The sequence below is a fragment of the Paenibacillus assamensis DSM 18201 genome, assembly GCF_000422445.1.
Lineage (GTDB): Bacteria > Bacillota > Bacilli > Paenibacillales > Paenibacillaceae > Paenibacillus_B > Paenibacillus_B assamensis.
The window spans coordinates 1-57,671 of record NZ_AULU01000023.1 but is presented as its reverse complement, the minus strand read 5'-3'; the positions used below and the strand labels follow the sequence as shown (position 1 = coordinate 57,671).

Annotated in this window: 57 protein-coding genes, 1 rRNA gene and 2 riboswitches (1 of these 60 running past the window's edge); of the genes, 57 read left to right on the top strand and 1 reads right to left on the bottom strand. The window is 44.9% G+C overall.

Features of this window, described 5'->3' with window-relative positions; all coding sequences use genetic code 11:
- The 3 genes from H580_RS0113205 to rsmI all read left to right on the top strand — a co-directional run.
- Positions 1-352: the 3' portion of an initiation-control protein YabA gene (locus tag H580_RS0113205; RefSeq protein ID WP_028595220.1), read on the top strand. 35 nt of this gene lie to the left of the window's left edge; 352 of the gene's 387 nt are visible here — the last part of the coding sequence; its start codon lies off the left edge, out of view; its stop codon occupies positions 350-352.
- A gap of 107 nt (positions 353-459) precedes the next feature.
- Positions 460-1,236 (top strand): tRNA1(Val) (adenine(37)-N6)-methyltransferase, encoded by a 777-nt coding sequence (locus H580_RS0113200; protein ID WP_028595219.1) that lies wholly within the window; start codon positions 460-462, stop codon positions 1,234-1,236.
- Positions 1,229-2,143, top strand: a complete 915-nt coding sequence (rsmI, locus tag H580_RS0113195) for a 16S rRNA (cytidine(1402)-2'-O)-methyltransferase (protein ID WP_028595218.1) — start codon at positions 1,229-1,231, stop codon at positions 2,141-2,143. The genes H580_RS0113200 and rsmI overlap by 8 nt, the downstream gene beginning before the upstream one ends.
- Positions 2,144-2,444: 301 nt before the next feature.
- On the opposite strand, the gene H580_RS0113190 is transcribed toward rsmI, so the two are convergent.
- Positions 2,445-2,699 carry an AbrB/MazE/SpoVT family DNA-binding domain-containing protein gene (locus H580_RS0113190; protein ID WP_028595217.1) on the bottom strand — a complete coding sequence of 85 codons (255 nt, stop codon included), beginning with the start codon at positions 2,697-2,699 and terminating at the stop codon, positions 2,445-2,447.
- Positions 2,700-3,049: 350 nt separating this feature from the next.
- On the opposite strand from H580_RS0113190, the gene H580_RS0113185 reads away from it, so the two are divergent.
- From H580_RS0113185 to H580_RS0112915, 54 genes are all read left to right on the top strand, one after another.
- The gene (locus H580_RS0113185; RefSeq protein WP_028595216.1) at positions 3,050-4,348 is read left to right on the top strand and encodes an HD domain-containing protein; all 1,299 of its coding nucleotides are present in this window, start codon (positions 3,050-3,052) and stop codon (positions 4,346-4,348) included.
- Between the two features lie 47 nt (positions 4,349-4,395).
- Positions 4,396-5,160, top strand: a complete 765-nt coding sequence (locus tag H580_RS0113180; RefSeq protein ID WP_028595215.1) for a TatD family hydrolase — start codon at positions 4,396-4,398, stop codon at positions 5,158-5,160.
- A 194-nt stretch (positions 5,161-5,354) separates the two neighbouring features.
- Positions 5,355-5,547, top strand: a riboswitch (cyclic di-AMP (ydaO/yuaA leader).
- Positions 5,548-5,839: 292 nt separating this feature from the next.
- On the top strand, positions 5,840-6,961 hold the full coding sequence (locus H580_RS0113175) for a resuscitation-promoting factor (protein ID WP_028595214.1): 1,122 nt from the start codon (positions 5,840-5,842) through the stop codon (positions 6,959-6,961).
- 147 nt (positions 6,962-7,108) lie between these two features.
- Complete coding sequence (gene rnmV / locus H580_RS0113170; protein ID WP_028595213.1) at positions 7,109-7,681, top strand: ribonuclease M5; 573 nt, start codon at positions 7,109-7,111, stop codon at positions 7,679-7,681.
- A gap of 49 nt (positions 7,682-7,730) precedes the next feature.
- The gene (gene rsmA, locus H580_RS0113165; RefSeq protein WP_028595212.1) at positions 7,731-8,624 is read left to right on the top strand and encodes a 16S rRNA (adenine(1518)-N(6)/adenine(1519)-N(6))-dimethyltransferase RsmA; all 894 of its coding nucleotides are present in this window, start codon (positions 7,731-7,733) and stop codon (positions 8,622-8,624) included.
- A 121-nt stretch (positions 8,625-8,745) separates the two neighbouring features.
- Complete coding sequence (gene yabG, locus H580_RS0113155) at positions 8,746-9,639, top strand: sporulation peptidase YabG (protein ID WP_028595211.1); 894 nt, start codon at positions 8,746-8,748, stop codon at positions 9,637-9,639.
- A 154-nt stretch (positions 9,640-9,793) separates the two neighbouring features.
- On the top strand, positions 9,794-10,069 hold the full coding sequence (gene veg / locus H580_RS0113150) for a biofilm formation stimulator Veg (RefSeq protein ID WP_028595210.1): 276 nt from the start codon (positions 9,794-9,796) through the stop codon (positions 10,067-10,069).
- 192 nt (positions 10,070-10,261) lie between these two features.
- Positions 10,262-10,441: a small, acid-soluble spore protein, alpha/beta type gene (locus H580_RS0113145; RefSeq protein ID WP_028595209.1), complete on the top strand. Its 180-nt coding sequence runs from the start codon at positions 10,262-10,264 to the stop codon at positions 10,439-10,441.
- A 235-nt stretch (positions 10,442-10,676) separates the two neighbouring features.
- Positions 10,677-11,531: a 4-(cytidine 5'-diphospho)-2-C-methyl-D-erythritol kinase gene (ispE, locus tag H580_RS0113140; RefSeq protein WP_028595208.1), complete on the top strand. Its 855-nt coding sequence runs from the start codon at positions 10,677-10,679 to the stop codon at positions 11,529-11,531.
- Positions 11,532-11,656: 125 nt separating this feature from the next.
- Positions 11,657-12,511 carry a pur operon repressor gene (gene purR, locus H580_RS0113135; RefSeq protein WP_028595207.1) on the top strand — a complete coding sequence of 285 codons (855 nt, stop codon included), beginning with the start codon at positions 11,657-11,659 and terminating at the stop codon, positions 12,509-12,511.
- 25 nt (positions 12,512-12,536) lie between these two features.
- A complete protein-coding gene (locus tag H580_RS0113130; RefSeq protein ID WP_028595206.1) occupies positions 12,537-12,920 on the top strand; it encodes a RidA family protein in 384 nt (127 codons plus the stop codon).
- A gap of 138 nt (positions 12,921-13,058) precedes the next feature.
- Positions 13,059-13,343: a septation regulator SpoVG gene (gene spoVG, locus H580_RS0113125; protein WP_028595205.1), complete on the top strand. Its 285-nt coding sequence runs from the start codon at positions 13,059-13,061 to the stop codon at positions 13,341-13,343.
- Positions 13,344-13,458: 115 nt separating this feature from the next.
- A complete protein-coding gene (gene glmU / locus H580_RS0113120; RefSeq protein WP_028595204.1) occupies positions 13,459-14,856 on the top strand; it encodes a bifunctional UDP-N-acetylglucosamine diphosphorylase/glucosamine-1-phosphate N-acetyltransferase GlmU in 1,398 nt (465 codons plus the stop codon).
- A 68-nt stretch (positions 14,857-14,924) separates the two neighbouring features.
- On the top strand, positions 14,925-15,878 hold the full coding sequence (locus tag H580_RS0113115; RefSeq protein ID WP_028595203.1) for a ribose-phosphate diphosphokinase: 954 nt from the start codon (positions 14,925-14,927) through the stop codon (positions 15,876-15,878).
- Between the two features lie 140 nt (positions 15,879-16,018).
- Positions 16,019-16,579 (top strand): aminoacyl-tRNA hydrolase, encoded by a 561-nt coding sequence (pth, locus tag H580_RS0113110; protein WP_028595202.1) that lies wholly within the window; start codon positions 16,019-16,021, stop codon positions 16,577-16,579.
- A 64-nt stretch (positions 16,580-16,643) separates the two neighbouring features.
- A complete protein-coding gene (locus H580_RS0113105) occupies positions 16,644-16,874 on the top strand; it encodes an anti-sigma-F factor Fin (protein ID WP_028595201.1) in 231 nt (76 codons plus the stop codon).
- A gap of 275 nt (positions 16,875-17,149) precedes the next feature.
- Positions 17,150-20,677 carry a transcription-repair coupling factor gene (gene mfd / locus H580_RS0113100; protein ID WP_028595200.1) on the top strand — a complete coding sequence of 1,176 codons (3,528 nt, stop codon included), beginning with the start codon at positions 17,150-17,152 and terminating at the stop codon, positions 20,675-20,677.
- Positions 20,664-21,806: a peptidylprolyl isomerase gene (locus H580_RS0113095; protein ID WP_028595199.1), complete on the top strand. Its 1,143-nt coding sequence runs from the start codon at positions 20,664-20,666 to the stop codon at positions 21,804-21,806. The genes mfd and H580_RS0113095 overlap by 14 nt, the downstream gene beginning before the upstream one ends.
- 597 nt (positions 21,807-22,403) lie before the next feature.
- Positions 22,404-22,946: a stage V sporulation protein T gene (gene spoVT, locus H580_RS0113090; protein ID WP_028595198.1), complete on the top strand. Its 543-nt coding sequence runs from the start codon at positions 22,404-22,406 to the stop codon at positions 22,944-22,946.
- Between the two features lie 418 nt (positions 22,947-23,364).
- Positions 23,365-25,020 (top strand): putative polysaccharide biosynthesis protein, encoded by a 1,656-nt coding sequence (locus H580_RS0113085; protein ID WP_028595197.1) that lies wholly within the window; start codon positions 23,365-23,367, stop codon positions 25,018-25,020.
- Between the two features lie 206 nt (positions 25,021-25,226).
- The gene (gene yabN / locus H580_RS0113080; RefSeq protein WP_028595196.1) at positions 25,227-26,717 is read left to right on the top strand and encodes a bifunctional methyltransferase/pyrophosphohydrolase YabN; all 1,491 of its coding nucleotides are present in this window, start codon (positions 25,227-25,229) and stop codon (positions 26,715-26,717) included.
- Between the two features lie 201 nt (positions 26,718-26,918).
- Complete coding sequence (locus H580_RS0113075) at positions 26,919-27,191, top strand: HU family DNA-binding protein (protein ID WP_028595195.1); 273 nt, start codon at positions 26,919-26,921, stop codon at positions 27,189-27,191.
- The gene (locus H580_RS0113070; protein ID WP_028595194.1) at positions 27,191-27,469 is read left to right on the top strand and encodes an RNA-binding S4 domain-containing protein; all 279 of its coding nucleotides are present in this window, start codon (positions 27,191-27,193) and stop codon (positions 27,467-27,469) included. The genes H580_RS0113075 and H580_RS0113070 overlap by 1 nt, the downstream gene beginning before the upstream one ends.
- Positions 27,470-27,634: 165 nt before the next feature.
- A riboswitch (PreQ1 riboswitch) is annotated at positions 27,635-27,678 on the top strand.
- Between the two features lie 151 nt (positions 27,679-27,829).
- Positions 27,830-28,552 carry a 7-cyano-7-deazaguanine synthase QueC gene (gene queC, locus H580_RS24185; protein WP_084509224.1) on the top strand — a complete coding sequence of 241 codons (723 nt, stop codon included), beginning with the start codon at positions 27,830-27,832 and terminating at the stop codon, positions 28,550-28,552.
- A complete protein-coding gene (gene queD / locus H580_RS0113060) occupies positions 28,549-29,037 on the top strand; it encodes a 6-carboxytetrahydropterin synthase QueD (RefSeq protein ID WP_028595193.1) in 489 nt (162 codons plus the stop codon). The genes queC and queD overlap by 4 nt, the downstream gene beginning before the upstream one ends.
- A complete protein-coding gene (gene queE, locus H580_RS0113055; RefSeq protein ID WP_051217448.1) occupies positions 29,034-29,801 on the top strand; it encodes a 7-carboxy-7-deazaguanine synthase QueE in 768 nt (255 codons plus the stop codon). Before queD ends, queE begins: the two co-directional genes overlap by 4 nt.
- Before the next feature lie 65 nt (positions 29,802-29,866).
- Positions 29,867-30,358, top strand: a complete 492-nt coding sequence (queF, locus tag H580_RS0113050) for a preQ(1) synthase (protein WP_028595191.1) — start codon at positions 29,867-29,869, stop codon at positions 30,356-30,358.
- Between the two features lie 82 nt (positions 30,359-30,440).
- A complete protein-coding gene (gene yabP / locus H580_RS0113045; RefSeq protein WP_028595190.1) occupies positions 30,441-30,725 on the top strand; it encodes a sporulation protein YabP in 285 nt (94 codons plus the stop codon).
- Entirely contained in the window at positions 30,722-31,390 is a 669-nt protein-coding gene (gene yabQ / locus H580_RS0113040) for a spore cortex biosynthesis protein YabQ (protein ID WP_157282885.1), read from the top strand. The genes yabP and yabQ overlap by 4 nt, the downstream gene beginning before the upstream one ends.
- Before the next feature lie 14 nt (positions 31,391-31,404).
- The gene (locus tag H580_RS26670; protein ID WP_225445944.1) at positions 31,405-31,773 is read left to right on the top strand and encodes an FtsB family cell division protein; all 369 of its coding nucleotides are present in this window, start codon (positions 31,405-31,407) and stop codon (positions 31,771-31,773) included.
- A 184-nt stretch (positions 31,774-31,957) separates the two neighbouring features.
- A complete protein-coding gene (locus H580_RS0113030) occupies positions 31,958-32,446 on the top strand; it encodes a S1 domain-containing RNA-binding protein (RefSeq protein ID WP_028595187.1) in 489 nt (162 codons plus the stop codon).
- A gap of 491 nt (positions 32,447-32,937) precedes the next feature.
- Positions 32,938-35,439, top strand: a complete 2,502-nt coding sequence (spoIIE, locus tag H580_RS0113025; RefSeq protein WP_028595186.1) for a stage II sporulation protein E — start codon at positions 32,938-32,940, stop codon at positions 35,437-35,439.
- A gap of 104 nt (positions 35,440-35,543) precedes the next feature.
- Positions 35,544-36,317 carry a vWA domain-containing protein gene (locus H580_RS0113020; RefSeq protein WP_028595185.1) on the top strand — a complete coding sequence of 258 codons (774 nt, stop codon included), beginning with the start codon at positions 35,544-35,546 and terminating at the stop codon, positions 36,315-36,317.
- Positions 36,301-37,344 carry a protein kinase domain-containing protein gene (locus tag H580_RS24180; RefSeq protein ID WP_169449366.1) on the top strand — a complete coding sequence of 348 codons (1,044 nt, stop codon included), beginning with the start codon at positions 36,301-36,303 and terminating at the stop codon, positions 37,342-37,344. Before H580_RS0113020 ends, H580_RS24180 begins: the two co-directional genes overlap by 17 nt.
- A gap of 71 nt (positions 37,345-37,415) precedes the next feature.
- Complete coding sequence (gene tilS, locus H580_RS0113010; RefSeq protein ID WP_051217446.1) at positions 37,416-38,996, top strand: tRNA lysidine(34) synthetase TilS; 1,581 nt, start codon at positions 37,416-37,418, stop codon at positions 38,994-38,996.
- A 168-nt stretch (positions 38,997-39,164) separates the two neighbouring features.
- Positions 39,165-39,704 (top strand): hypoxanthine phosphoribosyltransferase, encoded by a 540-nt coding sequence (gene hpt, locus H580_RS0113005; protein ID WP_028595183.1) that lies wholly within the window; start codon positions 39,165-39,167, stop codon positions 39,702-39,704.
- A gap of 96 nt (positions 39,705-39,800) precedes the next feature.
- Positions 39,801-41,945, top strand: a complete 2,145-nt coding sequence (gene ftsH / locus H580_RS24175; protein ID WP_084509220.1) for an ATP-dependent zinc metalloprotease FtsH — start codon at positions 39,801-39,803, stop codon at positions 41,943-41,945.
- A 242-nt stretch (positions 41,946-42,187) separates the two neighbouring features.
- Positions 42,188-43,126 carry a quinolinate synthase NadA gene (nadA, locus tag H580_RS0112995; protein ID WP_028595182.1) on the top strand — a complete coding sequence of 313 codons (939 nt, stop codon included), beginning with the start codon at positions 42,188-42,190 and terminating at the stop codon, positions 43,124-43,126.
- A gap of 70 nt (positions 43,127-43,196) precedes the next feature.
- Positions 43,197-44,813, top strand: a complete 1,617-nt coding sequence (nadB, locus tag H580_RS0112990; protein ID WP_028595181.1) for an L-aspartate oxidase — start codon at positions 43,197-43,199, stop codon at positions 44,811-44,813.
- Positions 44,806-45,669, top strand: a complete 864-nt coding sequence (nadC, locus tag H580_RS0112985) for a carboxylating nicotinate-nucleotide diphosphorylase (RefSeq protein ID WP_028595180.1) — start codon at positions 44,806-44,808, stop codon at positions 45,667-45,669. The genes nadB and nadC overlap by 8 nt, the downstream gene beginning before the upstream one ends.
- A gap of 4 nt (positions 45,670-45,673) precedes the next feature.
- Positions 45,674-46,444, top strand: coding sequence for a type III pantothenate kinase (locus tag H580_RS0112980; RefSeq protein ID WP_028595179.1), 771 nt, complete (start codon positions 45,674-45,676; stop codon positions 46,442-46,444).
- A 117-nt stretch (positions 46,445-46,561) separates the two neighbouring features.
- Positions 46,562-47,476, top strand: coding sequence for an Hsp33 family molecular chaperone HslO (hslO, locus tag H580_RS0112975; protein ID WP_028595178.1), 915 nt, complete (start codon positions 46,562-46,564; stop codon positions 47,474-47,476).
- Between the two features lie 48 nt (positions 47,477-47,524).
- A complete protein-coding gene (locus tag H580_RS0112970; RefSeq protein ID WP_028595177.1) occupies positions 47,525-48,457 on the top strand; it encodes a peptidyl-prolyl cis-trans isomerase in 933 nt (310 codons plus the stop codon).
- 171 nt (positions 48,458-48,628) lie between these two features.
- Entirely contained in the window at positions 48,629-49,567 is a 939-nt protein-coding gene (gene cysK / locus H580_RS0112965; RefSeq protein WP_028595176.1) for a cysteine synthase A, read from the top strand.
- Positions 49,568-49,802: 235 nt separating this feature from the next.
- The gene (locus tag H580_RS0112960; RefSeq protein WP_028595175.1) at positions 49,803-50,378 is read left to right on the top strand and encodes an anthranilate synthase component II; all 576 of its coding nucleotides are present in this window, start codon (positions 49,803-49,805) and stop codon (positions 50,376-50,378) included.
- A complete protein-coding gene (locus H580_RS0112955) occupies positions 50,379-51,260 on the top strand; it encodes an aminotransferase class IV (protein WP_028595174.1) in 882 nt (293 codons plus the stop codon).
- Positions 51,261-51,294: 34 nt separating this feature from the next.
- On the top strand, positions 51,295-52,158 hold the full coding sequence (gene folP, locus H580_RS0112950) for a dihydropteroate synthase (protein WP_211224406.1): 864 nt from the start codon (positions 51,295-51,297) through the stop codon (positions 52,156-52,158).
- Between the two features lie 165 nt (positions 52,159-52,323).
- Positions 52,324-52,701: a dihydroneopterin aldolase gene (gene folB, locus H580_RS0112945; RefSeq protein ID WP_028595172.1), complete on the top strand. Its 378-nt coding sequence runs from the start codon at positions 52,324-52,326 to the stop codon at positions 52,699-52,701.
- On the top strand, positions 52,702-53,265 hold the full coding sequence (folK, locus tag H580_RS24170; protein ID WP_051217445.1) for a 2-amino-4-hydroxy-6-hydroxymethyldihydropteridine diphosphokinase: 564 nt from the start codon (positions 52,702-52,704) through the stop codon (positions 53,263-53,265).
- Positions 53,208-53,411, top strand: a complete 204-nt coding sequence (locus tag H580_RS0112935; RefSeq protein WP_028595171.1) for a helix-turn-helix domain-containing protein — start codon at positions 53,208-53,210, stop codon at positions 53,409-53,411. Before folK ends, H580_RS0112935 begins: the two co-directional genes overlap by 58 nt.
- A gap of 56 nt (positions 53,412-53,467) precedes the next feature.
- A complete protein-coding gene (dusB, locus tag H580_RS0112930) occupies positions 53,468-54,499 on the top strand; it encodes a tRNA dihydrouridine synthase DusB (RefSeq protein ID WP_028595170.1) in 1,032 nt (343 codons plus the stop codon).
- A 288-nt stretch (positions 54,500-54,787) separates the two neighbouring features.
- Entirely contained in the window at positions 54,788-55,264 is a 477-nt protein-coding gene (greA, locus tag H580_RS0112925; RefSeq protein ID WP_028595169.1) for a transcription elongation factor GreA, read from the top strand.
- Between the two features lie 264 nt (positions 55,265-55,528).
- Positions 55,529-57,037 (top strand): lysine--tRNA ligase, encoded by a 1,509-nt coding sequence (gene lysS, locus H580_RS0112920; protein WP_028595168.1) that lies wholly within the window; start codon positions 55,529-55,531, stop codon positions 57,035-57,037.
- Between the two features lie 497 nt (positions 57,038-57,534).
- Positions 57,535-57,671: ribosomal RNA gene (locus H580_RS0112915) — 16S ribosomal RNA — on the top strand; the annotation flags it as partial.

The following is a 57,671-nucleotide window of genomic DNA, read 5'->3' as shown; positions in this document are numbered from 1 at the left end:
TCTGGAGACAAAGATGGGCAGTGTTCATGAAGAGCTTGGCTCATTGAAGTTGATTGTGAAAGAGCTTCTAGAAGAGAATCAACGTCTTCTTATGGAAAATGAGCAGCTTCGCAAAGTGCTGCAGCATGATCATCATGATTCTGAGCAGGCCTTGAAAAGCTCACAGCAATCAGTCCCTTCTACAGTCGATAATCCTCAGTTAGATGAACTGACAAAGGATAATGTTGTCGGTGAAGGTTACGATAACTTGGCAAGATTGTATTATGAAGGCTTCCATATTTGCAATGTATATTACGGTCACTTGCGGACAGAGGGCGACTGTTTGTTCTGCCTTTCTTTCCTCAACAAATAAACAATGCCGTAGGTAAAGGAACATGGCGTTCCTCGGCCTACGGTTTTTGTGTATTGATAGGCATGTAAGTTTAGATCACTTATTTATGAAGGAGAAGCGCAATACAAATGACTGAAGATTCCGTTATGTTGGAGCCGTCTGAACGGCTTGATTATTTACTAACCCATGATATGCGTATTATTCAAAGTGACGAAGTATTTAGCTTCTCAATAGATGCAGTACTTTTGGCTCGTTTTGTTTCTATTCCTCCACGTGGCAGAGTACTTGATCTTTGTACAGGCAATGGAGTAATTCCACTACTGCTTTCAACCAGAACGTCGGCACATATTGATGGTATCGAGATTCAACCGCGTCTTGCGAATATGGCTCAACGAAGTGTTCAACTTAATGGTCTGGAGTCTCGTATTGAGATTAAGCAAGGGGACTTAAAGGAGCTAATGCCAGAGGGTGACAAGTCGTATTATGACTGTATAACGGTCAATCCGCCTTATATGCCGCTTACAACAGGCGAGTTCAAGGAAAACACGTACAAAGCGATGGCACGACATGAAATTGGATGCACGCTTGAGGATGTAGTTGCTTGTGCGGCAAGATTGCTGCAAACAGGTGGTAAGTTGGCAATGGTGCATCGACCAGCTCGACTAACGGATATATTGGACCTGCTGCGTCGTTATCGACTAGAGCCCAAACGTATTCGTTTTGTACACTCTCGCATAGATACGGAAGCAAATATGGTACTCGTGGAAGCGATTCGCAATGCCAAGCCTGATGTTCGTTTGCTACCGCCATTGATCGTATATACTGATAACAACGAATATGTTGAAGAACTAAACGATATTTACTATGGCAGACGTAGTGAATTGAGGAATGGTGATCATGAATAATAATTGCACAATTCAAAATAGTTACTCATCATCGGACAGGAAGCAAGGGGAATTATATTTGGTTGCTACCCCTATAGGTAACCTGGAGGATATGACTTATCGTGCTGTACGTATGCTGCAGGAAGCGGATTTGATCGCAGCAGAGGATACACGTGAAACGAGAAAGCTACTTTCTCACTTTGATATTCAAGGAAAGACCTTATACAGCTATCATGAACATAACAAGGATGCAAGCGGACCAGAGTTAGTGAGATTGATGCAAGAAGGACGCAAGTTGGCACTTGTTAGTGATGCTGGTCTTCCAGCCATTTCGGACCCTGGTGCAGATCTTGTACGCCTTGCTATTGAAGCGGGATTGTCTGTTGTCCCTATTCCGGGTGCAAATGCAGCCCTTAGTGCGTTAATTGCATCTGGCCTGCCTACGGATCGCTTTACGTTTGTCGGATTTCTTCCACGTGATAAGAAACGTCAGGAGGAAATTCTGCAGTCCGTTCAACGTGATACAAGTACTTTGCTTTTCTATGAATCTCCTCATCGCATTGTGAAGACGCTGGAGCGTATGCTTGAACAGCTAGGTGATCGTGAAGTAGTAGTTGCCAGAGAGCTTACCAAGCGATATGAGCAGTTTGTCAGAGGATCAATTAGTTCCTGCTTGCGTCAATTTGAAGAAGTAGCTCCAATAGGAGAATGCTGTATCGTTGTGCAAGGTGCAGTGGGTCAATGGGAACTTCCACCCGAACAATCGATATGGTGGACGTCATTGTCCGTAGCTGAGCATGTAGCGCGCTATGAAGAAGAGCAGGGAGTAACTCATAAAGAAGCGATGAAGCTTGCAGCTAAGGATCGTGGGGTTTCCAGACGTGATATTTATCAGCAGTTATTGTCTGGGGAAGAGGCAGAGCAATAGTTAAGGGTCTAGGTTGATGATGGGACAAGGACATGTTTCATTATTATATAATCAAAAATAGTTTATTTGTGAACAAACTGTGAACAATGAGCGAAAATGCTAAAAAGTTTTAAAGAGAGGTACTTTTTCACAGATTTTCATTATGATCAAGGTTCATGTAACGTCTTAAAAAGGGGTTCAATTCTTCCTATTTGCAAAAAAAAGACGCCTTCACGGTGGGTTCAATACCGTGAAGGCGCAAGGAAGATATGAAAAAGGTTAGAATTAACATATGTGATGAAACTATTATAACCTATTTTTTTTATTTTGTCACAGGTTGCGGGATATCAGAGATGCACTCATGACAAACAATCTTACCTTTGAAGTATGTAACTTTTTCTGCATTACCGCAGAAGATGCACGCAGGCTCATATTTCTTAAGCATGATGCGCTCACCATCTACATAGATTTCTAGCGCGTCTTTCTCACCGATTCCCAATGTCCGGCGTAGTTCAATTGGAATGACAACACGACCGAGTTCGTCGACCTTACGGACGATACCTGTTGACTTCATCATGAATCATCGCTCTCCTCTTTTAGAAACACATAATAGTGTCATTATTCGACAAATTTTGATGTTCTGTGCTTTATATCGTACCAACCATTCCCATATTAGTCAACATGCAAAATGATAGGTTCTTGTGTTAATTTATGGTTTTTATCATATTTTTAAGTTGTTGAACAGGTTAAAACGAGTCTATGAATTGAAATATCAGGAAATAAGAGGTTTATTAGTGCGAAAAATCAGGAACTTAAAGAATAATATGACAATATTATCGTAACGTCAACATTTATATGAGATTGTCGAATCTAGGCGCCAAATTACACAAGGAATCCCTAATTTGCACAAAGGAGGAACACGCCAGTATGCACTCTTTATTATCAGAAGAAAAAGTATTTAAAGATCCAATTCATAATTATGTTCATGTACAAGATCAAGCCATCTGGGATCTTATTAATACGAAGGAGTTTCAAAGATTACGGCGGATTCGTCAATTAGGGACGTCGTATTTTACGTTTCATGGAGCTGAGCATAGTCGGTTCTCTCATTCACTAGGTGTATATGAAATTACAAGACGCATTGTATCTCAGTTTGAGCGTCAGAACTACGAGGATTGGTCTAAGGAAGAGAGACTCGTAACATTATGTGCAGCACTACTGCACGATGTCGGCCATGGTCCATTCTCACATTCCATTGAAGAAGCATTTGATGTTCATCATGAAGATTGGACATGCCGTATTTTACTTGAAAATACAGAAGTTCATCAGGTGCTAGAACAGGTTGAGAAAGGGTTTTCAAAACGAGTTGCTTCTATTATATGCAAAACTTATCCAAATCCAATTGTAGTTGATCTTGTAACAGGTCCATTAGATGCAGATCGTATGGATTATTTACTGCGTGATGCGTATTATACAGGTGTTCATTATGGTACGTTTGATTTGGATCGAATATTACGGGTGTTACGACCATATAAGGGCAGAGTAGTCGTAAAAGAAAGCGGTATGCACGCTGTTGAACATTATTTAATGTCACGTTATCAGATGTACTGGCAAGTGTACTTCCACCCTGTCACACGAAGCTCAGAACTTATGCTGCGCCTAATATTCCAGCGGGCTACAGAGCTATATCGATCAGGGTATCGTTTTAAATACTTTTTACCACCTCTCAATTCGTTATTTGAAGGAACACTTAACGCACAGCAATACGTACAGCTTGATGAGGCATTTGTACAAACGATGTTCACGCAGTGGATGTCAGAAGAAGATGAACGCTTGGCAGAACTAAGTCAACGATTTATGGAACGTAAGCTGTACAAGTACGTGGAGCTTGATGAAATGAAAGAGTCATACAAGACGCTTCTTCGTGAACAATGGGAGCGAGTTGGCTTGGATCCAGCCTATGATCTATGGTTTGATTATCCTACTGATATGCCGTATGATGTGTATCGCTCGGGTGAAGTTCCTTCTCAGCAGCATATATTGCTGTTGGATCGCCAGTATGAGCTGGTGGAGTTGTCAAAGCGATCTGATATTGTACATTCGATTAGCGGGTTAAGAAGAGGTAAGGCTTATATTTATTACCCAGTAGACAAGCTGATGCGTGTAAGGGACAGGCTGTCTGAAGAAGCGAGACAGTTGTTGCGACTTGATCGACACGTAAAATAAATACCCATTGTTCATCATGAAGAAACACAATGTAAAGGAGATTATTCATGTTATTTGATACACATACTCATCTAGATAATGAAAAATTTAATGAAGATCGCCATGAGGTAATCACTCGTGCTTATGAGCAGGGCGTAACTCGTATGGTCAATATCGGTTTCAATCGGGAGACGATTCCAACGACTATGGAGTTGGCTGAACAATATCCATTTATTTATGCAGCTGTTGGTTGGCACCCGGTTGATGCGATTGATATGAAGCCTGAAGATATCGATTGGATTGCAAAGTTGACTGAACATGAGAAGGTTGTGGCTATTGGTGAGATTGGCTTAGACTATTATTGGGATACGTCCCCAAAGGATGTTCAACAGCGTGTATTCCGTCAGCAAATCGGGCTGGCACGTGAATTAAAACTACCTATTATTATTCATAACCGTGACGCGCATGAAGATGTTGTGCGTATACTAAAGGAAGAGAAGGCACATGAAGTCGGTGGCATTATGCATGCGTTCTCTGGCAGCTGGGAAACGGCCAAGCAGTGTTTAGATATGAACTTCTATATTTCCTTCGGTGGTCCAGTAACCTTTAAAAATGCAAAACAGCCAAAAGAGGTGCTAAAGCAAGTTCCAAATGATCGTTTATTAGTAGAAACAGATGCGCCTTATTTAACACCTCATCCATTCCGAGGGAAAAGAAATGAGTCCGCTTATGTTCGCTATGTAGCAGAAGTAGCTGCTGAGATAAAAAGTATGGAATTTGAAGAAATTTGCAAAATAACGACGGCCAATGCTCTAACATGTTTTGACATGTGATGAAAATCGATGAAAACAGTATGAAAAAAAGTTCTATGGCAAGAGATAAGTGGATTTCTTCAACAAAAAGCCGAATTGTTACTTTTTTTTAATCATTTTTAACGAAAAACGGAATTGCGGGGAACTTTACAACTTTGTCATAAAAACGTTATGATGCTCACAGATGTTTGAATCAACTTGAATAATATTCCAACTAACCAGTATCGCTGAGTCTCCAGTTATGGAGAGCGGGGGAACCAAAAGCTTGATGCGAGTGCCACGCATCGGTAGGATTGATTCCTTGGGGTGAATTGTGAATGGCCGAGCCATGAGCCGGGCATTTGCTTAGGGCGACTCTCATAGCCCGAACCCGACAGCTAACCTCGCAAGCGTTTGGAGAGAGGTCGCTCTTCTGAGTCCCTAAACGGTTATGTTTCGTTTGGGTCACCTATGAAGCCGTCACAGAGACACCTCTTGAGACAGGCTTCTTTTGTTATTTACGCCTCAAAAGCTTGCATAATAGTTACAGCAAGTTCATAGGTTGTAAGAAACAGGAGGTGAACTAGACCTTAGCTGCTAGTTGGTGTGGAGAGTTATGCAGCATAATCCTATTAGGCTCTCTGCGAAAATACTTTATAGTCGCGTCAGATGTATCATGCACAACTCTCGACGGCGGGACTATGTAAGGAGGTCCGAGAAAGTGGGCAAACTCGTTCATAACGAACCCCATGAACCCCGATCATCCAGCAAGTCATTCGCAATGCGATGGAAGCATGAAAATATGCGTATTATTTCAGTTATATCACTTATAGTAGTTGCTATAACAGTCGTTAGTATTTTAGTCGGGTTCAGTTACGCAAAGAAATCCGTCTCCATCGTCATTGACGATGTTGAAAGACAGGTAGAGTCCCGCAAGCAAACGATTGGCGCTGTTTTGGATGAGCAGGCCATCGTTGTAGGTGAGCACGATGAAGTGTCACCTAAATTGGATACGAAAGTAGAAGAGGGGTCACGCATTACGATTGAACGTGCACAGCCTATTAAAGTGACAGTAGACGGCAAGAGCAAGAAACTGTTTACGACTAAGGATGATGTAGGGGAAGCACTCCAATCGCATAAGATTCAGCTTAAAAAAGAAGATAAGGTGTATCCAAGCCAAGATGCAGCCATTAAGCGTGACATGCATATCCGAGTTGTTCGTGTAAAGAAGGATATTGTGAAGCGAGAAGTCAAAGTTCCTTATACGGTCGTTAAGAAAGCAGACCCGAATATGAAAAAGGGAACGAAGAAGACGGTTCAAAAGGGCAAAGCAGGACTTGTCGTTCAGCAGATTGAAAAGACGTATGAAGATGGCAAGCTCGTATATAAGAAGATGATTGATAAGGACGTTAAGACGAAGGCAGTGTCTCAAGTCATTACGTATGGAACAAAGAAAGTTCCGGAAGTATCTGTTCTGTCGGCAGATGGAGATATCGAAGGAAGCGTACTTAAAGATGGTGTTAACTTTGATTATAAGCGTAAGCTGGGCAATTTCCAATTGACTGCTTATACAGAAACGCCAGGTTCGGCTGGGGCAACAACTGCCTCCGGCACCAAAGTAACCGCAGGGAGAACGATATCTGTTGACCCGAAGGTTATTCCGCTTGGCTGGTGGGTCTATATTGAAGGAATCGGTTTCCGTCGTGCTGAGGACACAGGCGGTGCCGTTAAAGGGAAGATTATAGACCTATACTTTGACAGCTCTAAGCAAGTAAATCGCTTCGGTCGTAAGAAAGGGTATACGGTTTACATTATCGGCCCTGTGAAACCGGAGGCAAACTAAACGATACAGACTGCACGTCGCTGAGAAAATGCAGCTGTTGATTTAACATATAGTAATTCACAACGGTTTATGTCATGCTAAGAAGAGGGGACTCCCTCTTCTTTTTTTGTGTGAATGGAGTTGACAAAGGAAAGGGGTACTATTTGCTTGATTCGGGAACTAATAGTAGTGGAAGGCAGAGATGATACCGTTGCCATTAAACGTGCCGTAGAGGCGGACACAATTGAGACCGGGGGCTCTGCACTTAATGAGATGACTTTCCGCAAAATTGCCCTTGCACAAGAGCGGCGAGGTGTCATTATTTTTACTGATCCTGATTTTGCAGGTGAACGGATTCGAAAGGCAATTGCGGCAAGAGTGCCTGGTTGCAAGCATGCCTTTATCACAAGAGACAAAGCAACAGCCAATGGAGATATTGGGGTGGAAAATGCCTCCCCTGAACATATAAGAGAAGCGTTGTCCCGTGTAAAAAGTGAAATGGGCACTTTTCATGGCACGGTGTTGTCATGGACCGATTTAATCGAAGCGGGATTAACTACACACCCTGGTTCTGCGGAGCGTCGTATGCGGCTGGGTGAGCTGCTCGGTATTGGCTATTGCAATGCAAAGCAGTTTCTAAAGCGTTGTACGGCATTCCAAATTAGCCGTGAAGAGTTCGAGGATGCTTTGACGCATTTATATCGAGAGATCGAGCAAGCCAAGCATAAAGAAGAACAATAGTAAGGATAGAATAGCAAGGATAGTACGAGAGGATGGCTGGGAATACAAGATGACGCGTTCAATGATGGATATTGCGACACCGTCGCGTACGAAAGAAATTATTAAGAAGCATGGATTTTCCTTTAAGAAAAGTTTGGGACAGAACTTCCTTATCGATATGAACATTATGCGCAGAATTGTTCAGGCTGCTGGCTTAGATGAAAAAACAGGGGCATTAGAGATTGGTCCTGGTATCGGAGCATTGACCGAGCAGCTAGCCCGTGAAGCAGGTAAGGTAACAGCTGTTGAGATTGATCAGCGACTCATTCCGATCTTGGCTGAAGTAATGGAGCCATATGCTAACGTGAGTGTTGTGAACAATGATGTCCTCAAGGTGGATTTATCAGCACTATTTGAAGAGCAGTTCTCTGGCATGGATAAGGTTAGTGTTGTAGCGAACTTGCCTTATTATGTGACGACACCTATTATGATGAAACTGTTAGAGGAGCGCTTGCCTCTTAAAAATATCGTCGTAATGATCCAGAAAGAAGTGGCTGAACGTATGGCGGCAGCTCCTGGCAGCAAGGATTACGGAAGCTTAACGGTGGCTGTACAATATTATAGTGAGCCGGAAATTGTGTGTACGGTGCCTCATACCGTATTCATTCCACAGCCGAACGTAGAATCAGCTGTTATTCGCTTAAAAGTTCGTGAGAATCCACCTGTACAAGTAAATGACGAGCGCTTGTTCTTTGACGTAGTACAAGCTAGCTTCGCACAGCGCCGTAAAACCTTGTGGAACAACCTTAAAGCTCGTTATGGTGCTGAGGCAGGCGTAGAAGGGCTTCAGGGAGCTCTTGAGACGGTAGATATTAATCCGCAGCGTAGAGGAGAGACATTGTCTCTTGAAGAGTTTGCGCGTCTTAGCGATGCCATTGGAGCTTTACTAAAGCAACCTGAATAGCCATTAACGGAGAGCGCACAATGGATGAGCAGTATTTGCTTCTATCCATTGTGCGTTTTTGGTATGTTCATGAACCAAATCAAGCCCTTGCCCATACCATAGTCAAAGAGGTGATGAACCTATGAAGGTAGGAGACTTGGTCGTGCGCAAGTCCTACGGCGGAGATATTACATTTCGTGTAGAGCACGTTATGAACGAGATGACGGTCCTTAAAGGAACAGACTATCGATTAATGGCCGACTCTCCGTTGAACGACCTCCTTACCGTGTCAGATACGACACTAAGGCGTCGCACAAGACAAGCGCAGATTAAGATGTTACAGTCGGTTGAATCGATACAACAGCATCGCAAGCGCCAAACAGAACGTCGCAAGAATGATTTTCAATCTTCAGAAACAACGAGCAAGTCCTCCTATTTTGAGATGCCGGGTAAAATTCTTCATTTGGATGGAGATGCTTCTTATTTACGTAAAAGTATGGCTGTATATCAGCAGCTACGTGTACCGGCTGAGGGGCATTATGTACCGGAGTCGAAAATGGCTGATACGGTGGCGCAACTGCTTCCTCGTGTAAAACCAGACATCATTGTCATTACCGGACATGACGGGGTATTGAAGGGTCTGAAGCATCGTGATCTGTACAGCTTACAAAGCTATAAAAATTCTCAGCATTTTGTGAATGCTGTAAGAACGGCTCGACAATATGAGAAGCATTACGATTTGCTGAACGTTGTCGCGGGGGCGTGTCAGTCTCATTTTGAAGCCTTACTGCAAGTCGGGGCTAACTTCGCCAGTTCGCCTGGTCGTATTATGATACATGCGCTCGATCCCGTTTATGTCGCTGCTAAGGCAGCCTATACTTCTGTGAAAGATACCGTACAGATGGCTGATATTACGCCGCATATGATTACAGGCATGGAAGGGTTGGGTGGAGTAGAGACCAGAGGCAGTTACCGAGTAGGGATGCCAAAGTGGAAGGACCTCTCCAGTTTGCAAGTTACCCCATCCATGGTGTGAGTTCGAATAGAACAGGCTTGGAACGGGTAAGCTACAAAATTGGATAAAAAAATTAATTGACATTAAAACGTAGTTGTTGCTATAATTATTTGTTTAATTTGACATTACCTCTTTTGTTCGTTATAATAGGACAAGAAAAGAGGTGGTAGTACCAATGGCGAAAAACGCGCTTTTGGAAATACGACGCAATCTGGAATCTCACGTCGGCCAGAAGATTTTGCTTCGAGCAAATGGTGGCCGTCGCAAGACGATTGAGCGTACAGGCGTATTGGAAGAGACCTACCATTCTGTTTTTATTGTTAAGCTGGATGAGGAACAGAATGCGTTCAAACGAGTATCCTACAGCTATGCAGATATATTGACGGAGTCGGTAGAGATTACCGTCTGCGCAGACAACGGCGAATTAAAGATCGAATTCATTCGCGGTTAGTATAACCCGTTTCAATTGCAGCCCTTTGGGCTGCTTTTTTTCTTATACGGAGCGGTTTGCTGCTCAGCCCTTAGCCCCTAGCTTTACGATTCATACATAATGGCCGCATTGACGCGCAAACTAATGCAGGAGAGAATCCTTCTCTAATTGACATAAGGTCTTATTACTTTTTTATCTTGAGGGGGTATTTCCATGAGTCGTCGTAGGCGCAGTACCATGTCGGAGGAATTGAAAATTGAATTAGCGAAGGAGCTAGGCTTTTATGATACGGTGCAAAAGGAAGGTTGGGGAGGAATACGCGCTAAGGATGCGGGCAATATGATCAAGCGAGCTATTCAAATGGCGGAAGAAGCAGCTGCACGTAAAGGGTAATTCGATGTAAAGGGTTCAGTAGTACAGTCCTCATGTATTTTCATCACTACTGAGTAGTATTGCCATGGAACAAGGTGACAAGAAGGTAGAAGCGAGCCATGTCTCTTTGAAAAAAAGAGCGGGTTCGCTTTCGTTATATGGTAGCTCGTTGTGCAGGCTGTTCTCGAATGACTTGATTCGGAGAGTCTGTTATAATAACGAAAGCGATCCGTAGGATAAAGAAGGGTGAAGGCCGGTGAAAATATACGAGAAAGCGCCAGCTAAGATTAACTTGATGCTGGACGTATTGCATAAGCGGGAAGATGGTTTCCATGAGGTCGAAATGGTCATGACAATGGTCGATTTGGCAGATCGATTGGAAATGGAGGAACTTCCGCGAGACACCATTATCATATCCAGCCAAGCAGGCTACATACCTCTTGATGAGAAGAATTTGGCTTTCCAAGCTGCTAAACTCATCAAGGAACGCTATGACGTCCGTAAGGGTGTATACATTCACTTAGACAAGCATATCCCTGTTGCAGCTGGACTTGCTGGAGGCAGTAGTGATGCAGCAGCAGCACTGCGAGGATTAAATCGATTGTGGCAGCTGAATATTCCGCAAGAAGAGCTGTTGAAGCTAGGGGCTGAGCTTGGCTCGGATGTACCATTCTGTGTCACAGGTGGGACAGCCATTGCGAGTGGACGCGGTGAACAGTTGGAGCGAATTATCAATCCCCCACAATGCTGGGTCATTCTAGCTAAGCCGCCTATTAACGTATCTACGGCAGATGTGTACGGGAACTTCAAGGTAGAGCGGATTGGCAAGCATCCAAGCCTGGCAAATATGGTACAAGCGATTGAACAGCAATCTTTTGCAGATATATGTGCGCATTTAGGCAACGTATTGGAAGATGTCACATTACCGATGCACCCTGAAGTGCTTCAGCTCAAAGAGGCGATGATTCGACTTGGTGCGGATGGTGTGCTTATGTCGGGAAGCGGGCCTACTGTATTTGGACTTGTATCAAAAGAATCAAAGGTTGCAAGAATTTATAATGGCCTGCGTGGTTTCTGCAAAGAAGTGTATGCAGTGCGCATGCTTACTTAGGATAGATGTTGGGTCATTTGAATATGTAAATAAATGAAAACAACAATGCGGTTTTCCTTGAATAATAACGAACATTAATGTATTATACCGAATATAATATTCGGTTTTTAGCGAGGAAGAACGTGATGAAAAAATTAAAAAGAAGTGCCCGTCTCGTGGAAATGACACAATATTTAATGTCCAAACCACATACGCTTATTCCGTTAACTACGTTTGCAGAGCGTTATGGGGCAGCTAAGTCCTCTATAAGTGAAGACTTGGGGATTATTAAAGAAGTGTGCGAAAGTGAAGGTACGGGTGAGCTGCTTACCTTAGCGGGGGCAGCTGGTGGAGTAAAGTTTATCCCGAAGTGCTCTAAAGAAAGGGCACTAGAACTTATCGAAGGGCTTTGCAATGAATTGCAGCAGCCTGATCGTATGCTACCAGGTGGATACTATTACTTAACTGATATACTTGGTCAGCCTGGTCTAATGAATGAAATTGGACGGATGTTTGCCTCCGTATTTGCAAATCATGAGATTGATTGTGTGATGACAGTGGAGACAAAGGGGATTCCGATTGCGTATGCAACAGCTGCCCATCTCAATTTACCTGTTGTGCTTGTCAGAAGGGATCATGTTGTAACGGAAGGTTCTGCTGTCAGCATTAATTATGTATCTGGCTCGCAGAAGAGCATTCATACGATGACGTTGGCTCGTCGTGCGCTTAAGGAGCGCTCACGTGTATTAGTTGTCGATGACTTTATGCGTGCAGGTGGAACGATAAACGGTATGATCGATCTGCTTAAGGAGTTCAATGCGACCGTAGCAGGTGTAGGCGTACTTGTAGAGTCTAAGGACGTGACAAGCGATGAACGCCTGCTGCATGATTATGTATCGCTGATGCGTGTTGGAACGATTGATACAAGAACACGCCAGATGTCGGTGAAGCCTGGTAACTTGTTTGACAAAAATATGGAGTTTGGTACGGAAGAAGCTTAATTCATCCAAAGGAGAGTGTTTTCAGATGTCTCAACGGATTCATACAGTAGCAACATCGGATGCCCCGCAAGCAATAGGTCCCTATTCGCAAGCGGTTACTTACGGTGACCTTGTTCTTACTTCAGGTCAAATTGCACTGCGTCCAGACGATTCTCTCGTAGAGGGTGGCATTGAAGATCAAACTCATCAAGTATTTCAGAATTTGCAGGCTGTTCTACAGGAGGCAGGTTCTTCGTTCGATCGGGTATTAAAGGCGACCGTATTTTTGAAAGATATGAATCAATTTGCACAAGTGAATGCAATCTATGAAACCTATTTCGGTTCGCATAAGCCATCACGTTCAACGGTTGAGGTAGCAAGGCTGCCTAAAGATGTACTTGTCGAAATCGAATTGATTGCTTCGAAGTAAATCGAACTCTGTCGAAATAATTAAAATCGGAACAAAAGTTCAAACAAAAGTTAATTTCTTGGCAAAATAAAGAAGGATTTTGTATGCGCGTGTGGAATAATACACCAAGTCTTGTATGGAAAAAGGTGGTGAACACACGTGCAAATTACTGATGTTAGACTCCGCCGCGTCAACACTGAGGGGAGAATGAAAGCAATCGCTTCGATTACGATCGATAACGAGTTTGTAGTTCATGACATTCGTGTTATCGACGGCAACAACGGAATGTTTGTGGCAATGCCTAGCAAACGAACGCCAGATGGCGAATTCCGCGACATTGCCCATCCTATATCTTCAGGAACTCGCGAAAAGATTCAAGCTGCGGTACTGGCTGAATATGAGCGTGCTGCAACAGAAGAGGAAGTTATTGAAGAGGGCGCTTAATCAAGGGAATATTTGGGGTTACAAAGAAAGAGGGCCAATCATGGGGCTCTCTTTTCTTTTTTGCTATAATAGGATATATTCTAGTATGGAGTACAGGAGCAGGAGGTCGGACACTTTGAAAAGAATGGCCATTGTGCTAGCCGCAGGACAAGGCAAGCGAATGAAGTCTAAATTGTATAAAGTTCTGCATCCGGTATGTGGAATGCCGATGGTGGGTCATGTGATGACAGCTATTGAGCAAGTACAGTGTGAACGTAAGGTTGTCGTTGTCGGACACGGTGCAGAAGCCGTTCAAGGCTACGTAGGGGATCGGGCAGAATTCGTTCTTCAAGCCGAACAGCTTGGTACGGGTCACGCGGTCAAGCAAGCAAAGGCTCTTCTTGATGGAGAGCAAGGTACGACAATTGTGATCTGTGGTGATACACCGCTTGTAACATCTGATACACTAGAGATGTTGATGAAGCTGCATCAAGAATCAGGCGCTTCGGCAACGATTTTGACGGCTGAACTGGATAATCCGCAAGGATATGGGCGTATTATTCGCGCAGAAGATGGTTCGGTCATGAAAATTGTTGAGCAGAAAGATGCGACAGAGCAAGAACAACTCGTTAACGAAATCAATACAGGTACGTATTGCTTCGATAATGCTAAGCTGTTTGCCGCGCTTGAACAGGTGACGAATACGAATGCGCAGCAAGAGTACTATTTAACAGACGTCATCGGCATCATGAAGGCGCAAGGCGATATCGTGCGTGCATACTGCACGGCAGATGCTGCTGAGTCTATTGGAGTAAATGATCGTCTGGCTCTGTCTGAAGCAGAACGCCTCATGAAAGAGCGCATCAACAAGCAGCATATGTTGAATGGCGTAACGATTATCGATCCAACTCAGACATATATCGAGTCTACGGTAAGCATTGGAGCAGATACGGTTCTGTATCCTGGAACGATGCTTAAAGGCAACACCGTGATTGGTATGGAATCCACGATCGGTCCTAATGTCGAGATTGCAGATTCTACAATTGGTGATCGAGTGTGCGTGAAACAATCTGTGCTTGCAGAGGCTGAAGTTGGGCATGATAGCTCGATTGGCCCATTTGCTTACTTGCGTCCAGGTTCACGTATCGGACAAGACGTCAAAATTGGTGATTTCGTAGAAATCAAAAATGCATCAGTAGATGACCATTCCAAAGTATCGCATCTTAGTTATATTGGCGATGCTAAGGTGGGTAAAAATGTAAACATTGGCTGTGGTGCAATAACCGTAAACTATGACGGATATAATAAATCCGTTACTGAGATTGGTGATGATGCTTTCGTAGGCAGCAATGTCAATCTGATTGCTCCAGTAACAGTCGGTAATGGTGCTTACGTCGTTGCGGGATCTACAATTACGCAAAATGTAGAAGACAATGATTTGGCTATCGCCCGTGAAAGACAAGTAAATAAACCAGGTTATGCGGAGAAGCTTCGTTCTCGCGCAAAAGCAAAGAAAGCAAGATTAGATTCTTAACTAGCTATAAGTAATAAGTAATATTAAAATAAATTGAATTTAAACCATCCGGAGGGTAAACAACGATTATGACGTATTGTGATTCCAAGCTGAAACTTTTCACTTGTAACTCGAATCCTAAGCTAGCACAACAAATTGCCGATTATATTGGTATTCCGCTAGGAGATGCGATTACAAAGAGCTTTAGTGATGGTGAAATCCAAACGAATTTGCATGAAAGTGTGCGCGGTTGCGACGTATATGTCGTTCAATCAACATGTGCACCTGTGAACGATAACTTAATGGAACTTCTCGTCATGGTTGACGCGTTGAAGCGTGCTTCTGCAAAGAGCATCAACGTCGTTATTCCTTACTATGGCTATGCTCGCCAAGACCGCAAAGCACGTTCCCGTGATCCTATCACAGCGAAATTGGTTGCGAACTTGATTGAGACAGCAGGAGCTCATCGCGTCATTACGATGGATTTGCATGCTACACAGATTCAAGGATTCTTCGATATTCCAGTTGACCATTTGCTTGGTGTACCAATCTTGGCACAATACTTCCGCTCCAAACAAATGGAGAACGTTGTGGTTGTTTCTCCTGACCATGGTGGTGTTGTTCGTGCACGTAAATTGGCAGACTTCTTGAATGCTCCGCTTGCGATTATCGACAAGCGTCGTCCAGAGCCGAATGTGAGCGAAGTTATGAATATTATCGGTGATATTAAAGGCAAAACAGCTATCATCATTGACGATATTATTGATACAGCAGGTACAATTGTACTTGGTGCAAATGCGCTCGTTGAAGCTGGTGTTAAAGAAGTTTATGCTGCTTGTACGCACCCTGTACTATCAGGTCCTGCGATGCAGCGCATTGAAGACTCTCCATTTAAGGAAGTCGTTGTAACGGATACAATTCCGGTTACCCATCCGAACCCATCAAGTAAAATTCGCACGTTGTCTGTAGCTCCGCTTATGGGTGAAGCTATCATTCGTGTTCATGAAGAAATTTCGATCAGTAAATTGTTCGAAATTGAGTAATACCGTATAGGGATTAGTCCCATAGCATAAGGGTTACATCAACCGGTTCATCACCGGTAGATGTAACCCTTGTCAGCATTCTCCTATAGCAATCCTTTTAAGATTTAGGGAATGCAAGATGCTTAGAAAGGTGAGAGAGCATGAAATGGATTGTTGGACTCGGAAACCCGGGTACAAAATATGCTAACACGCGTCATAATATTGGATTTATGGCAGTTGATGAGTTGGCAAGAAGATTCAATATTGAAGTAAAAGAAACCAAGTTTAAGGCTTTAATCGGAGAAGGACGTGTAGGTACGGAAAAGGTTGTGTTAATCAAGCCAATGACGTATATGAACTTGTCGGGCGAGACGATCCGTGCTTATATGGACTTTTACAAAGCTAGTCTTGATGATTTTATTGTCTTGTATGATGATATGGATACAGAGCTTGGAAAAGTACGTCTCCGTTATCAAGGCAGCGCAGGTGGACATAATGGGATCAAGTCTATCATTGCACATACAGGCACGCAGTCCTTTAATCGAGTGCGTATGGGCATCTCCCGTCCAGTGCCTGGGCGTGACATTGCGGATTATGTACTGGAAGCGTTTCCGAAGGCAGACGCTTCGTTATTAGAGCAGACCGTTGAGCGTACTTGTGATGCGGTTGAATATGCATTAACCCATAATTTTGAGCAGACAATGGCAAAATACAACGGGTAATCGGCTAATGATGGCAACTGTCGGGCATAATAGACGGTATATTGCGTTCTGAGGAGGCATATACATGTCGGTGAATTATGTTTGCGAGCATTGCCACTCGCTGCTAGGTCGACTAGAAGCAGCGACAGCAGATGATGTGAGGCTTGGATTCCACCAGCTCACGGAGGAGGAGCACCGTCACTATGTTCAGCATCAAGAAGATGGCAACATAACGGTGCGAATGACATGTGATTTATGTCAGGAGGCTTATAGCAGGCATCCAGAATTAGCATTTTTAGCTTCACCCCTTCAATAGTGATGTGGATTCGCCTACTATCGTTAAGGTCGTTCTGCTAGCCTTGGCTACTTAGCCGAGGCTCTTTTGGTGCGAATGTCATAAGCATGTACCTATTGTTTATCCGTGCTACAGCAAGATAGGCTTTCATGAGACGGAGCACAACATGGTGGTTAGTCAATCGAATATGGCGATGATCATCGTATGCATATTCGTAATGATATAGGAGTGCGGTTCCCGACATAGGGAGCTTTACTCGTTATTTCTTGGTTGGTTACAGAAAGAGGTGCCTATCTTTGTTAAATGCACTCATGCAAGCATTATCTACTGAGAGCGATATGAATTCTATCGTATCTGGCGTTCGTGCAGGTATGAAAGAACAACTTGTGTCTGGATTATCTGGCTCTGCACGCCAAGTGATGATGGCATCAATGGCTGAGCAGCTAGATCGTCCAGTACTTGTGGTGACACATAATATGTTTTCCGCACAGAAAGTTACGGAAGATTTACAAGAATGTCTAACTCCAGACCAAGTCCTCTTATACCCCGCCAATGAATTGGTAGCGGCTGAAGCAGCCATTTCAAGCCCTGAAGTAATTGCCCAGAGAATTGAAGCAATGACACGCTTGGCGAAAGGCTTTCGGGGAATTGTTGTAACTCCTTATGCCGGGCTGCGCAGATATTTACCAGCTAAGGAAGTAATGGCGAAGGCAGAAATCACGATTGCTGTTGATCAAGAACAGCCGCTCGAATCATTGTTGTCATTTTTGGTGTCAGTCGGCTATGAGCGTACGGAACGCGTCGAATCCAAAGGTGAGATGAGTGTTCGTGGTGGAATACTGGATATTTATCCATACACATCGGAACTCCCTTATCGCTTGGAATGGTTTGATGATACGGTAGAGTCTATTCGTTCTTTTGATCCAACCGATCAGCGATCATTGGAGAAGTTGGACCGGTTACTTATTACGCCGAGCAAAGAGCTAATTGGAGAGCGCGGCCGGTTCGAACAGGCTGCTGATCGAGCAGCGCAGTTACTTGAAGAACAGCTGGCTAAGATGAGTGATCGTCATGTAAAAGACCGGCTCCGCCAAGAGATCCATCATGAGATTGATCAATTGCGCGAAGGCATGTATTTCAATGAAATGTACAAGTATGTAACCTTGATGTATCCAGAGGGCTATACCTTGTACGACTACATGCCCAAAGATACTTTGCTTATTATTGACGAACCTGCTCGTGTGTTGGAAACAGCTAAGCAACTAGAGCGGGATGAAGTGGAATGGAATACTCATTTGCTTCAGCATGGCAAGACGCTACCTGCGCTCGGTCTTGGTAAATCTTCTGACGATATAATGACGAAGCGACCATTCCAAACTATTTTCATTGCACTGTTCCTTCGCCAAGTACCTAATACACATCCACAAAATATCGTTAATGTGATGTGCCGTTCGATGCAGAACTTCCATGGGCAAATGAATGTGCTAAAAGCAGAGATGGAACGTTGGAAAAAGTCGAATGCCAATGTCATTATTTTAGCTAATGGAGATGAACGCGTAGATCGAGTGCGTCGAGTACTGGAAGACTATCAAATTCCTGAGCCGACGATTATGAAAGGCAACTTACAGAGTGGCTTTGAGCTTCCATCGATCCATTTGATCGTTATTACCGAAGCTGAAATGTTCTCCCAGAAGCAGCGTAAAACGGTGCGGAGATCGGATGCTAAAGTAGATAATGCGGAAAGAATTCGCAGTTACTCTGAATTGAAAGTGGGCGACTATGTCGTTCATCATAATCATGGAATCGGTAAGTATGTAGGTATAGGTACGCTTGAGATCAACGGTATCCATAAAGACTATTTGCATATTTTGTATGCGGGGGGCGACAAGCTATCCGTTCCTGTTGATCAGTTGCATCTAATTCAGCGTTATGTAAGCTCGGAAGAAAAGGAACCGAAGATCAACAAGCTTGGTGGTACGGAATGGACAAAAGTAAAAAATAAAGTTCGTTCTTCGGTTAAAGATATTGCAGATGACTTAATCAAATTGTATGCTTCCAGACAGTCTTCACCAGGCTATGCTTTTGAAAAAGATACATCTGAGCAGCAGCAGTTTGAGGATATGTTCCCCTATGACGAGACACGCGATCAGGTTCGCGCCATTGAGGAAATTAAAAAGGATATGGAACTGCCTCGACCAATGGATCGTCTACTTTGCGGCGATGTAGGATACGGCAAGACAGAGGTGGCCATTCGTGCTGCTTTCAAGTCAGCTATTGAAGGCAAACAAGTAGCCGTGCTCGTACCTACCACGATTTTGGCACAGCAGCACTACGAAACGTTCCGTGAGCGCTTTGCAGACTATCCGTTTAACATCCAGGTATTAAGCCGTTTCCGCTCTCGTAAGGAGCAGAACGAAACGATGAAGGGTGTTAAATCAGGTGTTGTTGATGTGATTATAGGTACGCATCGTTTGCTTTCTCAAGATGTTGTATTCAAGGACCTTGGTTTATTAATCGTAGATGAAGAGCAGCGCTTTGGTGTCACTCATAAAGAGAAGCTGAAGAAGCTGAAAATGAACGTGGATGTGCTGACGTTAACAGCTACACCAATTCCTAGGACACTGCATATGTCGATGCTCGGTGTTCGGGATTTGTCGGTTATTGAAACGCCGCCAGAAAATCGCTTCCCGGTGCAGACGTACGTGCTGGAACACAGTGATGCGCTTGTGAGAGAGGCGATTGAGCGTGAGCTAGCGCGCGGTGGACAGGTGTATTATTTGTATAACCGAGTACAAGGAATTACACAAATGGCGGACCATATTAAAATGCTAGTCCCGGAAGCGAAAGTAACGGTTGGACATGGGCAAATGTCTGAACAGGAGCTGGAGAAAGCGATTCTTGATTTCTTGGATGGCGAGCATGACGTATTGGTAAGCACGAGTATAATCGAAACTGGTGTGGATATACCTAACGTAAATACACTTATCGTGCATGATGCAGATAAAATGGGACTCTCGCAGCTGTATCAGCTGCGAGGCCGCGTTGGGCGCTCCAATCGGATTGCTTATGCGTACTTTACGTATCAGCGCGACAAAGTGCTAAATGAAGTAGCAGAGAAGCGTCTTCAAGCCATTAAAGAGTTTACCGAGCTAGGATCGGGCTTTAAGATAGCAATGCGCGATCTGTCTATTCGTGGTGCTGGTAACTTATTAGGTGCGGAGCAGCATGGGTTTATTGCTTCAGTCGGCTTTGATTTATACTCTCAAATGCTGAGCGATGAAGTGGCGAAGCGCAAAGCGGAGCTGGATGGCATCGTTATGGAGGAGCAGCAAGATTGGACGACGCTAATCGATCTGAATATTGATGCCTATTTGCCCGGGGATTATATTTATGATAGTATTCAAAAGATTGAAATATATAAAAAAGTTGCCGGCCTTACTTCGCTTGATGAAGTTGAGGGATTGCGTGATGAGTTGGTCGACCGCTTTGGTGAGCCGCCGCTTGCAGTGCTGCAATTGCTAGCTGTGTCGCGCTTGAAATGGTACGCGAAGCAGTATGGCTTTGAAGCGCTCTCCCAACGTGGAGATGATGTGCAGCTGAAGGTGCATCCTTTGGCAGAGGCGCGTCTTGACCGCAAAAAGCTGGCTACTGTGGCAACTAGTATCGACAGACGATTCGTCGTAGACCAAAATGTCAACGGTCCAATTAAGTTACAAGCTCGCGGCTACGATGGAATGCAACTCTTGATGAAGCTGGAGCAATTGATGCAAGAAGCAAAAGATGCAATAAAATCGAAGGGAGAACTCCAAAATGTCACAAAATAATGCTAAACGTTCCTGGAAAGGGATGTTGATGACACTAACGCTTGTATTCGCACTTGTCGTAACAGGCTGTGGAGCTGGTTCTGAAAACAACGCTGGAGAGACTAAAGAAGGCACAAAGACAGAAGCTAAGAAAGACACAAGCAAAGTGGTTGCTACGTATGAAGGCGGCCAACTTACAGAGAATGAGTTCAATAAAGAAATTGCAATCCGTTCTATTTTCGACCCGCAATCTGCACAATTGCTGCAAATTGAGCAATTCCGCGAGCATTTTGCAAAAGAAACGATCGCTTATAAATATCTAGCTGAGAAAGCAACAGATAAGGCGAAAGATGAAGGAAAGAAAAAAGCGAACGAGCAAATCGACGCAATTAAAAAACAGCTTGGCGATGAGCAGTTCAAAAAAATGCTTGAAGCTCAAAAAGTAACAGAAGCTGAAATGAGAGATTTCACAACCCGCATCTTGACGGTTGTAGCAGATATGAATCAAAAAGTAACTGACGAGCAGTTGAAAGCTGAGTTCGAAAAAGTTAAGAACGAAATGACGACAGCAAGTGTGCGTCACATCCTTGTACAATTCAAGCCTGAAGGTGGTAAAGAGCGTACAAAGGAAGAAGCATTGAAAATTGCTAAAGGATACGAGGCTCGCCTGAAGAAGGGTGAAGACTTCGCGAAGCTTGCTGGCGAAGTATCCGAAGATGGTGGTTCTAAGGCAAATGGTGGCTTGTATGCAGATGCACAAGTGGGCCAATGGGTACCTGCTTTTAAAGAAGCGGCATTGACGTTGAAAATTAACGAGATCTCTGCGCCAGTTGAGACAGAGTATGGCTATCATGTTATGCGTGTCGAAAAGCGTACAGAGAAACAGTTTGATAAGTTGACAGAGGAAGAAATGAACATGGTGCGTGCAACTGCTGCTACGCAATACATGGACAAGTTCATGAAAGATGAGTTGCCAAAACTTATCAAGAAAATGGAACTTCCTCCTGTGCCACAGCCAGAAACACCTAAAGCTGAGGAGCCTAAGACGGAGCAACCTAAAACAGAGCAGCCAGCTGATAATAAAGAAGCGGACAAGCCTGCTGCAGGTTCAGAAGCGGACAAGCCAGCTGAAGAGGCAGACAAAAAATAGTTCTATAGACCTATGTGTGAATAAATATTACTACATGGTTCTAAATAATCGACAGCCATCCTTTTGCCAAAGGATGGCTGTTTTCTTGTGTAACAAAAGGGAAAACATAAATATGTAACAAGATAGCACCTAAAAATTGTCTACTCATAATAGACGTAAATGCATTCCAGGTAAACACTCTATTGATTGAAATTGGTAACATTGTTGATTTATCGGTATAAAACTTACGTTATTTATGCAAGAATGTAAAAAAATCGTCCTCCAAAGGTGGACATTTTTGGGATAATCGAGTAAGATGTCAAAGGTGGATTTTTGAAAGGGATACTTGACCAATTTTCTGGTTTTTTCATAAATGATAGATCAATATGTGAAAACTTTTTGAAAACAGCAATGTTTTTTGTCGCACAGTGTCGAAAAATGTGATTTTATTTGTAACCTGGATCAGTTTCCCTACGTATTATGAAGTATGTATAAGAACATGGAGGCAGTTGAATACTATGGTCAGTTTAACAGTCCATATCGTTATCGCCTCTGATTACCAATAATACTTAAGCAAGTCCTAACCACACACAATTGTGAAAGCGAGGCATATATGTCATGAAAGCTACTGGTATTGTTCGTCGTATTGATGATCTTGGACGTGTCGTTATCCCTAAGGAAATTCGTCGCACGTTGCGCATCCGCGAGGGAGATCCGCTTGAGATCTTCGTTGACCGTGATGGAGAAGTAATCTTGAAGAAATATTCTCCAATTGGTGAGTTGGGCGACTTCGCTAAGGAGTACGCAGAATCTCTTTATGAGAGCACAAACCATATTACACTTATTTCTGACCGTGACACTGTAATTACAGTAGCTGGCGGATCCAAGAAAGAATTTTTGGACAAGCAAATCGGCATGTTGTTGGAAAACTGCATGGAAAACCGCAAGACTGTTACAGAAACAAATGCAGGTACTTATGAAATCGTAAAAGATAGCAGTGAGACATTGTCTTCCTATGTTATCGCTCCAATTATCTCTGGTGGAGACCCAATTGGTACAGTTGTATTGATGAACAAAGATGAGTCCGTGAAAATGGGACTTTTGGAACAAAAAATGGCTGAGACAGCTGCTGCTTTCTTGGGCAAGCAAATGGAACAATAAGATTCCATTAATGAAACAGTCAGAAGAACACTCCCATTTTAAATGATGAGTGGTTCTACCTATACTTAAGCAAATTAGACTCCTTGTCGTAAGCGAGCGCGAAGGCGCAAACGTTCATGCGGCGGGAGTTTTTTTGCATGTTACAGCACAAATCTATACAGGTGATTGAAATAGTTGACATGTTATCAGCTTGCAAAGGGCGGTAATATAGGATTTGTAGAGGTATTTACATATGTGTACGTATAAAGCAGTCTGCACTGACACATGTTGAAGATATAAGAACACTCACAGGAGTGCTGTAAAGCTCGATATAACTGACAGTTTATCTCTTGAAGAGCGTTGTTGGTGGACGTGGGCAGTGTAAATGCTTATAATACTTCACGAAATGATTCGAACTTTATTAAAGGCGTGATTGGTCGTGAAGAAACAACATACGGCCCATACAGGGGTTGTTGTACAGGGAGCCTTATTGCTGGGCTTGGCTACCGTAACCTCCAAACTGCTTGGAACTTTGCAGAAAATACCACTGCAAAATATTGCGGGCGATGGTGTGTTTGGCATTTATAACACGGTATACCCGTTCTATATTTTATTAACGGTCATTGCAACAGCAGGCATTCCTATAGCAGTAGCTAGGTTAGTTGCAGATGCGGAAGCTGCTCACGATCGGACAGGCACGTATCAAATAGCTGCTGCGGGCCTCACCATGATGTCTATAACTGGTGTCGTCGGTTTTGTGGCTATGTATATGGGAGCAGGAAATATTGCCGGTTGGATTGGCAATATGCATACGGAGGCAGCGATTCGTGCATCGTCATATGCGATGCTGATACTGCCGATATTAGCGGTTCTGCGCGGCTATGATCAAGGTCGGGGCCGCATGGCAACCACAGCTGTATCGCAGGTTGTGGAGCAGACGGCTCGTGTCATCGTAATGATTGTGCTGCTGCTTGTCTTATATGTTTATGAGTCGACCGAAGCAGAATTAGCTGCAGGTGCTGCATTTGGTTCATTTGCTGGTGCCTTATTTGCCTTTATGGTGCTCGTTATTACTATGGTACGGAGGAGATGGAAATCCGTACAGCATATGCGAGCTACAGGTACGATTCAGGCACCTACGATAAGGAATTCGATATCGGATATGTCTGGTGTTTGGCTGTGGATGAGGCGCCTCGCATGGACGGCACTGCCTATTTGCCTTGGCGCTGTCGTAGTGCCCATGATGAATGTTGTAGATACGTTCACGCTTCCACGTTTGCTTAATGAAAGCGGAGCAAGTGAGCTGGAGGCGATGGAGCAATTTGGTGTATATAGCCGGGCATTTCCGTTGGTTCAGCTCGTGACGATGGTTGCTAGCTCGCTGGCGGTGGGGCTTGTGCCAGCGCTAGTTCTAGCTCAGCGGAGTGGTGACGCTAAGCAGGTGCAAAGCTTGACGGCGGCCGCGATGAAGTGGACGTGGCTGCTTGCCGCTGCTTCTGCGGTCGGATTGATCGCCTTAGCGGCGCATGTAAACGCCGCTTTGTATATGGAGGACAAGGGCACGCTTGTATTCGTGCTGGTGGCCTGTACAGCGCTGCCAGGCGCCCTGCAAGCGGTATGTGCCGCGATGCTGCAGGGTGTCGGCGCTGTTGCTGCACCAGCGCTGCATCTGCTGGTAGCGGCGCTGGTGAAGGTGAGCCTGAACGTTTGGCTTGTGCCGACGTTTGGCTTGGAAGGCGCGGCATTGTCCGCGCTGGCATCGCTTAGCCTTGCAGCGCTGCTAGGAGCACGCTCGCTTGCGCGTGCAGGCGGCGCAGGCCCTAGCGTATGGGCCTGGGGCTCAGCTCGCTTAGCGCTGGCGCTAGCCGCTATGGGCGGCGCAGTGTGGCTAACGGCCACTGCGGTTGCCCACCTTTGCGGCGGTGGCCGTGGCGGTGCCAGCGCGGCTACTGCCATAGGCGTCCTGCTCGGCGCGCTGTTGTTCGGCGCGCTTGCAGTGACGCTGCGGCTTGTGCGGCCGGCTGAGCTTGCCGCACTGCCGAAAGTAGGCCGGCGTCTAGCTGCGCTGGCCACGCGCTTAACGCGCGATAACTAGGCTGCACAGCGCGGTAATGCTTTTGCGCAAAAGCATGTGCACAGCAAAACTTTCAGCGTATGTATACCTGAGCTCTCGCGGCTTGCCTCTACAAGTCGCGAGAGCTAGCGCTTACGCGCCTAAACATTAGCTCACGCGCACCGCTTATACGGTGCGCTATAGCTTATTTCTACTACCTTTAGCCCAAGAAGGAGGCTGCATTCACGATGAGCGGACAAATAATCGCCGTCGGCCTAGGCTCCGGCGACGAGAGCCAGCTGACGCTTGGCATTGCAAGGCAACTGCGCGACGCAGCACATCTATACCTTCGTACAGAAGACCATCCTGTCGTTGAATGGATTCGTGCAGAAGGCATCTCGTATACAACCTTTGATAGCGTGTATACGGAGCATGAAAGTTTCCCAGCAGTTTATGATGATATCGCAGAGCGGCTTATTGCTAAGGCACTTACTACAGAAGGTACAATTGTTTATGCAGTGCCAGGGCATCCTCGTGTGGCTGAATCGACAGTCAGCCTGCTATCGGAACGCTGTCCATCTAAAGGGATTGAATTAACCGTACTTGGGGGAGAAAGCTTCCTCGATCAAGCCTTTGTTCGACTTGGTTTTGACCCTATTGATGGCTTCCAATTGCTTGATGCAACGATGCTAAATCCAGCCTCCATATCTCCGCGTTTGCATATCGTCATCGGACAGGTGTACGATATGTTTACAGCTTCAGATGTGAAGCTTAGTCTCATGGAAGTATACCCCGATGACTATGAGGTTGTTGTAGGACATGCACTAGGTGTCCCTGGGGCAGAACAAATTGTTCGCGTGCCGCTGTATGAGCTTGATCGCGTAGAAGGATATGGAAATCTGTCTCTCATTTATGTTCCGCGAACAGAAGATGAAGCCGTACGCAATAGGACATTTGAACGATTGCATGAAATCGTCGGTATTTTACGGAGTCCGGATGGTTGTCCATGGGATCAGGAGCAGACGCATCTATCCATTCGGAAAAATTTAATTGAAGAAACGTACGAAGTGTTGGAGACGATTGATGATGATGATCCGACTGCAATGCAGGAGGAGCTCGGAGATCTGATGCTCCAAATTATGCTTCACTCCCAAATGGAAGAAGAAGTGGGCAGCTTTACGGTATATGATGTCATTCAAAGCTTGAATGAGAAGCTGCTCTTCCGTCACCCGCATGTATTTGGCGACAAATCAGCAAATGATGCTGAAGCTGCGCTCAAAAATTGGGAGCAAATGAAAGCAGAAGAGAAGCGTTTGAAAGGGACCGATCAGGCTGCTACATCTGTTCTAGACGGTATACCACGCGATATTCCAGCACTTATGAAAGCTTACAAAATCCAGAAGAAGGCATCAAAAGTTGGATTTGACTGGGAGCGTGTAGAAGATGTACTTGACAAAGTAGCAGAAGAATTGCAAGAATTGCGAGAGGCTATTCTTTCAGACGACACGAGTCAAGAGGATACGCTGCTAGAGCTGGGCGACTTGTTGTTCGCTGCTGTCAATGTATCGCGCTTTATCGAGGGAGACCCAGAAGAAGCTCTTACAGGCACGAATCGCAAGTTTGTAAAAAGATTTCGCTATATAGAAGAGCAACTTCGTATAAAGGGAAAATCTTTTGACCAGACTGATTTACTAGAAATGGAGAAGTGGTGGCAGGAAGCTAAACTGATAGAATCGTAATCCAAGCGAGCGCTGGCTCTTATCATTCTTTAATTTTCGTCAAATTTCGAAAAAGTCCCGTGCTTGGGGAGGAATTTACTAATTAAGCAAGAATACATACATGCAACGTATTTCATATTGCTTAATAGTAAAGACGATTGCAGGTTTGCGGTTGCCGCAACAACTCTATTATTGATTTAAAAAATTGGGAGGCCAATAGACATGAACAAAACAGATTTGGTGAACAACATTGCAACGAAAAGCGGTTTGACTAAGAAAGACGTAGAAGCAGTATTGAACGGTTTCTTCGGCGAAGTAACTGACGCACTTGTTAAAGGTGACAAAGTTCAATTGATCGGCTTCGGTACATTCGAAACTCGCAAACGCGCTGGCCGTACTGGTCGCAACCCGCAAACAGGTAAAACAATCGAGATTCCAGAATCCACAATTCCTGCATTCAAAGCAGGTAACAAGCTTAAAGAAGCAGTTAAGTAATGAGACTCGATAAGTTCCTGAAAGTATCTAGACTCATCAAGCGACGTACTGTCGCTAAAGATGTATCTGGACAAGGGCGCGTTGTGTTGAATGGCCGCGAAGCGAAGCCTAGCAGTGCCGTAAAAGTAGGCGACGAAATTATGGTTCAGTTCGGGCAGAAATACGTAACGGTTCGTGTTGAGCGTCTCCAAGAGACGACCAAGAAGGATGAGGCCGCTGGCATGTATACGCTGCTGCGAGAGGAACCGATTCCAAAGCAAGATGACTTTGGATGGTAAATGAGTAATGAATAGAGGCAATCGTGATGCTGTTGGAAGGCGGCTCACGATTGCCTTTTTTGCTCTATACCGTACTTTAGTAGCATAAGATATGAAGGGTAGCAGATGTTTGCGATGGTATGTTATACTGACCCTTACAACTTCATCAAATCCGTACGTATGCGTACGGGAGAGGTTCGCAATCTCCCTCTATAAAAAACTAAGGCCACAGCATGGGAAAGGGTGAAATTTTCACTCGTTTTGTGCTGTATTTGTTGACGTTTAGTTAAGGAGATGTGCAATGCGCATCTCCTTTTTTGCGTCTACATAGCAGGTCTGCCTTTCTCCGACTGAGGGAACCGAAAGGATGAGACAATCAAGATGAAACAAGACAAAGCGGTCGTTGTATTCAGCGGCGGTCAAGACAGCACAACCTGTTTGTGGTGGGCGTTACAGCAATTTAAAGAAGTTGAGGCTATTTCATTTGACTATGGCCAACGGCATCACACGGAGCTGAAGCATGCTACTCGTATCGCAGAAGAGTTGAATGTTCGACATCGCATTTTGGATATGTCGTTGCTTAATCAGCTGGCTCCAAATGCACTTACACGTAGCGATATGGAAATTGAGCATGAAGATGGGGAACTGCCGAATACATTTGTTGACGGGCGCAACTTGCTTTTTATTTCCTTTGCGGCGGTCTATGCGAGGCAATTAGGTGCGAAGCATCTAATCGTAGGCGTGTGTGAAACGGACTTTAGCGGTTATCCAGACTGTAGAGACGTATTTATTAAGTCATTGAACGTAACGCTTAATTTATCGATGGATACGAGCTTTGTTATTCATACGCCGCTTATGTGGCTTGATAAGGCGCAAACTTGGCGCATGGCAGATGAGTTGGGAGCGCTCGACTTCATTCGCGAAAAGACGGTTACGTGCTACGAAGGCTTAGTTGGGGATGGCTGTGGAGCATGTCCAGCATGCAAATTGCGCCGGGCTGGTCTGGATGCCTATTTAAAAGAGCGGGACCAGAATTGTGCACCTAGGCCGCAAGCTCAAGAGTGCTCAGCTGCCACATCTGAAACGGTGGAGGCGAGTCGATGAAACAGCCAGGGGCATTTCGTATCGTTGATCAGCTTCAGCGCTATGGTGTAGATATTGAGGAGCAGCAGCTGCGCTATAAGCAGAAGCGGGTCATGGTCAGCAAGGCATTTACATTTGACGCTGCGCATCATTTACATGCTTACGAAGGCAAGTGCAAAAACTTGCATGGGCATACGTACAAAGTTGAATTTGGTATTAGCAGCATGATTAACGACATTGGTCTAGCGATTGATTTCGGTGACATTAAACATATATGGAAAGAGCGGATCGAGCCTTATTTGGATCACCGTTATTTAAATGAGACGTTGCCGCCTATGAACACAACCGCAGAAAATATGGTGATTTGGCTGTTTGAGCAGATGGATGCTGCATTAGTCGTAGAGCCATATAAAAGTGGATGTATAGGTGGCAGAACAGAATTTGTTCGATTGTATGAAACCCCGACCAGCTATGCGGAAGCTAGACGGGAGTGGATGATGGAATGAGTGAGAAAGAACAAGAGCTGCGAGATAGGGGGAAGCAGAAGGAATGCCTCCCCGTGCTCGAAATTTTTGGCCCTACCGTACAGGGAGAAGGCTTGCTTATTGGGCAAAAGACGATGTTTGTACGAACGGCAGGCTGTGATTACCGTTGTTCTTGGTGTGATTCTGCATTTACGTGGGATGGAAGCGCCAAAAATGACATACAGATGCTCACAGCGGAGCAAGTATGGGAGCAGTTGCAGCAGCTAGCGGCAGGACGATTTAATCATGTGACGATATCTGGAGGCAACCCAGCATTGCTGCCACAGCTTGATGCGCTTGTCCGTCTTTTGCAACAGCGAGGCATTCGCACGGCTGTTGAAACACAGGGCTCCAAGTGGCAGCCATGGCTTGCAGGGATAGATGATGTAACCGTGTCTCCGAAACCGCCTAGTTCAGGCATGGATACAGATTGGAAACGGCTCGACGAAGTCATGGGCTATTTAGCTCGTGCCGAGCGAACAGCGGTATGTTTGAAGGTTGTTGTGTTCAACGAACAAGATTTTCGTTATGCCATTGCCGTTCATGAACGCTATCCCAACGTACCATTCGTTCTTCAAACGGGTAACGATGCCGTACAGGCTGATGACGATATGGTGTTAGTAGAAAGCTTGCTGCGACGTTATGAATGGCTAATTGAGCAAGTGTCAGCAGAATCAAGGTTGAATGACGCTAGGGTACTCCCTCAGTTGCATACGCTTGTATGGGGGAATAAGCGCGGAGTATAAGTTTCTAGATAGTCTGTAATTTCAAAGCAATATTTCCGATAAATAAAGGAGTATGAATCATGACAATGGCAGGACGCACGGAAGCAGAGCTTCCACTAACTCATTTGGGTCAACATACAACGTATAAGTCTACTTATGCACCAGAGGTGCTAGAGTCTTTTCCAAATAAACACCCATATCGTGACTATTTCATTAAGTTCAACTGTCCGGAGTTCACCAGCTTATGTCCGATTACAGGACAGCCCGATTTTGCGACCATTTATATTAGCTACATTGCAGATGAGCGCTGTGTAGAGAGCAAGTCTCTAAAGTTGTATTTGTTTAGCTTTCGCAATCAAGGTGATTTCCATGAAGACTGTGTCAATATTATTATGAATGACTTAATTAAGCTCATGGATCCGCGGTATATAGAAGTGTGGGGCAAGTTCACACCGCGTGGTGGGATTTCGATAGACCTTTACTGCAATTATGGCAAACCAGGCACGAAGTATGAGCAGATGGCTGAGCAGCGTTTAATGCAGCATGACCTATATCCTGAAAAGGTCGACAATCGATAGTGTAGAATCGTTCAACGTATATAGAGTTCTATTTCTGCTCCCCTCCTTCATAGGTTAATAAAGAGAAGGAGGGGTACATGCCATGTTAGAACCGAACAAGGCTGGCAAGCGGCAAGAAATTAAGATGATGAATCGAAAAGTATTAGAAATCAGTGGCGTGAGCAATGTCGAAAGCTTTGATAGTGAGGAATTTCTGTTGGAGACCGACAGCGGGTTCTTAACGATCAAAGGCCATAATCTGCATATTAAAAATTTGAGCTTGGAACAAGGCCTTGTAGCGATTGAAGGCGTGGTCAACTCCCTGACCTATTTGGACGCGAATCAAACGGATAAATCAAAAGGCTTTTTTGGGAAGTTGTTTAAGTGAGCCTCTCTCTGCATAGCCAGTGGATAACAATGCTATTTATGTTCGTTAGCGGGCTTACACTTGGTATCGCTTATGATGCTAGTCGAGTTGTTGCAGGACAGCTTCGCATCCCTCGATGGATATTACCCGTTATGGACATCCTATACTGGATAGCAGCCACTTGGTTTGTCTTTCATATGCTCATTAAGGGCAATCAGGGAGAGTTTCGGTTCTACGTTATACTTGGACTGGCTGTGGGTGCGTGGGCTTATGTCGTTTTGTTCAGCCGCGTGACGGTTATTGTTGTAAACTGGCTTGTCCAAACGATAAAAGTAATCGTGCGAATGGTACAAAAGCTGCTATATATTACGGTCTTTCTCCCCTTGAAAGGGGTCGTGTTTTTCATATATTATATATTCCGTATATTGGTAAAGACGGCTACATTCCTCGGAAAAGTTGTGCTAAAATGTATTCAGCCCTTATGGTGGCTGCTGCAATGGTTGTTGCGCCCGCTTGTAGAGCCGGTATGGCGTCGCCTTGGCATGACTGAGCGACTGATTCGTCTTAAGCAATACGGGGGAAGAAGAGTAAGAGCTGCTTCACGATTGTGTAGACGGGCAACAACATGGTGTGCAAAATGCTGGAACCAATTGCGCAACTGGCCTAACCGGAACAACCAAGCTTGAAAGGGGGACAACCTATGCGAGACTACCGGAAAGATAATAAGAGCAGCCGTTCAACAGCACGAATGACATCAAACAGATCCAATACGGGGGCACCTTCTGGTGTGCATAAGACAGTGAAGCGTCGTCTTCAACTGTGGCTGTTGTTCATGGTCGTGTTCTTGGGTTGGGCAGGGTATACGTATGTCAGTCAAATTTTCCAATTAGAGGACATGCAGAAAGAATATGCCCAGAATGAGGTCGAGAAAAAGAAAGCGGAACAGATTCGTAATGATCTTCAACATGAAGTGAATCGACTGGATGACCCTGAGTATTTACTTGATATTGCACGCAGCAAAGGTATGACTTTGCCAGATGAGCGACTAATTCGTACAGAGGAAGAATAGGCTCACAATCGGGACATGCGTCAGTTGACCAAACTTGCGCCATTACAGTATAATCACGACATAAGCTGTACGCTGCATATGATATACAGAGCTCGTTGTACATGAATGATTTGCAGTGAGCAAAAGTTCTGTTTATTCAGAGCAATGTGCCGTTTAACATTTTAAGGGAGGAACGTTTTATTCTATGACAATTGAAGTGGGCACCAAGTTAGAAGGCAAAGTGACAGGTATTACGCATTTCGGAGCGTTCGTTGATCTGTCGGGAGGTGTCACGGGACTGGTTCACATCTCTGAGATTGCCGATAACTACGTCAAGGACGTCAATGACCATCTGAAGATCGACGATGTCGTTATGGTCAAAGTTATTAACGTCGATAAGGACGGTAAGATCGGTTTGTCTATTAAGCAAGCGGTCGATAAACCTGCAACTGAACAGCAACGACCACCAAGAGGTCCACGTACGGATCGTCCAAGTGGCGGCGGCGGCAGAGAAGGCGGAGGAAGACCAGGAGGATTTGGGAATCGGGATCGGGGAGGACGTAGACCGTCATATAACACCCCTTCTTTTGAGGATAAAATGTCACGTTTCCTTAAGGACAGCGAAGAGCGCATTTCATCGCTCAAGAAGAACACAGAAGGCAAACGCGGTGGCCGTGGCGCTCGCCGAGTGTAGTCCGGTTTAAGTTTACCGCATTCCATATATAGCACACAGAACCGCTGAGAGTTTATCCTCTCAGCGGTTTTTCTTTGCATAAATAACCCAAAATATGCGATGCATCTCCTAATATGGGGCACTTTTTAGGGAAAAGCCCCGTCCGCGCGTAAAAGTAACGACAACGATTGAAGTGACAAAGTGTCACAACACTACTTTTGTCGTCCTACTCACTCTTTGCGACAGCTTCTCCCTTGAAAATTTGCAAGATCAAGGCGTTTTGCCGTTCATGGGTGAAGCAGATTGCGACAAATAGGTCGCGCTCCTAATGGTCAACGCGTATAGGGTGAGGGCTAAAACCCCTTGACGCATCTATAATCGACGGCTGCGCGCTAGTGGCTCAGTACGTGTCGGAAACTTTTTGGTATACAAGATCATGTTCTGACAAACGTTTCCTATTTGTCTATCTATAATAAGAGACACAAATTAAGAGATTAGGTGGTGCATCGAACATGAGCAAGACGAAAGTGATTCCTTTTCCAGTTAATAGATTGAATGAGGCATTCCAACAGCATGCTACTACATTGGAAGCCGGGGCTAAGCGTTGGCGTTATGAACGGTTTAAGCAATTGATCGGCACGCGCAAATGGACCATTATCATTCTATGTGTTGGATTTTTACTAGGAAGAGCGGTCATCTTAGAAGACTTGTTCCCGTTTGCTTCTGCCTTTTTTGCAGTTATGTATTTTACAAGGCCGGAAATGGCCATATGGAGCGGAACAGCTGTATTGGCGGGCAGCTTGTTTGCCTCAGAACCGACGACTGTCATGATTGCTATGCAGCTTCTCGTTATCGTTCTTTTACAGCGTGGTTTAAAGTCCTATGAGAAATCAGAGTTAAACTATGCCCCATTTATGGTATTCGGTGCTAACTTACTCGTTCACTTATTTATGACGTTTGTCGTGGATCGTTTCACTTGGTACGGTTTCGCAATGGACGTTACCGATGCGATGCTCGGCTTTATGCTGACACTTGTATTTGTTCAGGCACTGCCAGTCCTCACGCTATCTAAGCGTAACTACACACTTCGTATTGATGAAGTTGTCTGCCTCATGATTCTGCTCGCCTCACTAATGACAGGAGCAGTTGGCTGGATCATACAAGGACTCCAAGTTGACCATGTATTGTCCCGTTATCTCGTCATGCTCTTCGCCTTCGTTGGCGGTGCTCCGCTTGGCGCATCAGTAGGGGTTGTGCTGGGGCTCATCTTGAGCTTGGCTGCACCAGGTTCGATGATGCAAATGAGCCTATTGGCATTTGCCGGCTTGTTAGCTGGTTTAATGAGGGAAGGCCGGCGCTGGGCAGTTGCGTTCGGCATGCTATTGGGAACTGCCATCTTATCCGTTTACTTGGGCCCTTCGACAGGAGCACTGACTTCAACATGGGAAACGATCGCAGCAGCGACCTTGTTTCTACTTACCCCACGCGGATTAACTTTAACCTTAGCCAAATATATACCGGGGACACAGGAACATCTCAAGTCCCAACATGAATATGCAAAAAGAGTTAGAGATATGACAGCTGAACGTGTAATGCAGTTCTCTGAGTTATTCCAGCAGCTATCCAAAAGCTTCAATCAGCTCACTGGATATGGAGAGATGCGCCGTAAAGAGGAGGAATACAATTCGTTCATTGCGGCTGCGTGCGATAAGACATGCAGTGGCTGCCCGCGTCAAAATGCTTGCTGGAGCAGTAAGTATTTACAAACGGTCACATGGATGAATGAAATGCTGCATGCCGTGGAGGAGGAGCCTGATTTCCGTGAACGGCAAATTCCAAAACGATGGAAAGATGCCTGCCCTAAAGCAGGACAAGTGCTGCATGTCATGAAGGATCAAGTGGAGCGTTATCGATCGGATCAAGTGTGGCGCAAGCAAATTCAAGATAGCCGCACGTTCGTATCTGAGCAGTTAGCGGGTGTATCCAAAGTAATGGATGATCTTGCCCAAGAGATTCAGCGGGAAGGGCGAGAAATGTTTATGCAGGAAGAACAAATCAGGCATGCGATGGAGGAGTTGGGTCTGTCTGTTCATCACGTAGATATTTTATCGCTTGATAGAGGTCATGTGGAAATAGAAATGGTTCATTCATTTACGGAAGGTTACGATGAGTGCCGTAAATTAATTGCGCCTTTATTGTCGGATATTTTAGGAGAACAAATATCAGTTCGAGATGAACGATCAACGGCTGTGGAGGGAGAAGGACTTGTAACATTTGTATCTGCAAAATCATTTGAAGTAGCAGTAGGTGTAGCCGCAGCAGCCAAAGGAGGAGGAATGCTATCTGGCGACAGCCATCATGCTGTGGAGCTTGGTGGAGGAAAATATGCGGTTGCATTGAGCGATGGAATGGGGAATGGGGAGCGAGCCCAATTAGAGAGTAGTACAGCGCTAACTGTGTTATCTCAGCTGCTGCAGTCCGGCATGGATGAGAAGCTAGCTATTCAATCTGTGAATTCGATCCTAATGGTTCGTTCACCAGAGGAGGTATATGCGACGGTCGATCTTGCCGTCATCGATCTCTATTCTGCACAAACTACGTTGATGAAAAGTGGATCTATTCCGAGCTTTGTGAAGAGTGGAGGAGATGTTCATGCGGTAGCGATCGGCAATTTACCACTTGGTATTTTACAAGATATAGATGTAGAGGCCATGCACATGACACTGAAGCCTGGAGATTTGCTCATCATGATGTCAGATGGCGTCTATGATGCACCAGGTCCGGCGCTTAATAAAGATATTTGGCTGAAGCGACTTATTGCGGAGATGGAGACGGACGATCCGCAGGAAATTGCAGACGTGCTCCTTGATACGGTTGTTCGCTATTCCCAAGGCGATATTGTTGATGATATGACAGTTGTTGTTGCACGCCTTGATCGTCATATACCGCAATGGGCAACCTTACAATGGTCAGGAGGGGAGAAGCAGTTCGAGCGTCCTCTTACAGTAAGTTAGATAATAGAAGGTTATAGAAGGTGATATAAGGTTAAAGCTCTCTCTATTCGGCAACACTAGTAGCGAAATAGAAGCTAGTAATTATCGATAGGAGGGCAATACCTATGTTAAAACAAATACTACTTATTACGGATGGCTGCTCAAATGTTGGGATTCAGCCAGCAGTGGCAGCGGCACAGGCACGTGAGGCTGGTATTGCAGTAAATGTAGTGGGAATTGTAGACGATGGTACCATTGGCGAATATGGAGCGGCTGAAATAGAAGAGATTGCTAGAATGGGGGGCGGTGTTAGTCGAGTCGTAAATCAAAGGAATCTGTCCTATACGATCCAGCAGATGACTCGTAAGACGGTTGTCCAAACGATTCATCAAGTTGTTAATCATGAGTTGAAGCATATTTTAGGAAGGCAGGAGGGAGGGACGTCTGTGGAAGCATTGCCACCTTCGCAGCGAGCCGAGGTGGTTCGGGTTATGGATGAAATGAGCGAGCAATCCGCCTTGAGAGTTGCTTTGCTTATTGATGCAAGTGCAAGTATGAAGCCCAAGCTTCCGTCTGTGGAAGAGGCGATACGTGATTTGATGCTTAGTTTACAGGCACGTCAGGGGAAAAGTGAGATTGCTGTGTTTCACTTTCCGGGTAATCACAGTGATGAGCCGGCTAAGTTGGATGTCGATTGGGTAAGTGATTTGAGTAAAATGAAGCGACTGCTGCATCGAATTCCGATGCGAGGAACGACGCCTACAGGTCCAGCCCTCTTGCATGTGCTGGACTATTGCCAATATGATAGTAGTTATAATCATAGTGAACAATACGGCGACATACCTGCTCGCCAACATGAATATGGATCGGACGGGGTATGGAGTGACTACGTCTTATAATCGGAACAATAGAAATCTTCAAATGAAGCAGCTGCGTAACGAAAAGCTTAGCACAGGTGCTGTCATTACAGGATTATGGAATAAACGAAGCTATCGCATTGATCGATGCCTCGGACAAGGCTCTAATGGAGTCGTTTATCTTGTCGCAGCGTTAGCTGAGGATGAGAGTGTTAAGACGGGGAGTACTCGTTATGCGTTGAAATTAGGGGCTGATACGATCGAGTTTCAGTCGGAGATCAATGCTATACGTACTTTGGAGCTTGGGCTCAATCAGGGGTTGAATCATCATCGAGGCAGCCCCCACCTCCCCTATTTCATAGAAGCAGATGACTGGGAAGCGGGAGTCGGTAAGCGCCCTTTCTATGTGATGAGATATATATCAGGGCAATCTGTGCAGTCGTTTGTAAGTAGTAGAGGCTCTGACTGGTTCGGGCCATTGTGTGGCCAAGTACTGGAGCGGCTAGTAGCGCTACATGAGCAAGGCTTTATTTTTGGTGATTTGAAGTTGGAGCATATTAAGGTCAAGCCAAATGGTGACGTAGATCTGATCGATTACGGCGGGCTTACTCAGTTAGGGAAAAGTGTTAAGCAATTTACGGAATGGTATGATCGTGGATTCTGGAATGCTGGTTCTAGAGCGGCTGACGTCGGCTATGATCTGTTTTCGTTTGCCGTAATGACGGTCCATTTATGTCAGGACAGTGCATTTAAGCGAGTCATGAAGGGCTCTCTCCCGCAGACCCGTCAGATGGATGAGCTGCTTCATATCATTGACTCGAATGCTGTCCTCATTCCTTATCGAGAATGGTACTATAAGGCATTGTCAGGTAAATTCAGTGATTCAAGAAGGGCTTTTCAAGAATGGCAGCGAATAACAAGGCAAGTAGGGCGAACGATACCGCGTAGACCTATACCCACTCCAAGTTGGTTAAAATGGTCATTCGGGGTCTCTATTCTTTTATTGTTAATCAGTATCGGATATTGGGCTTGGCATGAGCGTTGGTTACAAGATCTGCTGATGTCATGAGTATGTAATTAAAATTTATGAACGGATGAATAAACCATAATAGTATTGGTTAATAGGCTGGAGGACCAACAATGACAGCAAGCAAGTCAAATCATACGGAGGGATGGGCGCATTGGATTGAGGAAAGGGTACAGTTGCTACAGCAGAACTGCTTATGGAAGCAAGGGGATAGTGTAGTATTGGCTGTATCTGGAGGTCCAGATTCCATGTTGATGATGCATATGTTTGCTGCCCTACGGCAACATCTAGGTGCTGCCCCTAGGCATGTCATTGTTGCACATGTCCATCATGGGTTTCGGGGAGAAGAATCGGACGCAGAGGCAGAGCTTGTCCGTAGAGAGGCGCAATGGATTGGACTCCCCTGTGAGATCGCAAGGGTAGATGCACCTTCTTACGCAATAGAACAAAAGATGAATGCCCAGGCAGCAGCAAGAGAGCTGCGTTATACATATTTGCGTCAAATCGCAGAAAAACACGGAGCTTCCTACATAGCATTAGCCCATCATGCAGACGACCAAGCAGAAACGGTTCTGATGCGTATTTTGCGTGGGGCAGGGACAGGCGGCTTGTCAGGTATGTCCTGGAGACGGGCAGATGATAGACAAAGTAGCAGCGTCTCTCTTGATACCGCACCTTTATTCCATTACATAAGACCGTTGCTGGATATGCGAAAAAAGGATATTGTCGATATGTGTGAACAAGAGCAAATTCAATATGCTGAGGATAGCAGCAATGAGAAAAGAACGTATTTGCGCAATCGAGTAAGACTGGATATTATGCCATTGCTCGAACAGGAGAACCCTCAAGCTGTACAATCCATTTGTCGAATTGCAGATACGCTCCGAGCTGATCATGATTGGATGGAGCAGGAAGCAAATGCATGGTATAACAGCTATGTTGAGAAGTGGGATGAAGAGACAGGTGTGCATATTTCCAGTGTCAGGAATCATGTTTCGAGGGTCGAGGTATATCAAACGCTCTATGAAGCAGGATGTATCGTGGCACGAGAGGACTTTTTGAAGCTACATGTCGCTTTACAACGTAGATTGATTAAACTAATATTAAATTATCTTTATAAAGTAGCGGATCCGATTGATTATGACACCATTGAGCGCGTTCGACTAGCAACGCTACGTGACGTACCTTCCACTTGGAAGACGGATATAGGCCAAGGCATGGAATGCCGACGTGAATATGGCCAACTGCTCTGGCTACGACCATTTCCCCGCATGGAACAGTTGAATGAGGATCAGACCATAACTTTGCAGCGTCCTGACGAGGCAGGTTGTACGGTCATTCCGTTTCACGCCTCAACGCTTCATTGGCGTATTACATCGCGGAAATCAAGCAGCTCGACAGCAGTTGGGACATATGATGCAGCATTTGATGCAGATGCATTGAAATGGCCAATCTACATACGCACAAGGCAGTCTGGTGACCGGATGAGGATTCAAGGACTAAATGGAAGCAAAAAGGTGCAAGATATGTTCGTCGATGCTAAAGTTCCTGCGTCACTACGAGAGGTTTATCCAATCGTAACAGATTGTAATGGAACGGTACTTTGGGTGCCGGGCATACGTCGCTCTGATCAGGCACTCGTTCAGGTTCATACCGACACAATGCTTTATTTGTCTTTGGAGACTAACATTTAGGTAATGTGCATGGCGGATTCCCGTTATCTTGTATGCAGCGCGGCAGATGACTGCTTGCTGGTTATATGGGTCTATTTCTAATTTTTGTATCGTCTATTGATGTGAATGGCGTATCAAGGTGGAATGGACTACATAAGTATTAGTATTCACTCTAGGAGGGGCCCATCATTGCATAACGACATTGAGAAAGTAGTAATAAGTGAAGAAGAAATTCAGGCGAGAGTAAACGAGTTGGGCGAACAGCTAACTCGCGATTATGCTGGCAAGAAGCCGCTCGTCATTTGTGTACTAAAAGGCGCATTTATATTTATGGCTGATTTGGTTAAGCGCATTGAAGTACCAATGGAAATGGACTTTATGGCTGTTTCCAGCTACGGTGCATCTACAGAATCTTCTGGAGTCGTTCGTATTTTGAAGGACTTGGATGTTTCTGTTGAAGGTCGAGATGTACTCATTGTAGAGGATATTATTGATACAGGGCTTACATTGAGCTACTTGATCAACATTCTAGAGGGACGCAAGGCAGCTACTATTAAAGTAGTAACGTTGTTCGACAAGCCTGCACGACGCTCTGCAAATATGGAAGCTGATTACAAAGGATTTGTACTTCCAGATGAGTTTATCGTCGGCTATGGTCTTGATTATGCTGAAGAATATCGCAATCTTCCTTATATCGGTGTTCTAAAGCCACAAATCTACAGTAAATAATCAGCAGCATGTCACAACTATTTGCTGTTGCGTCGAGTTGTGATGGCGAGACATGCTATGATACAATAATTTCGTGTCTTTGAGAGGAGGTAGGGGATGAGTCGCTTCATCAAGAACTCTGGTTTTTATCTAATTATTTTTCTGGTTGTAGTGGGGATCGCCCAGTTTTTAGGCAGTGGGAAAGAAGCCGCTCACAATCCAAGATACGACCAGTTCCGTAAAGAACTAGCAGCCGGTAATATAGAAGAACTTAAAGTTCAATATGAAGGTCGATCCAACCTAGTCATCGGTAAATATAAGAACATTCCTAAAGATGCCCCTGCAGGGACTAAGTCCAAGGAATTTGTTACTTACATACCGGACACTGATTCGGCTGTAGAAGAGATTACTAAGGCTACTGATACACAGAAGGATCTGAAGGTTGATTGGGTGAAGATGAAGGAGCCTAGCATCTGGCTAACGCTTCTAACTTCCTTCCTTCCGTTAATTATTATGTTCATCCTATTCTTCTTCTTGTTCAATCAAGCCCAAGGTGGCGGCGGCAAGGTTATGAACTTCGGTAAGAGCCGTGCTCGCTTGTACAATGAAGAGAAGAAGAAAGTTACGTTTGAGGACGTAGCTGGTGCAGATGAAGAGAAGCAGGAGCTTGTTGAGGTCGTTGAGTTCCTTAAAGACCCTCGCAAGTTTGCAGCACTTGGTGCACGTATTCCTAAAGGTGTCCTGTTGAACGGTCCTCCGGGAACAGGTAAGACACTTCTTGCGCGTGCAGTAGCAGGTGAAGCGGGTGTGCCATTCTTCAGTATTTCTGGCTCTGACTTCGTCGAAATGTTCGTCGGTGTCGGTGCTTCCCGTGTAAGGGACTTGTTCGAGAATGCAAAGAAGAATGCACCATGTATTATCTTTATTGATGAGATTGACGCAGTGGGTCGCCAGCGTGGAGCTGGGGTCGGCGGTGGTCATGACGAGCGTGAACAAACGCTTAACCAATTGCTTGTTGAGATGGATGGCTTCGGCGCTAATGAAGGTATTATTATCGTTGCAGCGACGAACCGCCCTGACATTTTAGATCCAGCCTTGCTTCGTCCGGGACGTTTTGACCGTCAGATTACGGTAGATCGCCCAGATGTTAAAGGCCGTGAATCTGTGTTGCATGTACATGCGCGCAACAAGCCGTTAGCTAAAGATGTTAACTTGAACACAATTGCGAAGCGGACAACTGGTTTTACAGGTGCAGACCTTGAGAACTTGTTGAATGAAGCAGCGCTTCTAGCCGCTCGTAAGAACCATAAAGAAATTGTTATGCAGGACGTTGATGAGGCAATTGACCGTGTCATCGTTGGTACAGAGAAGCGCAGCCGCATGATTAGTGATCGCGAGAAGCGAATCGTCGCTTATCACGAAGCAGGTCATACGATTATCGGCTACTTCTTGGAGCATGCTGATATGGTTCACAAAGTTACGATTATTCCACGCGGTAAAGCAGGCGGATACGTCATTATGCTGCCGAAGGAAGATCGTATGCTCGTTACGAAGCAAGAGTTGTTGGATAAAGTAACGGGTCTACTCGGTGGTCGTGTCGCTGAAGAAATCTTCATCGGCGAGATCGGTACAGGGGCTTATAGTGACTTCCAACAAGCAACTCGCATCGTACGCAGTATGATTATGGAGTACGGTATGAGTGATAAGCTCGGTCCAATGCAATTTGGTACACGTCAAGGTGAAGTATTCCTAGGTCGTGATCTTGGTCATGAGCAGAACTACTCCGATACGATCGCTTATCAGATCGATGAAGAGATGCAAAGCATTATCAATTCTTGCTACGATATCGCGAGAAACTTGCTTAAGAAGCATGAGCGTGAAGTTCATCTTATCGCTCAGACGCTTCTTGAGAAAGAGACGCTTGATTTCGAACAGATTAAAGAGCTTATCGACAATGGTAAGTTAGCTGATTCGGATACAACATCTGGCGGTCCATCCGTAACATTGAGCAAGAAGGAAACAACGGCTACATCCGAAGATAACGCTGAGAAAGCTCCAACTTCTGTGGAGCAGCCAACGGAATCTAAGGAAGAGCCGCATGTGGATATTCTTCCTCCAGCGGATAACAATCGTACAAGTGATGTGAAGATTAATCTGGTTGGCAAGCCTGATAATGAGGAAAAGCCAGCAGTTAATCTTGAACAAACAACGACGAATGATTCTTCAACTCCTGATGTGGAGAAGAAGGATGAGAATAAGTAAGCAACAGTGGCCTAGCCTGCTGTTCATTTAGGTAAGAGCACGCCCTTTGGGTGTGCTCTTATTTTTATATCTTTCCATAGAAAAAAATTAGTTTTCAGCGCATCAGGGCGGCTGACGTTGATTAAGCGCGATATATCAGGTGATTAGTTATTACTTGAGCTGTATTTGTGAATTGACACACGTACTACCGTTGTGTAAATTAAGTGTTAATGACAAGGCCAAGGAGTGGGTCCTACGTGCAATTGGAAGCATTGGCATTAGCGCGCAAAGAAGAGCAGAATCGCGAGCTGCGCGAGCGGCTTGAGCAGTTGAAGAAAGAAAGAAACGCTATTATTTTAGCTCATTATTATCAGCGAGATGAGATTCAAGAAGTGGCAGATTTTCGAGGGGATTCTTTTTTGTTGGCTCAAAAAGCCGCACAGACAGATGCGGAAGTGATTGTATTTTGCGGGGTTCACTTTATGGGTGAGAGCGCTAAAATACTAGCACCGAACAAAACGGTTATCATTCCTGATGAACGTGCCGGCTGTCCAATGGCAGATATGGTCCATGTTGATGGTCTTCGCAAGTTGAAGGCTCAGCATCCGAATGCTAAGGTGGTTACATATATTAATTCATCCGCTGATATAAAGGCGGAAACCGATATATGCTGTACATCATCCAATGCGGTGAAGGTGATCGAGTCGTTGGATGCGGAAGAAATTATTTGGGTGCCTGACAAGAATCTAGGCCATTATGTACAGCAGAAGACAGGTCGGGAAATGATTATTTGGGAAGGATATTGTAATACGCACGACATGCTTACAGTCAAGGATGTTGTGGAGATGAAAGCTCAGTATCCGAATGCCCAATTCGTCGTTCATCCAGAGTGTCGCCCTGAAGTGGTTGCGATGGGAGACTTTGTAGGCAGCACGACTGCCATACTTGAATATTGTAGAGATTCAGAATGTACAGAATTTATTGTAGGTACTGAGGACGGAACCGGGTATCAGCTTCGTAAAGACAGTCCTCATAAGTCATTCCACTTTGCTACGAAGTATTTGGTATGTCCGAATATGAAGGTGAACAATTTAAAGAAGCTAGTGAAGTGTTTGGAGAACATGGCGCCGCAAATTTATGTGCCGCCACATGTTGCTGAGCAAGCACGGCTATCATTGGAGCGCATGTTACAGGTAAAGTAGCATGCGCTACTCTTCTGTTCAAGCCTATCGTATGTTAGTAGAGGTATAAAGATAGAAGGAGTGAACGGTCATGATACCGCGTTACTTAGTTGATTTCTCTTTAGATACCCTGCCACAAGTGGAGACAGATGTTATTATTATCGGAGCTGGTATAGCTGGTCTATATACTGCTATTTTGGCGAGCAAGCACTATCGGGTAACACTCATTACGAAGAAATCAGTATTCGACAGCAATACGCGTTACGCCCAAGGTGGTATTGCTGCTGTTATCGCAGATGATGATTCGCCATTATATCATCGACAAGACACGCTTTTTGCTGGAGCAGGTCTCTGTGTAGAAGGAGCTGTAGATGCACTTGTACACGAAGGACCTGAAGGCGTAAAAGAGCTTATGAAGATGGGCACGACATTCGACCTTGAAAATGGTGAGCTTGCATTAACCAAAGAAGGCGCTCACAGTCACCGTCGCATTTTGCATGCGCAAGGTGATGCAACAGGCTTTGAAATTGTCCGTGCACTTGCTGATAAAGTAGGAACGATTTCTAATATTGAAGTATGGGATGATCATTTTGCAATAGATCTCATGGTCCATGAGAACGAATGTCGTGGCGCTCTTATTCAACGGCCAACGGGAGAACGTTTATACTTAACTGGGAAGGCAACTGTGCTATGTACAGGCGGCGCAGGACAGATGTATCGCTATACAACTAACCCTGAGGTTGCTACTGGAGATGGGATTGCAATGGCCTATCGAGCTGGTGCAGTTATTCAAGATATGGAGTTTATTCAGTTCCATCCCACAGCCCTCTGTTATCCAGGTGCTCCACGCTTTCTTGTATCGGAAGCTGTGCGTGGTGAAGGGGCAGTTCTCCGCAACATTAAAGGCGAGCGTTTCATGAGCAACTACCATCCGCAGCTCGAACTGGCTCCACGCGATATTGTGGCTCGAGCGATTGTAAGTGAGATGGAAGAGACGAAGTCAACCTTTGTATACTTAGATATGACGCATGAATCAGAAGAGATGGTTAAGCATCGTTTCCCAACTATATATGAAACCTGCCTACAGTATGGGCTCGATTTATCTAGTGATTGGATTCCTGTTGCCCCAGCTGCCCATTATACGATGGGTGGTGTAAAGACAGATTTAAATGGTGAGACCAATCTAACACGATTGTTTGCTTGCGGCGAAGCTTCGTCTACAGGTGTGCATGGTGCAAATCGTCTCGCCAGCAATTCGCTATCGGAGGCAATCGTATTTGGACGCCGAATCGTGGAACGCATCGATACGCTTAATCCTATTTCGGAGTTGAATGCAAAGCTTGAGTATAATGATGGGCGCAAGGACTTGCCGATACAGGCGGTCGTCGAGCGTCGTTTGAAGCTGCAAAAGGTCATGGTTCGTTATGTAGGGCTGCATCGAGATGAACAAAGCCTCAGCAAAGGTCAAGAAGAATTGCAGCGTCAGTTTGGTTTTTTACAAGCTCGATTAACACGTCGGGAAGATTTCGAATTTGCGAATTTACTTACTTGTGCCAAGCTGACCACTGATAGTGCGCAATGGAGGCAAGAGAGTCGTGGTGCTCATTATCGGTTGGATTATCCAGAGCGTAGTGATGAACGTTGGTTGAAGCATACGCTAGTTCAACGGGGACAAGGGATAACAGAGGAGAGAATTGCTCATGTTTAATATCGAACGGCTTATGCTGCGTGATCAAATAACAGCATGGTTACGGGAGGATATTGGTACTGGGGATGTAACGACTGCTTTTACCATTCCTCAAGGCCATCAATCGAAAGGTATTATTCATGCGAAGGAAGAAGGAATCATTGCAGGTCTTCCTGTTGCAGAAGCTGTATTTGAGGTAGTTGATTCTAGTTTGCGATTCCATGCCCTTGTGCAAGAAGGAGATCGTGTTTCCAAAGGGACAGTATTGGCTGAAGTGGAAGGTGATACAGCTAGTATTTTGCAAGGTGAGCGGTTAGCATTGAATATGATGCAGCGTTTATCTGGCATTGCTACTAAAGCATCTTCTTATGTACAAGCGATAATTGATCTTGAAGTTAAACTCGTTGATACTCGTAAGACGACGCCCGGTCATCGTGCATTGGAAAAGTACGCAGTCCGAGTTGGTGGAGGATCAAACCATCGCTTTGGGTTGTATGATGCAGTTATGATCAAGGATAATCATATTAAAGGTGCCGGTGGTATTCGTGAAGCGGTTGCTCGCGCTAAACAGCATATTCCCTACACCATGAAAGTGGAAGTAGAGACGGAATCTTTGGAACAAGTGCAGGAAGCGCTGGAGGCACAGGCTGATATTATTATGCTCGACAATATGCAGTTGGAACAGATGCGTGAAGCGGTCCAAGTTATTCGCGCCCATTCTCCTCATATATTGATTGAGGCATCCGGTGGTGTAAATCTGGATACAATTCGTGATAAGGCATTAACTGGTGTTGATATTATTTCAGTGGGTGCGCTTACGTATTCGTTCCATGCTTTGGATATAAGTCTTGATTTGAATGAACAGAAAGAAGGTTAACGTTGTGATATTGGTCGTCGATATAGGCAATACCAACATAGTATTAGGTGTGTATGAAGAGAGCACGCTGCTCCATCATTGGCGCTTATCGACTAATCGTCAAGCAACATCGGATGAGTATGGTGTCATGATCAATAATCTATTCTCAATGGCGGGAGTGGCTATTAATGATCTGCACGGGGTTATCATATCATCTGTTGTGCCGCCTATTATGCGTACAATTGAGGAGATGTGCACGAAATATTTGAAGAACACACCGCTTGTTGTAGGTCCTGGTGTAAAGACAGGATTGAACATACGCTATGAGAACCCGAAAGAAGTAGGCGCAGATCGTATTGTGAATGCGGTTGCTGCGATTGACCAATATGGCGGTCACGGGCCGCTTGTTGTTGTTGACTTTGGTACAGCAACAACTTTTGATGTGATTGATGAGCAGGGCAGTTATTTGGGCGGGGCTATTCTACCCGGTATTGGCATTTCTACGGAGGCGCTTTATCAACGTGCTGCCAAGCTGCCACGTATCGAGTTAACGAAGCCGAAATCAGTCATTGGAAGAAATACAGTGCATTCGATGCAGGCGGGTATTATTTTCGGTTATGCTGGACAGGTTGATGGAATTGTTGGTCGTATTGAAGATGAGCTTGGAACAAAGCCGCTTGTCATTGCAACTGGCGGGTTAGCCGAGATGATAGCAAGTGAATCCCGATCCATTGACCAGACGGATCCGCTGTTAACCTTGGAAGGATTGCGCTTAATTTATCTTCGGAACAAATAAAGTCGATATAATTAACAAACCTAACAAATAGTAAATATAAAGAAAGCTTTTAGATGCGTAACCTAAATGGCTGTATTCGCGTCTAAGTGTATGTAGGAACGGGAGGCATCAATTGAAATGTTAGAAATAAATGCAGAACAAACAACAACAGAAAATCGTTCAGACATGCTTGTGCGTGGTGTGGCTATGCAAGGACAGGTACGTGTATTTGCAGTTCGTACGACGAAGCTAGTCGATGAATTACAGCACCGTCATCAGACTTATCCTACGGCTACGGCTGCGCTTGGCCGTACGGTTACTGCAGCTGCGATGATGGGAGCCATGCTTAAGGGCGAAGAGAAGCTGACTGTGCAAGTAAACGGCGACGGACCAATTGGTAAAATTGTGGCAGATGCCAACGCTAAAGGGGAAGTTCGTGGTTATGCGACACATCCGCAAGTCCATCTTGCAAGCAATAGTGAAGGCAAGTTAGATGTCGCAGGTGCAGTTGGTCGTGATGGATTCATCCACATCATTAAAGATTTGGGGCTTAAAGAGCCTTATCGGGGGAGTTCCCCTATCGTTTCGGGTGAGCTGGGTGAAGACTTTACGTATTACTTTGCTACATCTGAGCAAACACCATCAGCTGTAGGATTAGGCGTTCTAGTGGATACCGACAATACGGTTCTTCATGCGGGTGGATTTATTATTCAGCTGTTGCCAGGCTTAAGCGATGAGCAGATTACGAAGATTGAGAAATCACTAAGTGTACTGCCGCCAGTGACGACGTTGTTGGATCAAGGTCTTGAGCTTGAAGAGCTGCTTGGTCAGATTGTAGATGATGTACAAATCATGGATACGCATCCGATTGAGTTCCGCTGTCAATGTTCCCGTGAACGCGTGGAGGCGACATTAATTAGTCTAGGTAAGCAAGAATTGAACGAGCTTATTGAAGAAGAAGGGCAGGCAGAAGTCGTTTGTCATTTCTGTAACGAGGCATATCAGTTTAATAAAGAAGATTTAACTACTTTGGTTGAACGACTAGAAACTTAGGATGTAAGAGATAAAGAAGTTAATTCACAAGGACAGGGAAGCTGCCATATGACAAAGGAAGTTAAAAGCTTATGGGGCTGTATTATCGTGTTGTTTTCTTGCGTACTTGTGTTGGGATGTGTGCTCTTGTTTCGTCTTATTGATCGTTCAGATGTGGGTACGATTCGTCTTCCAGGCGGTGGTTCATCGGTCGTTGCCTCCGTGGGCAGTGATCAGATTACAGAATCACAGTGGGTAGATGAGCTGAAGAAGCAGTATGGCTCTATCGTAATGGAGCAAATGCTTAACAAGCGAGCGGTGGATCAGGAGGCACAAGCACTTGATGTGCAAGTAACGAGCAAGGAAGTTGAGGCAGAGATTCGTAAACAGATGGCAGGCTATGAAAGTATGGAAGCGTACTATCTAGCCATGCAGGAGCAATTAGGATTGACGCCTGAACAGATTCGAGAGGATGCAACGTACAATTTGCTGCTTGAGAAAATTGCAATACGGGACATCAGCGTAACAGAAGAAGAGATTAGTCAGTACCTAAAAGAAAATCGTCAAGAGTATCATCCCGTCGCTTATGAATTGTCGCATATCGTAGTCGATACATTTAAAGATGCAGAACAAGCTCTAAAACGGCTCGGTGAAGGTATATCATTTGGTGCATTAGCTGGTCAAATATCTACTGATCCTTACACGGTTGAGCAAGAGGGCAAGTTAGGTTGGGTTGAAGATGATGATCCATTTATTGATTCCAATGAGCTTGCAGCGGCGGCGGCTATGGAGGTCGGTGATTATTCGAGACCGATTAAGGTGAAGGACGGCTATGCTATTATATTGTTGTCTGGCAGAAGAGATGTTGAACCTGAGGATCGAATGACCATTCGCGAGCAAGTATCTCGTGACCTAGCGCTTTCCAAGGCGCCTCCTTTGCGGGAGATAGAGAAGCAGCTTCGAGACAAGTACGCTGCGAAATGGAAGAGCACACATTCATAGAACAAGAGAGAGCTCTTATAAGAAAACGGCAGACGTTCTTATAAGAGCTCTTTTCCTTATTTTACAAACAAGTTATTGACATCAAGGGTTATCGTTGTTATATTATTAGTAATTAAAACCAAGTGAATTAGTCGGAAATAATATTATACGCTCATAGTAGGAGGGTTACTTATGGCAAGAATCGTGAACAATGTAACGGAATTGATTGGAGATACACCACTTGTGCGTTTGAACCGAGTAGTACCGGAAGGCAGTGCTGAGGTATACGTGAAGCTGGAATACCAGAATCCAGGTGCTAGCGTTAAAGACCGTATCGCAATTAGCATGATTAACGTTGCAGAGCAAGAGGGCATCATTAAGCCAGGAGATACAATTGTTGAGCCTACAAGCGGAAATACGGGTATCGGTCTCGCAATGGTGGCTGCTGCAAAGGGCTACCGTGCTATTCTCGTTATGCCTGAGACAATGAGCTTGGAGCGCCGCAACTTGCTTCGTGCTTATGGAGCTGAGCTTGTATTGACTCCTGGATCGGAAGGTATGAATGGAGCAGTGCGTAAAGCAGAGGAACTCGCAGCAGAGAATCCGAACTACTTTATTCCACAGCAATTTAAGAATCAAGCAAATGTAAAGATTCACCGTGAAACAACAGGTCCAGAAATCGTAGAGGCGATTAACTCGCTTGATGGTAAATTGGACGGATTTGTTGCTGGTATCGGTACAGGCGGGACGATCTCTGGTACAGGAGAAGTATTGAAACAAAACTTCCCGGACATTCGTATTGTTGCAGTAGAGCCAGCTGCTTCTCCTATTTTGTCTGGAGGCAAGCCGGGTCCACACAAGATTCAAGGTATCGGTGCGAACTTTATTCCTGATATTTTGAACCGTGATATTTATGATGAAGTAACTACTGTGGAAAATGACGATGCTTTCGAGCTTGCTCGTCGTGTAGCTAAGGAAGAGGGAATTTTGTGCGGTATTTCCTCAGGTGCGGCGATTCTTGCTGCATTGAAGTTAGCTAAGGAACTAGGCCCTGGCAAGCGTGTAGTGGCTGTTGTTCCAAGCAATGGTGAGCGTTACTTGAGTACACCATTGTTCAGCTTCGAGAACTAATACTATCGTCATCCTATAATAGATCGTTTACGATAACATCCCTGCTGGGTAGCACTGAGTATGATGAGTGTCTATCCCATCAGGGTTTTTTCATCGTTATACAATTTCTGCTTTATTATATAATGGTTGCTAGAATGATTGACTATGGCGATGAGATCGCATTAAATATTAGTATTCGTTAGCCATTCATACATGTTGGCGAATAGATAAGGATAGGATGGGTGGGGGTGTCATCTTGATACTCGTAATCGATAATTATGATTCCTTTACGTATAATCTCGTACAATACTTATCGGAACTTGGAGAAGAAGTTACTGTTTACCGCAATGATGATATAGATCTTGCAACAATTGAGCAGTTGGAACCTGATCATATTTTACTGTCTCCAGGACCAAGCACACCAAATGAAGCGGGAATAACACTTGCTGTCATTGAACACTTCAAAGGCCGCATCCCTATTTTAGGAGTTTGTTTAGGGCATCAAGCGATAGGACAAGCGTTCGGTGGCCGAGTCATTCGTGCCGAACGTCCGATGCACGGCAAAACCTCATCCATTTATCATCATGGGATGTCCGTGTTTGAAGGGCTGCCGAATCCTTTTACAGCCACTAGGTATCATTCGCTTATTGTTGAACATGATTCATTGCCGGATGCTCTAGAAATTACAGCGCAAACGGCTGAGGGTGAAATTATGGGCATGCGTCATAGAGATTATGTAATTGAAAGTGTGCAATTTCATCCGGAATCTATTGTTACGGAGCACGGTCATCACATGCTGAAAAACTTCCTTAGCAGGAGAGTGAGTAGCTAGATGGTTACTATCGGTTGGAATGGAGAGTTAAAATCAACTGACGAAGCCATGGTTTCAGTAGCAGATCATGGTTTTTTGTACGGAATGACTTTGTTTGAGACGATGAGGACTTATGGTGGCAAGCCTTTTCTATGGGAGAGGCACTTGGAGCGTTTGTACAGCGCCTGTCATCAGTTGGGTGTAGTCTTGGAACTCGATAAGGAGAAGCTGCATCGGCATATTCAGGATGTTATGGCGGCGAATAAATTACCTGAGGCTTATATTCGATTAACCGTTAGTGCAGGCGAGCAAGGTGATGGATTGCCAACCGTGGATTATACGAACCCACAAATTATTGTGTTTGCTAAGCCGCTGCCGCAGTTGCCAAGTACTTTATATGAGACAGGGAAGCCGCTACAGCTGTTGAATACGAGGAGAAGCAGCCCTGAGACTGTAATTCGAGTAAAATCAGGCCATTACATGAACAATATTATTGCAAAGCGGGAATTAGGTACATACGCTTCAGCGCTGCAAGGAGCAGAAGGGTTGATGTTGAACGCGGAAGGGAATATTGCAGAAGGTATTGTAAGTAATGTGCTTTGGATCAAAGATGGACAGCTATATACGCCTGCAATCGAAACAGGTATTTTACCGGGTATTACTCGTGCTGCTGTGTTGGAACTGGCTGAACAGCAAGATATTCGATATGAAGAAGGGGCTTATACTTGGTCTCATCTATTAGAAGCAGATGAGGTATTTCTGACCACGTCCATTCAAGAACTGGTTCCTGTCACATTGTTATGCGACGTAGAGGAGCGGCAATATGTTGTTGGGGATGGGACAATTGGTAGGTTAACCAACCAATTGCTTGAACGATATCGTCAGATGACGACAAGCGGATAAGCAACTAGAGAATGACAGTAAAGGGGTGGGGCTTATGCTGAAGCCTACTATATATACGCATCAATATGCATTAGGTAAGCGTGGTGAGGTAGTGTTGACACTTTCTGAGCGGACCTTGATCATGGGGATATTAAATGTAACACCCGATTCCTTTTCAGACGGTGGAAGCTATACCGATGTAGAACGTGCATTGGAACATGCGCATCGGATGGTGGCTGATGGTGCTGACATCTTGGATATTGGCGGAGAATCTACCCGTCCAGGCTCAAAGCCAGTTGAGTTAGAGGAGGAGCTTCGCCGTGTAATTCCAGTTATTGAAGCACTACGGCGTGAGCTTCCGCACATTGCTATTTCAATAGATACGTACAAAGCAGAGGTTGCAAGGCAAGCGCTGGAGGCAGGTGCTCATATCATGAATGATATTTGGGGTGGCAAGCTGGATCCGGAAATGGTTCAAGTGGCAGCTGCTTATCAATGCCCGATTATATTGATGCATAACCGACCCGAGCGAAATTATGAGAGTTATATTGAAGATGTAATGCAGGATCTGCGCGAAAGTGCTGAGTTGGCCCTAGATGCGGGAGTGAAACGCGAAAATATTTGGCTAGATCCTGGAATGGGCTTCGCTAAAACAGGAGATGACAATCTTCATTTAATGCACCATCTTGATGACATGGTTGCTTTAGGTTATCCTGTTCTGCTTGCAACATCCCGAAAACGGTTCATACAGAACGTATTAGAAGCTCCTGCTACCGATGTGATAGAGGGTACAGCGGCTACAGTTGCTTTGGGCATCGCGCAAGGTTGTCAAATGGTGCGCGTCCATGATGTAAAGCAAATCGTTCGTACTGCTCGAATGAGTGATGCGATGTTGTATAAAGAAAGTATTAAGATTTAGGATCAATCTATTAAAGATGAAACATGAGAAGAGCGACAACCGTCAATAACGAAGTATAGACCGGAAATGATAAGGGAGGAATCTGATCTCATGCTACATAAAGGAAGTGACCATCACTCTAAGCTGCCTCCAACTACGCGGAAAAGAGTGATACGCCCAGATCGAATGAAGATGGACCGTATGTCTTTTTTCGGTAAGCATGGTGTTTTTGAAGAAGAACGGAAATTAGGACAACGTTGGTACGTCGATTTGGACATGCAAATGGGCTTGCAGGAAGCGGGTCTCTATGATGATCTGGATCAATCGATTAATTATGCGCTTATCCATGAGACAGTTCGTGTCATTATGGAGCAAGAGTCGTACTTACTAGTCGAGGCACTTGCTGAGCGCATCGCTTCTGTATTACTGGATTCGTACGCTCGAATTGAGGAAATAACCGTACGCGTGACCAAGCCCAACCCACCGTTTGACATTCGCTTTGAAGGTGTTACCATGGAGATTGTGCGTGCACGCGTGGAAGAAGTAGAGAGGGGCGAAGGCTAGATGCCTGAACAACATACTTCTTCATCCAATAGAGGTTGGGTAAAAGCGTTTATCGCACTTGGAGCTAACCTTGGAGATCGTGAATGTACGCTAAGTGAGGGGCTCCGTTATCTTCATAAGAATGAAGACGTGAATGTCCTCGATTGTTCTTCCTTATATGAGACAGACCCTGTCGGGTACGTTGACCAACCAGCTTTTCTAAATATGGCTGCTGCAGTAGAAACTAGATTAAGTCCAGAGCAGTTACTGGATGTCATGCTTGATATTGAACAGCAACTAGGAAGAGTTCGAGAGGTTCGCTGGGGTCCACGGACACTAGATCTGGATCTACTCTCTGTGCAGGGAGTGCAAATGGAAACAGAGAAACTTATTTTACCTCACCCCCGAATGGGTGAGCGATTGTTCGTACTAGTTCCGCTTGCTGATGTTGTAACTTCTTCGGATGAACTGTACGCATTCGTCCATGATGCCTTGGGCACAATGGAAGGAAAGGAAGGAATTCGGCTGTGGAAGCGAATCGATTCAGCAAGCGAATTCGTGCGTTCCGAAAGCTTCGTGGAATGACACAAATTGAACTTGCCGAAATGACAGATGTATCGATCACGATAATTGGTGAGATTGAGCGTGGCAATCGCTCAATTGATGATCGTCTCCTTCAGCGTATCGCGCAGGCTTTGCGCGTAACAGTAGAAGAACTCGTTGGCAGCTAAAATAATGAATAAATAAGACAGCATAGAACGCTGACAGGGAAAGGAGCGAGAGTACGTTGTTGAAGATTGCAAATATCGAGATGAAAAACCAAGTGGTACTTGCCCCGATGGCAGGCGTTTGTAACCCGGCATTTCGTCTAATTGCTAAAGAATTTGGAGCAGGCTTAGTTTGTGCAGAGATGGTTAGTGACAAAGCGCTTGTTCATGGCAATGAAAGAACGCGAGAAATGTTGTATGTTGACGACCGTGAGAAGCCGCTTAGCTTGCAAATATTCGGAGGAAATCGTACGACTCTTGTCGAAGCAGCGAAAATCGTAGATAAGCATTCTAACGCCGATATCATTGATATTAACATGGGCTGTCCCGTACCTAAAGTTACGAAGTGTGATGCAGGGGCGCGTTGGCTGCTGGATCCAAACAAAATTTACGAGATGGTGTCGGCTGTTGTTGATGCTGTCGACAAACCCGTTACAGTTAAGATGCGTATCGGGTGGGATGATGATCACATTTATGTAGTTGAAAATGCGCAAGCTGTTGAGCGTGCAGGTGGTCAAGCAGTAAGTGTGCATGGGCGTACACGTGAGCAGCTATACTCCGGAACAGCGGACTGGAGCTACATTAAACAAGTAAAAGAAGCGGTCAATATTCCGGTCATCGGAAACGGTGATGTCTTCTCACCAGAAGATGCGAAGCGTATGTTGGATACGACGGGTTGCGATGGTGTTATGGTTGGACGAGGTGCACTCGGTAATCCGTGGATACTATATCGTACAATTGAATATTTGACAACAGGGGAACTGCTGCCGGATCCAGCTCCAGAAGAGAAAGTTCGTATTGCTTTGGTGCATATGGACCGCCTAATTGCTCTAAAAGGCGAGAAGGTAGCTGTAAAAGAGATGCGTAAGCATTTGGCATGGTATTTAAAAGGTCTCCCTGGAGCTGCTCGTGTGAAAGACGCTATTATGGAAGAGAGTCATCGTGACGAAGTGGAACGCATGCTAGGTGAATATGTCGAACAAGTAAAAGCGGGGTTGTTTGACCGTAAGGCAAACCCTGATGCAGCTATGGATGCTTCGGCTGTTCATTAGTAAGTTGCACTGCATTGAAGCGTTTACACAGATGGGTGTTTACGCTCATTGACTTTTACTAATCCATCCCATATAATTCAACATTAGAAAATTCGCCTCATACCTTGAAGTGAAAAAGGTTGATATGCTTCAGCGTTCCAACCATGTTCAAGGCAGTCATCATGATAGCTTGACGCCATATGATGAGAGTAGGGATTCGCATGGATGTGCGGGTAACCGCTCCAATACGACCGGGCCATAGGTAGGTCGGAGTGCGAAAATATTGATCATGACAGGAGAATCGGTAAGATGAGCGATAAACAAGTTATTCTGACTCAGGACGGTCTGAAGAAGCTGGAGGAAGAGCTAGATAACCTCAAATCCGTTAAACGTCGTGAGGTGGCGGAACGGATTAAAGTAGCTATCGGGTACGGAGATATTAGTGAGAACTCCGAATATGAAGATGCGAAGAACGAGCAGGCGTTTATCGAAGGTCGTGTTCTTACGTTAGAGAAAATGCTCCGCAATGCGCGCATTATTAACAATGATGAGATCGACACAGATACAGTAAGCATCGGATCTACTGTCATTGTAGAAGATTTGGAGTTTGGTGACACGATGGAGTACACAATTGTAGGTACTGCTGAATCCGATCCGTTGAAGAATAAAATTTCAAACGAAAGCCCAGTTGGGAAAGCGATTCTCGGCAAGCAAAAAGGAACAGTCGTAGAAGTAAGTGTTCCAGCGGGCGTTATTCAATACAAAATTGTAGATATTAAGCTGTAAAAAATCGCTGCTACGGTTAAGAGGATTTATAGCTAGGGAATGAGAATGGGGTGAAGAAGCTTCCAGCAGGGGGCTTTTTTCCGTAGTTGTCATATGGGATTGATGGCTACCCCTTAACTTGTGGCTTTGACACGCACTGGAGCGGTATTCGGTTGTTCTTCATTTTGAAGGACAAGCCGTTACCGCCTTATGCATTTATAAGACTAAACTAGTGAGCCATAACCTTTGTTATGTGGGTAGGCTGCAGGTAAGGAGTGAACGGTGATGACGGATGTCGTTAATCAAGAAGTAGAGTTAAGTGAATTATTGCAAATTCGCCGCAACAAGTTGGATGAGCTGCGTAAGCTTGGGATCGATCCGTTCGGTGCGAAATATACGCGTACACATACGGCAAATGAGATTGTAAGCAAATATGCAGAAACTTCGAAAGAAGAGTTAGAAGAACTTAAAGTAGAAGTTAGCATTGCTGGCCGCATTATGGCGAAGCGTAGTATGGGTAAAGCGAGCTTCTCTCATATACAAGACTTGTCTGGCCGTATTCAAATTTATGCGCGCCAAGATACAGTTCCTACAGATAAATACACAGCGTTCGATATGCTTGACCTAGGTGATATCGTAGGTGTTCGTGGTGTTGTTTTCAAAACAAAGACTGGCGAAACATCCATTAAGGTGCTTGATTTGGAAGTATTGTCAAAGTCTCTTTATCCGCTGCCTGAGAAATATCATGGCCTTAAAGACGTCGAGTTACGCTACCGTCAACGCTATGTAGACCTAATTATGAATGAAGACGTTCAACAAACATTTATTGCGCGTTCTCGTATTATTCAATCCATGCGTCGTTATTTGGACTCCTTAGGCTATTTGGAAGTTGAAACGCCAACGCTTCATACAATTGCGGGTGGTGCTGCTGCTCGTCCGTTCGTAACACATCACAATGCGCTCGATATGACATTGTATATGCGTATTGCGATTGAGCTTCATTTGAAGCGACTAATTGTTGGCGGATTGGAAAAAGTGTATGAAATCGGTCGTGTATATCGTAACGAAGGTATTTCTACTCGCCACAACCCTGAATTCACGATGATCGAGTTGTACGAAGCGTATGCTGATTACAAAGACATCATGAGTTTGACTGAGAATATGGTGGCTCATATTGCTCAAGAGGTTTTGGGTACAACAAAGGTTAACTATCAAGGACATGAGATCGATTTGACGCCGCAATGGCGTCGTGTATCCATGGTGGACGCAGTTAAAGAGGTTGTAGGAGTAGACTTCTCTAAACAAATGACGACGGAAGAGGCTCATCAATTTGCGAAAGAGCATAAGGTGCATGTGGAGCCGCATTGGACGTTTGGTCACATATTAAATGCTTTCTTCGAACAGTTTGTTGAAGAGACACTTATTCAACCAACGTTTATTACAGGTCACCCATTGGAGATTTCTCCGTTAGCAAAGAAAAACGACCAAGATCCACGATTTACAGATCGTTTCGAGTTGTTCATTGTTGCTCGTGAGCATGCAAATGCATTTACAGAGCTTAATGACCCAATCGATCAACGTCAACGTTTTGAAGCTCAGCTTACAGAGCGCGAACACGGAAATGACGAAGCGCATGAAATGGATGATGATTTCATCCGTGCGTTGGAGTACGGAATGCCTCCTACAGGTGGACTTGGTATCGGAATCGACCGACTCGTTATGCTACTTACTAACGCACCGTCCATTCGTGATGTACTATTGTTCCCGCATATGCGTGATCGTTCTAACAACTAATAGATGGTTTAGGCTGCGTCTTCTAGACGCAGCCTTTTATTTATATTGGTGTACTTTTATTGATAATTGACGATTGGTATCGCTATAACAAAATCAAATTGTTAATGTAGGAATAGATTTTGATGGAATAGAGCAAAACTAATTTTGGTGATGTGTTAAATATTTACCTAAATATGGACTGTTGTGGAAGCTTGACGCTGCTGTTGCTTGTGTGATAAATTAATCAAGTCGCTTCGGTGCGAACAAACAAATTAAAACGAGTTGCTAACTAGCAACAATGACTTTTAAAAAAACTTGTTGACATCGAAAGTTGAAAATGATATATTATAAAGGTCGCCACTGAGAAACACGGCGAACGAGAGCGAAAGAAACGAGTCGATAAGACGAGTGATCTGGAGCGAAATTGTTCTTTGAAAACTGAACAACGAGTGAAACGTTTGATATAAGAAATTCAGCAATGAATTTCGTCAGCATTACAAATGAGCAAGTCAAACACTTTTATGGAGAGTTTGATCCTGGCTCAGGACGAACGCTGGCGGCGTGCCTAATACATGCAAGTCGAGCGGGGTTGATGGAGTGCTTGCACTCCTGATGCCTAGCGGCGGACGGGTGAGTAACACGTAGGCAACCTGCC

Bases quoted from the DNA above. Each gene is read 5' to 3' on its own strand.
- H580_RS0113200 (WP_028595219.1), top strand. From the start codon at position 460: ATGACTGAAGATTCCGTTATGTTGGAGCCGTCTGAACGGCTTGATTAT.
- rsmI (WP_028595218.1), top strand. From the start codon at position 1,229: ATGAATAATAATTGCACAATTCAAAATAGTTACTCATCATCGGACAGG.
- H580_RS0113190 (WP_028595217.1), bottom strand. From the start codon at position 2,699: ATGATGAAGTCAACAGGTATCGTCCGTAAGGTCGACGAACTCGGTCGT.
- H580_RS0113185 (WP_028595216.1), top strand. From the start codon at position 3,050: ATGCACTCTTTATTATCAGAAGAAAAAGTATTTAAAGATCCAATTCAT.
- H580_RS0113180 (WP_028595215.1), top strand. From the start codon at position 4,396: ATGTTATTTGATACACATACTCATCTAGATAATGAAAAATTTAATGAA.
- rsmA (WP_028595212.1), top strand. From the start codon at position 7,731: ATGACGCGTTCAATGATGGATATTGCGACACCGTCGCGTACGAAAGAA.
- yabG (WP_028595211.1), top strand. From the start codon at position 8,746: ATGAAGGTAGGAGACTTGGTCGTGCGCAAGTCCTACGGCGGAGATATT.
- veg (WP_028595210.1), top strand. From the start codon at position 9,794: ATGGCGAAAAACGCGCTTTTGGAAATACGACGCAATCTGGAATCTCAC.
- H580_RS0113145 (WP_028595209.1), top strand. From the start codon at position 10,262: ATGAGTCGTCGTAGGCGCAGTACCATGTCGGAGGAATTGAAAATTGAA.
- purR (WP_028595207.1), top strand. From the start codon at position 11,657: ATGAAAAAATTAAAAAGAAGTGCCCGTCTCGTGGAAATGACACAATAT.
- H580_RS0113130 (WP_028595206.1), top strand. From the start codon at position 12,537: ATGTCTCAACGGATTCATACAGTAGCAACATCGGATGCCCCGCAAGCA.
- H580_RS0113115 (WP_028595203.1), top strand. From the start codon at position 14,925: ATGACGTATTGTGATTCCAAGCTGAAACTTTTCACTTGTAACTCGAAT.
- pth (WP_028595202.1), top strand. From the start codon at position 16,019: ATGAAATGGATTGTTGGACTCGGAAACCCGGGTACAAAATATGCTAAC.
- H580_RS0113105 (WP_028595201.1), top strand. From the start codon at position 16,644: ATGTCGGTGAATTATGTTTGCGAGCATTGCCACTCGCTGCTAGGTCGA.
- H580_RS0113095 (WP_028595199.1), top strand. From the start codon at position 20,664: ATGTCACAAAATAATGCTAAACGTTCCTGGAAAGGGATGTTGATGACA.
- spoVT (WP_028595198.1), top strand. From the start codon at position 22,404: ATGAAAGCTACTGGTATTGTTCGTCGTATTGATGATCTTGGACGTGTC.
- yabN (WP_028595196.1), top strand. From the start codon at position 25,227: ATGAGCGGACAAATAATCGCCGTCGGCCTAGGCTCCGGCGACGAGAGC.
- H580_RS0113075 (WP_028595195.1), top strand. From the start codon at position 26,919: ATGAACAAAACAGATTTGGTGAACAACATTGCAACGAAAAGCGGTTTG.
- H580_RS0113070 (WP_028595194.1), top strand. From the start codon at position 27,191: ATGAGACTCGATAAGTTCCTGAAAGTATCTAGACTCATCAAGCGACGT.
- queC (WP_084509224.1), top strand. From the start codon at position 27,830: ATGAAACAAGACAAAGCGGTCGTTGTATTCAGCGGCGGTCAAGACAGC.
- queD (WP_028595193.1), top strand. From the start codon at position 28,549: ATGAAACAGCCAGGGGCATTTCGTATCGTTGATCAGCTTCAGCGCTAT.
- queE (WP_051217448.1), top strand. From the start codon at position 29,034: ATGAGTGAGAAAGAACAAGAGCTGCGAGATAGGGGGAAGCAGAAGGAA.
- queF (WP_028595191.1), top strand. From the start codon at position 29,867: ATGGCAGGACGCACGGAAGCAGAGCTTCCACTAACTCATTTGGGTCAA.
- yabP (WP_028595190.1), top strand. From the start codon at position 30,441: ATGTTAGAACCGAACAAGGCTGGCAAGCGGCAAGAAATTAAGATGATG.
- H580_RS26670 (WP_225445944.1), top strand. From the start codon at position 31,405: ATGCGAGACTACCGGAAAGATAATAAGAGCAGCCGTTCAACAGCACGA.
- H580_RS0113030 (WP_028595187.1), top strand. From the start codon at position 31,958: ATGACAATTGAAGTGGGCACCAAGTTAGAAGGCAAAGTGACAGGTATT.
- spoIIE (WP_028595186.1), top strand. From the start codon at position 32,938: ATGAGCAAGACGAAAGTGATTCCTTTTCCAGTTAATAGATTGAATGAG.
- H580_RS0113020 (WP_028595185.1), top strand. From the start codon at position 35,544: ATGTTAAAACAAATACTACTTATTACGGATGGCTGCTCAAATGTTGGG.
- tilS (WP_051217446.1), top strand. From the start codon at position 37,416: ATGACAGCAAGCAAGTCAAATCATACGGAGGGATGGGCGCATTGGATT.
- ftsH (WP_084509220.1), top strand. From the start codon at position 39,801: ATGAGTCGCTTCATCAAGAACTCTGGTTTTTATCTAATTATTTTTCTG.
- nadB (WP_028595181.1), top strand. From the start codon at position 43,197: ATGATACCGCGTTACTTAGTTGATTTCTCTTTAGATACCCTGCCACAA.
- nadC (WP_028595180.1), top strand. From the start codon at position 44,806: ATGTTTAATATCGAACGGCTTATGCTGCGTGATCAAATAACAGCATGG.
- hslO (WP_028595178.1), top strand. From the start codon at position 46,562: ATGTTAGAAATAAATGCAGAACAAACAACAACAGAAAATCGTTCAGAC.
- H580_RS0112970 (WP_028595177.1), top strand. From the start codon at position 47,525: ATGACAAAGGAAGTTAAAAGCTTATGGGGCTGTATTATCGTGTTGTTT.
- cysK (WP_028595176.1), top strand. From the start codon at position 48,629: ATGGCAAGAATCGTGAACAATGTAACGGAATTGATTGGAGATACACCA.
- H580_RS0112955 (WP_028595174.1), top strand. From the start codon at position 50,379: ATGGTTACTATCGGTTGGAATGGAGAGTTAAAATCAACTGACGAAGCC.
- folP (WP_211224406.1), top strand. From the start codon at position 51,295: ATGCTGAAGCCTACTATATATACGCATCAATATGCATTAGGTAAGCGT.
- folB (WP_028595172.1), top strand. From the start codon at position 52,324: ATGAAGATGGACCGTATGTCTTTTTTCGGTAAGCATGGTGTTTTTGAA.
- folK (WP_051217445.1), top strand. From the start codon at position 52,702: ATGCCTGAACAACATACTTCTTCATCCAATAGAGGTTGGGTAAAAGCG.
- greA (WP_028595169.1), top strand. From the start codon at position 54,788: ATGAGCGATAAACAAGTTATTCTGACTCAGGACGGTCTGAAGAAGCTG.
- lysS (WP_028595168.1), top strand. From the start codon at position 55,529: ATGACGGATGTCGTTAATCAAGAAGTAGAGTTAAGTGAATTATTGCAA.